General features: G+C 72.3%; 45 protein-coding genes and 1 pseudogene. 23 read left to right on the top strand and 23 right to left on the bottom strand.

Going from position 1 to position 57,671, the window contains the following annotated elements; all coding sequences use genetic code 11:
* Window positions 1–833: 833 nt before the first annotated feature.
* Entirely contained in the window at window positions 834–1,370 is a 537-nt protein-coding gene (locus tag ABTY04_RS32280; protein ID WP_352216988.1) for a GNAT family N-acetyltransferase, read from the bottom strand.
* A gap of 359 nt (window positions 1,371–1,729) precedes the next feature.
* Between ABTY04_RS32280 and ABTY04_RS32275 the strand changes: the two genes are divergently transcribed.
* Both ABTY04_RS32275 and ABTY04_RS32270 read left to right on the top strand, forming a co-directional pair.
* Window positions 1,730–3,610, top strand: a complete 1,881-nt coding sequence (locus tag ABTY04_RS32275) for a multicopper oxidase family protein (protein WP_352216987.1) — start codon at window positions 1,730–1,732, stop codon at window positions 3,608–3,610.
* 293 nt (window positions 3,611–3,903) lie between these two features.
* On the top strand, window positions 3,904–4,599 hold the full coding sequence (locus ABTY04_RS32270) for a DUF4232 domain-containing protein (protein WP_352216986.1): 696 nt from the start codon (window positions 3,904–3,906) through the stop codon (window positions 4,597–4,599).
* A gap of 111 nt (window positions 4,600–4,710) precedes the next feature.
* Here ABTY04_RS32270 and ABTY04_RS32265 read toward each other — a convergent pair whose 3' ends face one another.
* Window positions 4,711–5,403, bottom strand: a complete 693-nt coding sequence (locus ABTY04_RS32265; RefSeq protein WP_352216985.1) for a hypothetical protein — start codon at window positions 5,401–5,403, stop codon at window positions 4,711–4,713.
* A gap of 349 nt (window positions 5,404–5,752) precedes the next feature.
* Here ABTY04_RS32265 and ABTY04_RS32260 point away from each other — a divergent pair, with 349 nt between their 5' ends.
* Window positions 5,753–6,202, top strand: a complete 450-nt coding sequence (locus tag ABTY04_RS32260) for a hypothetical protein (protein ID WP_352216984.1) — start codon at window positions 5,753–5,755, stop codon at window positions 6,200–6,202.
* 94 nt (window positions 6,203–6,296) lie between these two features.
* Here ABTY04_RS32260 and ABTY04_RS32255 read toward each other — a convergent pair whose 3' ends face one another.
* Entirely contained in the window at window positions 6,297–7,133 is an 837-nt protein-coding gene (locus ABTY04_RS32255; RefSeq protein WP_352216983.1) for a hypothetical protein, read from the bottom strand.
* A 193-nt stretch (window positions 7,134–7,326) separates the two neighbouring features.
* Window positions 7,327–7,590, bottom strand: coding sequence for a hypothetical protein (locus ABTY04_RS32250; protein ID WP_352216982.1), 264 nt, complete (start codon window positions 7,588–7,590; stop codon window positions 7,327–7,329).
* A 155-nt stretch (window positions 7,591–7,745) separates the two neighbouring features.
* Between ABTY04_RS32250 and ABTY04_RS32245 the strand changes: the two genes are divergently transcribed.
* Window positions 7,746–8,705, top strand: coding sequence for a DUF4344 domain-containing metallopeptidase (locus tag ABTY04_RS32245; RefSeq protein WP_352216981.1), 960 nt, complete (start codon window positions 7,746–7,748; stop codon window positions 8,703–8,705).
* 116 nt (window positions 8,706–8,821) lie between these two features.
* Entirely contained in the window at window positions 8,822–10,435 is a 1,614-nt protein-coding gene (locus tag ABTY04_RS32240; protein WP_352216980.1) for a serine/threonine-protein kinase, read from the top strand.
* Window positions 10,436–10,520: 85 nt separating this feature from the next.
* Here the strand turns inward: ABTY04_RS32240 and ABTY04_RS32235 are convergent, their stop codons facing one another.
* Both ABTY04_RS32235 and ABTY04_RS32230 read right to left on the bottom strand, forming a co-directional pair.
* A complete protein-coding gene (locus ABTY04_RS32235; RefSeq protein WP_352216979.1) occupies window positions 10,521–11,822 on the bottom strand; it encodes an MFS transporter in 1,302 nt (433 codons plus the stop codon).
* On the bottom strand, window positions 11,822–13,105 hold the full coding sequence (locus ABTY04_RS32230) for an aminotransferase class V-fold PLP-dependent enzyme (protein WP_352216978.1): 1,284 nt from the start codon (window positions 13,103–13,105) through the stop codon (window positions 11,822–11,824). Before ABTY04_RS32230 ends, ABTY04_RS32235 begins: the two co-directional genes overlap by 1 nt.
* Here ABTY04_RS32230 and ABTY04_RS32225 point away from each other — a divergent pair.
* A complete protein-coding gene (locus tag ABTY04_RS32225; RefSeq protein WP_352216977.1) occupies window positions 13,104–14,522 on the top strand; it encodes an aminotransferase-like domain-containing protein in 1,419 nt (472 codons plus the stop codon). The two genes, ABTY04_RS32230 and ABTY04_RS32225, sit on opposite strands and share 2 nt — an antisense overlap.
* A gap of 54 nt (window positions 14,523–14,576) precedes the next feature.
* On the opposite strand, the gene ABTY04_RS32220 is transcribed toward ABTY04_RS32225, so the two are convergent.
* On the bottom strand, window positions 14,577–15,245 hold the full coding sequence (locus ABTY04_RS32220; protein WP_352216976.1) for an HAD family hydrolase: 669 nt from the start codon (window positions 15,243–15,245) through the stop codon (window positions 14,577–14,579).
* Between the two features lie 354 nt (window positions 15,246–15,599).
* Here ABTY04_RS32220 and ABTY04_RS32215 point away from each other — a divergent pair, with 354 nt between their 5' ends.
* The 6 genes from ABTY04_RS32215 (at window position 15,600) to ABTY04_RS32190 (ending at window position 21,277) form a co-directional block, all read left to right on the top strand.
* Window positions 15,600–16,169 (top strand): bacilysin biosynthesis protein BacA, encoded by a 570-nt coding sequence (locus ABTY04_RS32215; RefSeq protein WP_352216975.1) that lies wholly within the window; start codon window positions 15,600–15,602, stop codon window positions 16,167–16,169.
* Complete coding sequence (locus ABTY04_RS32210) at window positions 16,166–17,455, top strand: DUF6421 family protein (protein ID WP_352216974.1); 1,290 nt, start codon at window positions 16,166–16,168, stop codon at window positions 17,453–17,455. The genes ABTY04_RS32215 and ABTY04_RS32210 overlap by 4 nt, the downstream gene beginning before the upstream one ends.
* Window positions 17,449–18,561, top strand: coding sequence for a DMT family transporter (locus ABTY04_RS32205; RefSeq protein WP_352216973.1), 1,113 nt, complete (start codon window positions 17,449–17,451; stop codon window positions 18,559–18,561). The genes ABTY04_RS32210 and ABTY04_RS32205 overlap by 7 nt, the downstream gene beginning before the upstream one ends.
* Window positions 18,558–19,844 (top strand): ATP-grasp domain-containing protein, encoded by a 1,287-nt coding sequence (locus ABTY04_RS32200; RefSeq protein WP_352216972.1) that lies wholly within the window; start codon window positions 18,558–18,560, stop codon window positions 19,842–19,844. Before ABTY04_RS32205 ends, ABTY04_RS32200 begins: the two co-directional genes overlap by 4 nt.
* The gene (locus ABTY04_RS32195) at window positions 19,841–20,716 is read left to right on the top strand and encodes a branched-chain amino acid aminotransferase (RefSeq protein WP_352216971.1); all 876 of its coding nucleotides are present in this window, start codon (window positions 19,841–19,843) and stop codon (window positions 20,714–20,716) included. The genes ABTY04_RS32200 and ABTY04_RS32195 overlap by 4 nt, the downstream gene beginning before the upstream one ends.
* A 168-nt stretch (window positions 20,717–20,884) precedes the next feature.
* The gene (locus tag ABTY04_RS32190; RefSeq protein WP_352216970.1) at window positions 20,885–21,277 is read left to right on the top strand and encodes a hypothetical protein; all 393 of its coding nucleotides are present in this window, start codon (window positions 20,885–20,887) and stop codon (window positions 21,275–21,277) included.
* Window positions 21,278–21,290: 13 nt separating this feature from the next.
* Here ABTY04_RS32190 and ABTY04_RS32185 read toward each other — a convergent pair whose 3' ends face one another.
* Entirely contained in the window at window positions 21,291–22,481 is a 1,191-nt protein-coding gene (locus ABTY04_RS32185; RefSeq protein ID WP_352216969.1) for an MFS transporter, read from the bottom strand.
* Window positions 22,482–22,561: 80 nt separating this feature from the next.
* Here ABTY04_RS32185 and ABTY04_RS32180 point away from each other — a divergent pair, with 80 nt between their 5' ends.
* Complete coding sequence (locus ABTY04_RS32180; RefSeq protein ID WP_502996760.1) at window positions 22,562–23,146, top strand: CGNR zinc finger domain-containing protein; 585 nt, start codon at window positions 22,562–22,564, stop codon at window positions 23,144–23,146.
* A gap of 145 nt (window positions 23,147–23,291) precedes the next feature.
* Complete coding sequence (locus ABTY04_RS32175; RefSeq protein ID WP_352216967.1) at window positions 23,292–24,053, top strand: maleylpyruvate isomerase family mycothiol-dependent enzyme; 762 nt, start codon at window positions 23,292–23,294, stop codon at window positions 24,051–24,053.
* A gap of 18 nt (window positions 24,054–24,071) precedes the next feature.
* Here ABTY04_RS32175 and ABTY04_RS32170 read toward each other — a convergent pair whose 3' ends face one another.
* On the bottom strand, window positions 24,072–24,569 hold the full coding sequence (locus tag ABTY04_RS32170; protein WP_352217001.1) for a hypothetical protein: 498 nt from the start codon (window positions 24,567–24,569) through the stop codon (window positions 24,072–24,074).
* A 24-nt stretch (window positions 24,570–24,593) separates the two neighbouring features.
* On the opposite strand from ABTY04_RS32170, the pseudogene ABTY04_RS32165 reads away from it, so the two are divergent.
* Window positions 24,594–24,731: pseudogene (locus ABTY04_RS32165) on the top strand (DUF5954 family protein); the annotation flags it as partial.
* A 14-nt stretch (window positions 24,732–24,745) separates the two neighbouring features.
* On the opposite strand, the gene ABTY04_RS32160 reads toward ABTY04_RS32165, so the two are convergent.
* From ABTY04_RS32160 to ABTY04_RS32150, 3 genes are all read right to left on the bottom strand, one after another.
* Window positions 24,746–25,705, bottom strand: a complete 960-nt coding sequence (locus ABTY04_RS32160) for a helix-turn-helix transcriptional regulator (RefSeq protein WP_352216966.1) — start codon at window positions 25,703–25,705, stop codon at window positions 24,746–24,748.
* A gap of 217 nt (window positions 25,706–25,922) precedes the next feature.
* Window positions 25,923–27,431: a sensor histidine kinase gene (locus tag ABTY04_RS32155; RefSeq protein ID WP_352216965.1), complete on the bottom strand. Its 1,509-nt coding sequence runs from the start codon at window positions 27,429–27,431 to the stop codon at window positions 25,923–25,925.
* Window positions 27,428–28,117, bottom strand: a complete 690-nt coding sequence (locus ABTY04_RS32150; RefSeq protein WP_352216964.1) for a response regulator transcription factor — start codon at window positions 28,115–28,117, stop codon at window positions 27,428–27,430. Before ABTY04_RS32150 ends, ABTY04_RS32155 begins: the two co-directional genes overlap by 4 nt.
* Before the next feature lie 251 nt (window positions 28,118–28,368).
* Between ABTY04_RS32150 and ABTY04_RS32145 the strand changes: the two genes are divergently transcribed.
* The 3 genes from ABTY04_RS32145 (at window position 28,369) to helR (ending at window position 33,823) form a co-directional block, all read left to right on the top strand.
* Window positions 28,369–30,609 (top strand): MMPL family transporter, encoded by a 2,241-nt coding sequence (locus ABTY04_RS32145; protein ID WP_352216963.1) that lies wholly within the window; start codon window positions 28,369–28,371, stop codon window positions 30,607–30,609.
* The gene (locus tag ABTY04_RS32140; protein ID WP_352216962.1) at window positions 30,606–31,373 is read left to right on the top strand and encodes an LmeA family phospholipid-binding protein; all 768 of its coding nucleotides are present in this window, start codon (window positions 30,606–30,608) and stop codon (window positions 31,371–31,373) included. The genes ABTY04_RS32145 and ABTY04_RS32140 overlap by 4 nt, the downstream gene beginning before the upstream one ends.
* 278 nt (window positions 31,374–31,651) lie before the next feature.
* Entirely contained in the window at window positions 31,652–33,823 is a 2,172-nt protein-coding gene (helR, locus tag ABTY04_RS32135) for an RNA polymerase recycling motor ATPase HelR (protein ID WP_352216961.1), read from the top strand.
* 15 nt (window positions 33,824–33,838) lie between these two features.
* Here the strand turns inward: helR and ABTY04_RS32130 are convergent, their stop codons facing one another.
* The 11 genes from ABTY04_RS32130 to ABTY04_RS32080 form a co-directional block, all read right to left on the bottom strand.
* Entirely contained in the window at window positions 33,839–36,403 is a 2,565-nt protein-coding gene (locus ABTY04_RS32130; RefSeq protein WP_352216960.1) for an ABC transporter permease, read from the bottom strand.
* Between the two features lie 122 nt (window positions 36,404–36,525).
* The gene (locus ABTY04_RS32125) at window positions 36,526–37,359 is read right to left on the bottom strand and encodes an ABC transporter ATP-binding protein (RefSeq protein ID WP_352216959.1); all 834 of its coding nucleotides are present in this window, start codon (window positions 37,357–37,359) and stop codon (window positions 36,526–36,528) included.
* Between the two features lie 201 nt (window positions 37,360–37,560).
* Window positions 37,561–38,238 (bottom strand): response regulator, encoded by a 678-nt coding sequence (locus ABTY04_RS32120; protein ID WP_352216958.1) that lies wholly within the window; start codon window positions 38,236–38,238, stop codon window positions 37,561–37,563.
* Entirely contained in the window at window positions 38,235–39,935 is a 1,701-nt protein-coding gene (locus tag ABTY04_RS32115; protein ID WP_352216957.1) for a sensor histidine kinase, read from the bottom strand. The genes ABTY04_RS32120 and ABTY04_RS32115 overlap by 4 nt, the downstream gene beginning before the upstream one ends.
* Window positions 39,936–40,369: 434 nt before the next feature.
* Window positions 40,370–41,722, bottom strand: a complete 1,353-nt coding sequence (locus tag ABTY04_RS32110; protein ID WP_352216956.1) for a lipase — start codon at window positions 41,720–41,722, stop codon at window positions 40,370–40,372.
* A gap of 344 nt (window positions 41,723–42,066) precedes the next feature.
* Window positions 42,067–42,480: a hypothetical protein gene (locus ABTY04_RS32105; protein ID WP_352216955.1), complete on the bottom strand. Its 414-nt coding sequence runs from the start codon at window positions 42,478–42,480 to the stop codon at window positions 42,067–42,069.
* Between the two features lie 185 nt (window positions 42,481–42,665).
* The gene (locus ABTY04_RS32100) at window positions 42,666–44,099 is read right to left on the bottom strand and encodes a hypothetical protein (RefSeq protein WP_352216954.1); all 1,434 of its coding nucleotides are present in this window, start codon (window positions 44,097–44,099) and stop codon (window positions 42,666–42,668) included.
* A gap of 172 nt (window positions 44,100–44,271) precedes the next feature.
* Complete coding sequence (locus tag ABTY04_RS32095; RefSeq protein WP_352216953.1) at window positions 44,272–46,827, bottom strand: WD40 repeat domain-containing protein; 2,556 nt, start codon at window positions 46,825–46,827, stop codon at window positions 44,272–44,274.
* Between the two features lie 105 nt (window positions 46,828–46,932).
* The gene (locus ABTY04_RS32090) at window positions 46,933–49,257 is read right to left on the bottom strand and encodes an ABC transporter permease (RefSeq protein WP_352216952.1); all 2,325 of its coding nucleotides are present in this window, start codon (window positions 49,255–49,257) and stop codon (window positions 46,933–46,935) included.
* Between the two features lie 2 nt (window positions 49,258–49,259).
* Window positions 49,260–50,039, bottom strand: a complete 780-nt coding sequence (locus ABTY04_RS32085; RefSeq protein WP_352216951.1) for an ABC transporter ATP-binding protein — start codon at window positions 50,037–50,039, stop codon at window positions 49,260–49,262.
* The gene (locus ABTY04_RS32080) at window positions 50,036–50,542 is read right to left on the bottom strand and encodes a PadR family transcriptional regulator (protein ID WP_352216950.1); all 507 of its coding nucleotides are present in this window, start codon (window positions 50,540–50,542) and stop codon (window positions 50,036–50,038) included. The genes ABTY04_RS32085 and ABTY04_RS32080 overlap by 4 nt, the downstream gene beginning before the upstream one ends.
* Before the next feature lie 166 nt (window positions 50,543–50,708).
* Between ABTY04_RS32080 and ABTY04_RS32075 the strand changes: the two genes are divergently transcribed.
* The 5 genes from ABTY04_RS32075 (at window position 50,709) to ABTY04_RS32055 (ending at window position 57,565) form a co-directional block, all read left to right on the top strand.
* Window positions 50,709–51,983: an ABC transporter substrate-binding protein gene (locus ABTY04_RS32075; RefSeq protein WP_352216949.1), complete on the top strand. Its 1,275-nt coding sequence runs from the start codon at window positions 50,709–50,711 to the stop codon at window positions 51,981–51,983.
* Window positions 51,984–52,194: 211 nt separating this feature from the next.
* On the top strand, window positions 52,195–53,874 hold the full coding sequence (locus ABTY04_RS32070; protein ID WP_352216948.1) for a glycoside hydrolase family 13 protein: 1,680 nt from the start codon (window positions 52,195–52,197) through the stop codon (window positions 53,872–53,874).
* Window positions 53,875–53,949: 75 nt separating this feature from the next.
* The gene (locus ABTY04_RS32065; RefSeq protein ID WP_352216947.1) at window positions 53,950–55,281 is read left to right on the top strand and encodes an ABC transporter substrate-binding protein; all 1,332 of its coding nucleotides are present in this window, start codon (window positions 53,950–53,952) and stop codon (window positions 55,279–55,281) included.
* Window positions 55,282–55,292: 11 nt separating this feature from the next.
* Window positions 55,293–56,624, top strand: coding sequence for an ABC transporter permease (locus ABTY04_RS32060; RefSeq protein WP_352216946.1), 1,332 nt, complete (start codon window positions 55,293–55,295; stop codon window positions 56,622–56,624).
* The gene (locus ABTY04_RS32055; RefSeq protein ID WP_352216945.1) at window positions 56,621–57,565 is read left to right on the top strand and encodes a carbohydrate ABC transporter permease; all 945 of its coding nucleotides are present in this window, start codon (window positions 56,621–56,623) and stop codon (window positions 57,563–57,565) included. Before ABTY04_RS32060 ends, ABTY04_RS32055 begins: the two co-directional genes overlap by 4 nt.
* Window positions 57,566–57,671: the final 106 nt, after the last annotated feature.

The raw sequence follows: 57,671 nt of genomic DNA, 5'->3' as shown, positions 1-57,671 counted from the left end.
GGACGGGCAGAGCGACGTGGCCGGGGCTGGCCGGGTGGCCGGTCTGCGGTCACGGCGGCGCCCGGGGCGGCCTCCGGAGCGACCTCCACGAGCGTGTCGACCGCCGCCGGGTACGGGATCGGAGGACTGCCGGGTGCGACGGGGCGCACAGCGGGATGCGCGGGGCGTCGGCGCTGAGGGTCCGGCGCGTGGCCGCGGCCGCCCTGCGCAGGTCCTGGTGCCCGTGCCCATGCCCGTGCTGGGCCGCGCCCCGGGCCTGCGCGTCTGCAGGCAGCGTCAGGTTGCCCGGCTTCGTTCCCGCTGGCCGGCGGACGGCGCGCAGGGCGGACCGGGAGAAAACCAGCCCGTCCGGGCCGAACCGGCCCCTGTGACAGGTGACCGCATCGGTCTCGGCGTCGATGTCGGAGGTCGAGAAGACGAGCCGTTCGGCTCCCAGCAAGCCATCCATCGGGCAACCACCTCACGCACTGGCCGGTCACAGGCCGACACGCAGCCTGACGGGCGGGCCACGGCCCTTCACCGTGCGGCTGGTCCGTAAGGGCCTTGAGACCAGCATCTCGCGGCGGCGCCGCGCGCACGAGGCGAGCCGGTCCCCCTGGCGATGGCGCCGAGAGCAGGCCCCTGTCCCGCTCCGTGTGACGGGCGCAGGCTCGGGAGGATCGGCGGTCGCGCCCCGCCGGCCGGGCGGCCGGGCGCCACACAGCAGGCCTCGCGCACGGCGACCGGATCCGGGCCGAGGTCGGGCAACCGCATCAGTGCCGTGAGCAGCGTGGCCTGCCCGGCGGGGATTGAGATGGCCGACGTCCTCGCCCGGGCGCAGCATAAGGAGCCCGTCACATGGGGAGCGAGAACAGCCGTACTGGCCCCGGGGACCAGCGGGCATCGTCGCGCAGGGGCGTCACCATGGTCCGCAGCGGCATGGTCACCAGGCGGCCTTCGGGTTGTTCGACGAGTACGTCCTCGTCGAGCGGGTGCCATCCGAGGCGCTGGTAGAGCGACACGAGGGGAGGTCGGCAGAACAGGAGTGCGTGCCGGGGACCCATCGTGCGGGCATGCTCCAGTGCAGCTTCGACGACGAGCCGCGCCAGCCCCCGCCTTTGCATGCCGGGTGCGACGGCCACCCCGCCGACGCCCACCATCTCTGTCTCGGCGTCGCCGATCGCGACGGGCAGTCGCAGCAGGCCGGCGTGTGCCACGAGCCGGTCGTCGTGTCTGATGCCGAAGTGCTCTTCCTTCGGCAGCCAGGTCAAACCGGTCGAGGCAACACCGAAGGGATCACTGCTGCTGCCAAGGATCTCCTCCTGATCCGCCTTCGTGTACGCGGGGAGTCGCACCACAGTCGGTGCCCCAGGGAATCGGTTCTCAGACATCCCCACATGATGATCTCTCCGGTGAGCACGGGCCAGGCGATGCCGCCAAGTATCACCACGGGCCGACGGCCGACATGTCCGAAATATTGATATCTGCCCGGCATTTTGAATGCGTCACAATATTGAATTGCCGCACAGCGAAGCGGTGAATATCAGTGGATTGTCGACCCACGAAGCGCCCGGTGGTTTTAGATGTATTCGGACCGGCGGTGTCGAATTTCTACCGAGATCGACCCGCCGCGTGTCTTCCTCGCGCCGAACGGCGCGCTGCCGCACCATTTCGAACCGGCACTGTATTCCTTGGACACACATGACGTGCTGGAAGGGTGGAGACGATGGTTGGGCGAAGGAATTTCCTGATGGCCGGGGCCATGGGGGGTGCGGCCATGCTTCCGCGGGGTTTTCTGGGAGCGCAGGCGAATGCGTCGCCGGCTCACGGGACGGACTCTACGGACACCGCGATTCCACATACCCCTCCGCTGGAGAAATTCGTCGACCCGCTGCCCAGGCCGATGACGGCCATCCCGGATCCTTCCGTCTATCCGGGCGCCGACTACTACGAGTTCACGATGCGGCAGGGGTCGTGGAGCTTCCACCGGGATCTCGGGCCGGCAACCGTGTGGGGTTACTGGGCCAAGAACCCGCACAACCCTCACAAGCCCATCGGCATGGGCTACCTCGGGCCGACCATCAGCGTGAACAACGACCACCCGACGGTCGTCAAGTACCGCAACAAGCTCCCGACCACCCACCTGTTCCAGTTCGTGATCGACGAAATCCGCAAGGGGAACCCCCAGCTCACCCCGACCGCTCCGCCTCCCTACGAGAGCAAGCAGCCTTTCCCCTCGAATGTCAACGTGTGGAACGTCGTACACCAGCACGGCGGTTTCACACCACCACAGTCCGACGGAATGCCGCTGCACTCGTACAGCCCGGACGGAATCCACGCCGAGTCCTACACCACCTTGGACCCGAGCAGGACCAAACCCAACGAAGCGGTCTGCGCCTACACCAACCACGAACGTTCGAGCATGCTCTGGTATCACGATCACGGCATGGGGATGACCAGCGTCAACGTCTACGCTGGTCTGGCCGGTCTCTATTTCATTCGTGACCCCGCCGACGACCGGCTCGGGCTGCCGCAAGGCGAATTCGAGGTGCCTCTCATCCTGCAGGACCGGACCTTCAACGCAGACGGCTCGCTCGCCTACACCATGACCCTGCAGCAGGGCGAAGACACCCCCGTCGTCAACGGCAAGGCGTACCCCTTCCTGGCCGTCGAGCCACGACGCTACCGGCTGCGGGTTCTCAACGCCTCGAACGAGCGTTTCTGGCGGCTGATGTTCAGCGTTCCCGAGGACGTACTGCCTCAGCCCACACTGCCGTTCTGGCTGATCGGCACCGACGGCGGCTTCCGTGCTCCGCTGCACATGCTGAACTTCCTGATCTCGCCGGCCGAACGGTACGACCTTCTCGTCGACTTCAGCAAGATGCCCATGGGCACGAAGATCAAATTGATGAACTACAACGCGCCGGTCCACTTCCCCGGCGGCGACGGACCGGAAATCTCGGACGTCATGGAGTTCCATGTCACCAAACCATTGTCCGGAGGCGGGGACAGGACGACGCCGCCCAGGGAGCTTGAGCTGCCGACGGCCAGACCCATCGAGGTGACGCCACACACCCGCCGACGGGAATGGGTCCTGTACCAGCACCAGCTCTTCGGCACCATGACGCTCAACGCAGTGCCCTTCATGGAACCGTCCCAGGACTTCATCAAGGTGGGCTCGTCCGAGATCTGGGAGTACATCAATCCCAACCACGACGCCCACCCGATGCATGTCCACCTCGTCAACTTCCAGGTGTTGAACAGGCAGCCGATCGACGCAGCCGGCTACCAGGAAGACTACGAAAAATGGCTTTACGGCGGCCGCAAACCGGAGAACAGGCCGGTGTTGGCGAACTATCTCACCGGCCCACCGATTCCGCCGGACCCGGACGAAGCACTGTCCGACAAGGACACGGTCAGGTCCTATCCGGAGACCGTGACCAGGATCATCATTCAGGAATTCACACCGCCGACGGGTGAGATCGCGTCGATTCCGGGCAGCGCCACCGAGCTGCCGGCGGAGTACGTCCACCACTGCCACATCCTCGAACACGAGGACGACGACCTCATGCGCCCGTGGACGATCGTCGGCGACGGCGACCACGGCCAGGGCCAGGGCCACGGCCGCTGACGGTGACGGTGACGGTGTCGCACGATGTGCGCGTGCCGGTCCACGCCCATGGGGCCCGGACCGGCACGACCGGCTCCACCAGCGGTTCGCCGGTCGTCCGTTCTCAAGGCGCGGTGATCCGCACAGCCCGGTCGGCTCCGGCGTGGATACGGGCGCGGGCAGGACCCGTACGTCATGGTTGTGTCACCGGAGCGGCACGGCACCGTGTCTGCGGGAACTCCGGCGGGCCGTTTGCCGTGTCCGTCGGCGTGCGGGCCGGCGCGGGACCGGTCGTGATCCTCAGGAGGTTCCCCATGCAGTACACATCAGGCGTCCGACGGACCGCGGCCGCACTGGTGGTGGTCGCCGCGGCCACCACCCTGATGACCGGCTGCACGCCGTCCGGCGGGGGCGGCGCGGCCGCCGCGCCTTCGCAGACCGCGCAGTCATCGGCTCCCGGGGCCGCCGCGGGCGGCGGCAGCAGCTCCGGCGGCAGCAGTTCCGGCAGCACGGGGCAGGCGAAGCCTTCCGCCTCGGCCTCCCCTGCCGTGTCCGGCGGCAAGGCGAAGCCCTGCACGGTCGGCGACGTGAAGGTCACGGAGGCCCGCCAGGCCGCCGTCCGGCCGACGGGCACGGGAACCGGCGCCGCCGTCGTCACCGTCACCAACGCCTCCAAGGGCGCCTGCACGCTCCAGGGATTCCCCACCGTCGCGGGCGCGGGCAACGGGTCCCCCGACAAGAACGTACCGCTCGCCACCACCCACAGCGGTTCGGCGGCCGCGGTGTCCCTCGCCCCGGGGGCCCGTGCCTGGACCAAACTCACCTTCGTCAACGTGCAGGGTGAGGCCGACGGTTACTGCGTGTCCGGCGCAACGCCCGCCTCGTTCCCGACGCTCGTCGTCGGAGTGCCGGGCGCGGGAGCGCACCAGATCGCCCTCGACGACGGAATCCTCGCCCTGTGCGACAACAAGGCCACGGTCACGGCTTATTCGGCGACGAAGCCCTCGTGACGCGCCTCGGGGTGCCGGTGCTCCGGTGACCCTCCCCCGCCTGGTGCTTCGGCCCCCGGACGGTGATCGCGCCGAAGAGCCGGTCCTCGATGGTGGTCGGGGCGGTGTGGCTCATGATGCTGCTGCGCCCCGGGTTGCCGCGGAGAACGGTTCGTGTCCGATGCCGGGGGCGGTGACGGCCAGCCAGCCGTGGCCGCGCATGGGGGTGTCGAGGTCGATGGCGTCCGGGTCGACGGTGACCATGTGGGCGACGGCGCCGGCATCGGAGTCCAGGGAGGCGTTCGGTTCGTACAGGCCGGGCTCCCAGCCCTCGTCCTCCGTCTGCGGGGTCTCCCAGGGCAGCGGTTCGCCGGTCCACTCCGGTTCCCCGTACGTCTGGTAGGAGCGGATCACCCGGCCGTTCTCGGCGATCGCCCAACTGTGGCAGTCGTCGTAGCAGTCACGGAAGTAGAAGTGTGCCTGGCCGCAGTGTGCGCTGAGCCGGGCCAGGACCTCGTGGTCGGCACATGCCGTGACGGGTGCGCCGAGGATCAGCCGCCAGCCGGAGAACTCCGCTGTCACGAAGCCCCGGTGGACGGTCGCCGGGGTCTCCGCGGCGGGGTCGGCGGGGCCGTCCGGGTCGTTCTCGACCGCTGACAGACCCGCCGACGTCGTCGCCGGGATCCTGTCGTGCAGGCCCAGTGCGGTGAACACGCCCTCGTACGTGGCAGCCGGTATCGCGACCCAGGTGAACAGCGAGAGCTCGTCGGGCGGCTGGTCGCCGGGCAGCCCCGGCATCAAGGGCTCCGGGGTGTCATTGATCACGACATGACCCTACGGGAGGCCCGGCGGTCGGCCTCGTCCCGGGTCGGGCGACCCTCGACGAGCGCGACGAAGCACTCTTCGATCTCATCGAGCGTCGGCCGGCGGCTGACATCCATGGTCCCGACCGTACAGGCGGGGCGATGCCGGCCGATGCGGGCAAGAGGCTCCGGCCGCCTTCGAGCAGTCCGGTGGCGCCGGGCCGGGGCTGCCGGACGGGGTGATGCCTGGGCGGCAGGCTTCCATGGGATTTCAGCCAATTCCTCCTGCGATGCCGAGAACGTCTTGCGGTCGCCGGCCGCGCATGAGGGAATGCCGCGACTCCATCGACTGCCGGACAAGGAGCACGAGCATGCCTTCTTGGATACGCGTGGTACAGCACGGAGTGATGCGGCGGGGTGCAGCGGCCGTGGCCGCCGCGGGGCTTGCCCTGGCCGGGGTGGCCGCCGGCGGGGCGGCACCTGCCCAGGCCGCCGGCCCGGTCTGCGAAGGGACCCGGATCGACACGCTGGACTTCGCGACCGGATACACGTATCTCTACTACAGCGCGTCCACGGGCAGGAACTGCGCCTACACCGTCCCCAAGAGCGGCAGCGGATCCCCTCAGCTCATGGCCGTGGGCCTGTTCCGTGCGAGCGACAACGTGGGCGTCTGGGACAGCCGCAGCGACTACAAGTACCACGCCGGCCCCGTCTACCTGGATGCCCGGGGCACCTGCGTGCTCTTCAACGGCCAGGTCCGCTCGACGGCCGCGACATCGGGCTGGGGCCACTGCGGGAGCCTGGCCGCAGGTGCGCGATGAGCACCCCTCCCTGACTGTCCCGTGCGGTGCGGGCCGTGCCGTGCCGCGCCGCGCGGATCGAGGCATGAGTGACCCGCCCGGCTCCGGCCGGGCGCTAGGGGCGCTCGAAGAGCTGGAGCACTCCCCCGGCCGAGAAGCAGAGCGCCCCCGTCAGGGTGCCCCAGTTGGCGATCTGCTCGTTCGCCAGGCTTCCGGTCGCGGGACGGGTGAAGGCCGCCAGCGCCGAGATCAGGAAGAGCACGGAGCCGAGCTGGTTGATCGCGACGATCCACCAGCCGAGGTCGCGGGCACGAATGCCCGGCCGGCCGTGGCAGACCTCGACCAGGGCGAGGTGTCCCGAGATCAGGAACAGGATGCACCCGACCAGGTCGGGGGCCCAGATCAGCCGGTTCACCTGCTGCAGCGAGAGCCCCTGCAGCAGAGAACTCACCAGACTGATACCGAAGACGAGGGTGCCCACGAACAGCACGAAGGTACTCAGCCAGTCGATCCGGTAGGGCTCGTAGCTCCACCATGCCCAGGACCGTGCGGCCAGCGATCCCGCTCCGGCCTCCGGGCGAGGAGCATTGACGGCTTGGAGCAGTGAGGCGTAGCCGCCCGTGTTGAAGAACAGGCCGCCGGCAAAGTAGATCCAGACGCCCGTCGCGTTGCTCGAACCGAATTGGGCGACCCAGGCGCCGAGCGCGAAGAGGGCACCGCCGACGGTGAACGCCAGCGCGGCGACGGCATTCAGCCTGCGCAGGCGCCCGACCGACACATGGTCGGCGGTGCGGGAGCGCGACTCGGGCTCGCCCGCGACGCGTACGACGATCAGGCCGCGCTTGCGTGCCGTGCGGGACTCCCAGACCGCTGTGCCCCCTTCCACGGGGCGCCAGGTCAGCCGGGTCGCGAATGGTCCCGCTCCCTCGGAGCGCCCTCCGGTTTGGCTCACCCTCCGACCCTAGCCCGCCGGCGCCGGAAGAGTTCGCTTTGCGTCGTCGGGTGTGGCTTCGGCCGCCGCCGAAGGCATGGCCCGCCGCGCCATCGGGCCGGGTCACGGCGAAACGGCTCCATCCGCATCGCCGAGGTGCCGGGCCGCCGTTGAAGGGACCGGCGCGGCGCCACGGCAGGCCGCCCCCGGACCGTCAGCCCACCTTCCAGACGACCTCGGGCGCGGTTCCGGTCTCCTCGCTCGGGGAGTTCGCGTCGCGGTCGCCCTGGAAGCCGGCGAACACGGGCTGCACGTTCTCCGGAACCAGGTATATCTCGCAGGTGGTGACCGACTTGCCTGCGGCCAGGCGCAGGTCGGCGTCGGAAGCCTCCTGGCAGGGCTCGAACGCGCCCCCTGCGCCGACCGGCACGGTGACCCCAGCCCGCCCGGTGATCACGGTTCGCCACGCCTGTGTCACGGTCCCGTTCCAGCGGTACGCCCGTGACGCGGTGTCCGCGCGACAGGGATACGTGCGGCATTCGGTGAGGTCTGACCAGAATCAAGAAGAATCTTGATAAATATGGTCATTATGGAGATTGAGTCCGCATTGGCTCAGGAAGGGAGCTGACCAGGGTGCTGAGCACGCGTGGCGGGTACTCGGCCAGGTTCAGGATCGCCTTCGCGGGGGCGCTGCTCGCTGCCGGCTTCACGGTCGTTTCGTGTGGCAGCGACGGGAACAAGGCCGGCGCGAACGGCAAGGTCACCGTCGTCTACGAGGACGATGCCATCAAGCCGGAGGACCGGCAGGCCGTATCGGTGATCCGGAAGTCCCGCGTGCTCGAAGAGGCCGCCGACTGGGTGAACCGGTCGGTCGCCCTCCCCCACGACATGGACGTGAAAGTCACCGGCAAGGTCCCACGGGGGGTTACGGATGCGGTGACCCAGCCCGACGGCAGGACGATCTTCGTGCCTCCGCCGTTCCTGACCCAGATCAAGGACGCCCTCGACCATGTGGTCAAGACCGTCGAGCGTCCCGCGCTGTTCCCCGCGGACGAGTTCAACGCCGACAACCTGACCGCACTGTCGACGCAGTTCATCTTCGGCCACGAGATGGGCCACGCTCTGCAGCGTCAGCTTCTGCTTGCGAACCTCGGCCTCGAAGAGGACGCCGCCGACGGGTTCGCCTCGTTCTACACGGTCAACGAGGTCGGACCGGGTCCGACGCTGGCAGCCTCGATCCTCTTCGACGAGATCGCCCGCAAGGAGGGCAAGATGACGCTGGAGGGGCTCGCGAGCGATCACCCCGTCACCCAGCAGCGGGTCTTCAACTTCCTTTGCTACCTCGAAGGGAGCGACCCCAAGAAGTACTACGGGCCCCTGGTCGGCGCGGGATACCTGCCGAAAACGCGCGCCCCGCTGTGCCCGCAGGCATGGGCGATGCTGGACCACGGCTGGTGGACCCAACTCCAACCGCACTTCAGCAGCGCGTTCAAGGACGAGGGTGACGAGAACCAGAAGAACGCACACGACCAGCTGATCGCGGAAACGAAGGCCTTCGCGGAACAGCTCGACAAGCTCCGCAGCGGGCAGTGAACACCGGCCGGCGGATGCACGCGGTCCCCCGGCGATGCCGTCGGCACCCGCCCGCATAGGCTGCTGCCTTTGGCCAACTGACCGGTTGGCCAAGGGGACCAGGGGGAAACGGGACGATGAACAGCGCGACCGAGGTGTTCCAGCCGCTGCAGGCGGACGATCCGCCCGTGGTGGCCGGCTACCGCCTCGCCGCCCGGCTCGGCGCGGGCGGCATGGGCCGGGTCTATCTGTCGCACACGCAGGGCGGCCGGCCGGTGGCGATCAAGGTGGTCCGGCCGGAGCTCGCCGACGATTCCGCCTTCAGGCTGCGGTTCCGCCGGGAAGTGGAGGCGGCCCGCCGGGTCCGGGGCGCATACACGGCCGAGCTGATCGACGCGGACGCGGACGGCGTACCGCCCTGGCTGGCCACGCTGTACGTGCCCGGGCCCTCACTGGCGGAGGCCGTCACCCGGCGCGGGCCGCTGCCCGTGCCCGCTGTGCTGTGGCTGGCGGCGGGGGTGGCGGAGGCGCTGCAGGCCATCCACGGGGCGGGGATCGTGCACCGGGACCTGAAGCCGTCGAACGTGCTGCTGGCCGCCGACGGACCGCGCGTGATCGACTTCGGCATCTCGCTGGCCTCCGGTGTCAGTTCGCACACCGCCACGGGCGCCGCTGTCGGCACCCCCTCGTTCATGGCTCCCGAGCAGGCCTCCGCAGGCAGGGCCACGGCGGCCACCGACGTCTTCGCGCTGGGTCAGACCGCGGCGTTCGCGGCGCTGGGCGAGCCGCTGTACGGGGACGGCCCCGCGGTCAGCGTGCTGTACCGGATCGTGCATTCCGAACCCGACCTGTCCGTTCTGCCCGAGCAGATCCGTCCGTTGATCGCCTGGTGCCTGGCCGCCGACCCTGAGGAGAGGGCCACCCCGGCAGAGGTCGTCGAGTGGTGCCGGCAGCGGCTGGGCCGGGACGCCGACGCGGGCGCGGGACCGGCCGTCTGGCGGGAGGTCATGGGACCGGAGGTGACGGTTCCGCCTCCGGTGTCCGACCCCACCCCGGTCCACACGCTGCCGCTGGTGACGCGGCCACTGCAGGCGGAGCCGGACGATCGGCGGGCACGCAGGCGACGTGCCGTTCTGGTCACGGCCGCCGCCGTGACGGCGGGGGCGCTGCTGCTGACGGGCCTGGGATGGACGGTCATGGACGCGACGGACCGGTTCCGCGACCGGGATGCGGCCTCGTCGTCGTCCTCGCCCGGTCCCGATACGTCCACACGGCCGTCGGCGTCAGGCTCGGGCTCGGGTTCGGGTTCGGGTTCGGGCTCGGGTTCGGCGCCGAAGGGCTCACCGGCGTCCTCGGCCGCTCCCAAGCCGCCGCAGGCCGTCCCGTACCCACTCCAGTGGCTGGACGAGAAGACCTCGCTGGGCATCAAGGAGCCGATCAGACACGACGACCGCAAGGGCGACGTCCGCTTCGTCTGCCAGGACAAGAGCTGTGCACTGGAGAGCGACACCAGCGTGATCGCCATGTCGTACGGCAAGCCGGGGGCCTCCCTCAATTCGTGCCGTCTCACCCTCACCGGCGCCGACAGCCGCCGGTTGCCGCTGGCAGCGGCGGCGGCCGGCAGCGAGATCTGCATCAAGCACCCATCGGGGGACATCGCGCTGCTCGTGATCCAGGTGAAGTCGACCGCCTTGCCGGACAGCGGGATCAGCTTCATGACCGCGGACATGACGGTCTGGCGAGCGACCTGAAGTCTCCTGTTGCGGGAGCCCGTGCCGAGTCACGGGAAGGCCCCTGCCGGGTTGCCGGTACGGGCCCTTCCCGCAACGGAAGGCACTATCCCTCGGTGGCCTGCGGGGCCGTCGGCAGCTCCCGCAGGCGGCTGACCGGGGAGACCAGCAGGCCGATCACGACCACCGCCGAGGCGATCGCCGCCGCCGTCAGCGCTCCTCTGGCTCCGAGCCGGCCCGCCAGGAGGCCGGCGGCCAGGCCGCCGAGGGCGCCGCCTCCGAACAGCAGCGTCCGGAAGGCCGCCGTCATGCGGCCCATCAGCGACTGCGGGGTCAGCGCCTGGCGCAGGCTGACGATGACGACGCCCGCCACGCCCAGGCCGAGGTACGTGGTGAAGAAGGACAGGACGAACATCCCGATCATCACCACCCGGGGCCCGGCTGCCGCGGCGATCAGGCTCGGGCCGAGCAGCAGCGCCGACTGCGCGACGAGGTAGACACGGCCGACCGGGAACCGCGCGATCACCCGGCGGGAGATGAGCGCGCCGATGAGCCCGCCCACCGAGGACGTCGCGAACACGGCCCCCAGGGTGGTCGAGGCGAGGTGGAGGTCGTGGGTGCCGTAGAGGAGGAACATCGTCCACACGGTGACCATGGAGAAGTTGCAGCAGAAGCCGATGAGGGCCAGTGCTCTGAGGACGCCGTTGCGCATGACCCAGCCCAGTCCGTCACGGAGCTCCCCCAGCAGATGCCGCTCGGCCGCCGGCTCGGGGCGCGGCTCGCGCGTGCGGATGAGCAGCAGTGAGACGAGGGACAGCGCGTACGAGCAGGCGTCGACGACCAGGGCGACGGGTGCCGTGAGCGCCGACACCAGGAGACCGGCCAGTCCGGGGCCGGCCACGTCGGCGGTGGAGGAGCTGACGCCCATCTTCGCGCCGGCCTCCACGTAGTGCTCGGGACTGCGCACCAGCACGGGCACGTACGACATCCAGCTCACGTCGAAGACGACCGACGCGATGCCGACGGCGCAGGCGATCACGAGCAGTACGGCCAGGTCGAGCAAGTGCCACCAGTAGAGCAGCGGGACGAGGGCGAGCAGGACCAGTCGGACGAGGTTGGCGCCCAGCATGACCGGCCGGCGCCGCACCCGGTCGGTCCACACCCCGATGAGCAGGGCGAGGCCGAGGTAGGGGACGAGCTGCAGGAAGCGCAGCAGTCCGACCTGCTCGTCGGTGGCCCCGAACGCGGTGATGGCGGTCAGCGGCAGCGCGAGGTTGGTGACCTGGGTGCCGAGCAGGGAGACGGTCTCGCCGAGCCAGAACGTGAGGAAGTCGCGGTTGCGCCACAGGCCGGGTGCCGGCGCCTCCGCCGGTGGCACGGCGTCGGGGGCGGTGGACAGGGTCGTCATCAGGCTCGCACCGCCCCTGGGCCCCGGCGGCCGGCCGGACCCGACGTGCGCATCGCCGGGTCCGCGAGTGCGGCGACGCTCGCGGCGACCGCGTCGACCTCATCCTCGGTGTTGTAGTAGTGCGGCGACAGGCGCAGGCACCACTCCACGTCCTTGTCGGTGAAGTCGAACTGGGCGAACTCCCGCAGGCTGAGCGCCGAGTTGATGCCGCGTGCGTCCATCGCCTCCTTGAACGGCCGGGCGTCCCAGCCCTCGATCGCGAAGGTGACCAGGGCGGCGGGTGCCGCTCCGCCGTCGAGCAGTCGTACGCCGGGTACCGCCGCCAGTTGCCCGCGCAGGCGTTCGGCCAGTGCAGGGGTGCGCCGGGCCACGGGCGCCACTCCGACTTCCAGGGCGTAGCGGACGGCGGCGGCGCAGCCGAGCACGGTCGCGTACGGGAACTCCCACTCCTCGAACCTGGCTGCGGTTTCCACGGGCCGGTAAGTGTCGGGGCCGGTCCAGCGCGCGCCGTACATGTCGATGAACAGCGGCTCGAACCCTGCATTCAAGACCCGTTCGGACACGTACAGGAATCCGGAGCCGCGGGGCCCGCGCAGGAACTTGCGGCAGGTCGCCGTGAGCAGGTCGCAGCCGATCTCCTCGACGTCGATCTCGTACTGGCCGACCGACTGGCAGGCGTCGACCAGGTAGAGGAGGTCGAGTTCCCGGCAGTGCCGGCCGATCTCGGCCACGGGTTGGACCAGGCCGGAGTTGGTGGGTACGTGGGTCGCGGCGACGAGGCGCGGCCTGCGGGCGCGCATGAGTGCCGCCATCGCCTCGACGTCGACGCCGCTGCCGTCCGGGTGGTCGGGGGCGTGCACGATCTCGACGGCGTGGCGCGCGCGGAGCGAGAGGAAGGCGATCTGGTTCGAGATGAAGTCGTTGCGTGTGGTGAGGATGACGTCGCCGGGCCGGAAGTCGATCGCGGACAGCGCCTTGCTGTAGGCGTGGGTGGCGCTGCCCGCGAACGCGATGTTCTCGGGGTGGGTGTTGACGAGCTCGGCGATCGCCGCGTAGAAGTCGGCGACTTCGGCGGCGCGCGCGGCGGAAGCCTCGTAGCCGCCGATGGCGGCCTCCAGGTTGAGGTGGTCGAGCATCACCTGGAGGACCGGGCGGGCCATCAGGCCGCAGCCTGCGTTGTTGAAGTGGATGACCGACTCGCAGCCGGGGGTGTCGGCCCGCAGGGCGGCGATGTCCAGAAGCGGTTCCGGCGTTGAGGCAGAAGCGCTATCGTGTATTTTCATGTCTGACAGTAGCAGTACTGAGGTTCTGGTGGCGATCCTCCGCACCGAGATCGCCGGCCTCGCGCCCGGCGACCGGCTGCCCAGCAGCCGTGATCTGATCGCCCGTCACGGCGTCGGGCCGGTGACCGTGTCCCGGGCGATCGCCCAACTGGCCGCCGAGGGCGTGGTGGTGACTCGCCCCGGCAGTGGTACGTACGTATCGGCGCGGCGGCCACGGCACGTTGACGAGGCGTCGGACACCTCCTGGCAGGCGGTGGCTCTGGCCGGACGCGGCCAGGATCCCGTCACCGGCCTCGTCGAGGCCGACGGCCCCGCCGATTCGCCGCAGGCCGGAACCATCGCACTGCACGGCGGCTATCTGCACGAGGGCCTCCAGCCCGCCCGGGCGCTCGGCGCGGCGCTGGCCCGGGCCGCCCGCCGCCCGGACGCCTGGCACCGGGCACCGGTCGCCGGGCTCGCACCGCTGCGCGCGATCTTCGCCCGGCAGGCCGGTACCGGCGTCGACCCCGAGGACGTACTGGTGACCGGCGGCGGACAGGGCGCACTGTCCATGCTGTTCCGGGCGATCGCCGCCCCAGGAGGCCCCGTCCTCGTGGAGTCGCCCACCTATCCCGGCGCGCTGGCGGCGGCGCGCGCCGCCGGGTTGCGCCCCGTACCGGTTCCGATGGACGGCGACGGCATCCGACCCGATCTGCTCGCCGACGCTTTCGCCATGACCGGGGCCCGGTTGCTGTACTGCCAGCCGACCTTCCACAATCCCACCGGCGCCGTGCTCTCGGCCGAACGCCGACGCCAGGTCGTGGACGTGACGCGCGCCGCCGGCGCGTTCCTGATCGAGGACGATTTCGCCCGCCATCTCGGTCACGGCCGTACCGTTCCACGCCCGCTGGTGGCCGACGACCGCGACGGCACGGTCGTGCACCTCACCTCGCTGACCAAGCCCGCGTCGCCCAGCCTGCGGATCGGTGCCGTCATCGCCCGCGGGCCGGTGATGCAACGCCTGCAGGGGATGCGGCTGGTCGACGACTTCTTCACCGCCCGACCGCTGCAGGAGGCTGCCGTCGAGCTGGTCAGCACGCCTGCCTGGGACCGGCATCTGCGCGCGCTGAGCTCCGCGCTGCGGGACCGGTGCGCCGTCCTGGCCGACGCCCTGGCCCGCGAGCTGCCCGACTGGACGCTCGCCCATGTCCCGGCCGGGGGCCTGCACCTGTGGCTGCGCCTGCCGGCCACTCTGACCGAAGCCGCCGTCGCCGGCGCCGCCCGGGCGCACGGCGTCGCCGTCAACGCCGGCCGCCGCTACTTCCCCGCCGAACCTCCCGCCGCTCACCTGCGCCTGGGCTTCGCGGCCGCCGCGGATCCCGCCGAACTGACCGAAGCCGTCCGCCGCCTCGCCGCCGCGACCCGCCGGCCATCGTGATCACACCGGACATGCGGAGATCATTCCCGTGGTGCCCGGTACCGGCGGAGGGACTCAGGCCGCTGCGTTCCCGTGCGGGCCGGAAGCGAAGGCCAGGATGTGCGGGACCGCCTCGCGCAGGCTGGGGAAGTGGCGGTGCACGCCCTCCACCGGGACCGCGGTGTTCACGCCCCACACCGTCATCCCGGCCCGCAGCCCGGACCGCACTCCGGAGGGCGCGTCCTCGATGACCAGGCAGTCTCCGGGCTCGGCACCCAGCAGCGCGGCGGCCCGCAGATACGGGACCGCAGAGGGCTTGCCCTCTTCGACGGCAGCCGCGTCCACGATCACGTCCGGCATCGGCAGGCCCGTCCGCAGGAACCGGCCGCGCACCCGGTGCTCGTAGTTCGAGGTCACCAGTGCCCAGGCACCGGGCGGCAGTCCGGGCAGCAGCTCCGACGCGCCGTCGAAGGCCGCATAGACGCCGGACCGTACGTCCTCGTCCTCCAATGCGTGCAGCGCGGTCAGGCACTCACGCGGATCGCGGTCCGGGACGACCTCGGCGAACGTCTCCATCGGCCGTGTTCGCAGGGCCGCTTGGTAGACATGGTCAGCATCCAGCCCGTATCGCCGCGCCCAGGTCCCCCAGACCCGGCGCTGGTTGCTCACCGCGTCGATCAAGGTGCCGTCGACGTCGAACAGGACGTACCTCGTGCGGTCCGGCCGCGCAGGATCATGTCTCACTCGTCGATCATGCCAGGTGGAAGCGGGCACCAGCCGAACAGCACTCGGCGCACCAGACCCTGGGATCGCGGGGTGTTGCAGCGGAACGGAATTTCCGTGCAGTTTCAGCCATTCCAAATCGGAACTTCCTATTCCATCAATGAGGTCAATTCAAGCAACACTGGCTTGAATTCCACTGTGAACGCGAGCGCCCCCGCGGCGTCCGGCAGGAGATCGCCTGCTCCGCCCCTTCAATTCCCCTGCATCCGGGGTGCGATGATAGAAAGATCTTGCCACTCGCTTCCGCGATTGCTTTCATCTGCGTAGTTCGGAAGCAGCCACTCAGCAAAACCACAGGAAGGCCCAGGGCAGACGATGTATGCGCGCCCCGACGAGGTCCGTCACCTGCACACGCTCGGTCCGCACGGCACCAATCTGGAAGCCGCCTCTCACGAATGGTTCCGCAGACGCGGCGTCGAGGGCACCGTTGAACTCCACGCCTCGATCGAATCCGCGCTGGAGGCCGTGCCCGAGGACGGACGGCACGCGCTGACCGCCTGCGCCGTCTACCCGGCCCTGCACACGCTGGTCTTCTCCAACCTGCACCGGCTCCACATGATCGACAGCTTCGTCATGCCGACGCACAACATGGTGCTCGCCAGCAGCGGTACGCAGGTTCCGGCCAGCGTCGCCTCCCACCCGGCACCCAAAGGCCTCGTGCCCGCCCCCGCCGAGATCCACGAGGTACTGAGCAACTCGCAGGCCGCCATCGACTGCGCCGAGGGCCGCGTCGAGGGCTGCATCACCACCATCGTGGCGGCGGAGCGGTACGGACTGCGGGTCCTGCGGGACTTCGGCCCCGTGCCGATGGTCTTCACCGTCCACCAGGTCCTGGCCGTCCGGGACGGAGCCGCGCACCCGCTCGCCGTCGGGGCCGCCCGATGAGCGCAGGCCTCTTCGCCCCCGAGACCGCACCCGTCCCGGCGGAACTCATCGCCGAGGCAGCGCTGCTGGCGGACTCGATCATCCCGATGGTGAATCGTTTCCGTACCCGGCAGCAGGACGACGGCACCATCGCCGATCCGACCCCCGACGACGCCGGCCTGCTGGGCCGGATACGGGACGAGGCGGCGGCCTGGTACCGCGGCCACGGGCTCGGCGGCCAGGCGGACGCGCTGGTGGCCGACGTCGACGGCTGGCTGGAGGCCGGACTCGGCTCCCGCCCCCACTTCGCCCGCTCTCGCGACGCGCTGCGGATCCCGGCCGACGGCGAGACGGTGTTCTTCCTCGCCCCGGTCCAGAGCACCAACAGCGCCCCGCCCGTGGGCAAGCGCCTCGACTGCTTCCTCGGCCTGCGCAAGGAGCCCGACGCGCTCGCGGACATGGCGGGGGACTTCCCCCACCCGAAGAACAACTGCCAGTCCCTCGTGCTGGTCACCGGGAGCGCCGGCTTCGCCCAGGGCTCCTGCCTCGTCTTCTTCCCGGAGAACGTGGCGGCGCACGACAAGGTGACCGACCAGCCGTACGCCATGTTCTTCTACAACAAGATGCGGAAGATCCACGAGACGTACGCGCTGCCCGCGGCCGCGGCGGTACTGACGCCGGAATCGCTGCCGCGCGCCTCCACCGGCCTCGCCGCCGACGTGTGCTTCGAGGCCCGCGCCATCTGGGGCTACCTCCACGACTCGATGCACTACCAGGGCCTGTGGCCGTTCGACGAAAACATCTCGCTGAAGATGAACTGGTTCGTCGGGCTCCTCGAAGAGATCAAGGTCGACGCCAAGACCGTGCTCGCCTGCGCCGACAGCGGCCTCGTCCCCTTCGCCGAGCAGCAGATCGACATGGTCCTGCTGGAGCGGGTGTTCCGCTACCCGCAGGCCGACGACGCCACGCGCAACTTCGACTCCGGCACCGGCGTCTTCCTCTACTCGTGGTTCCGCGAGCACGGGGCCCTGATCGGCTCCCCCGCGGCAGGCGACCTGCTGCGCCTCGACCGCGCCCGGGCCCTGGAGGCACTGCGCGCGTTCGTGACCGCCGTGGAGAAGCTGGAGGCCGAGGTCACCAGCGACGACGAGTACCGGGCCGCCGCCAAGGAACTCGTCCGCCGGTACCTCCCCGAGGGCGAGCCCAGGCAGCGGTTCTCGTTCACCGAGGACCAACTCGTGCTGCGCCGGGCCAAGAACGAGCTGGACCGGCTGCCCCCGCTGGAATTCGCGCGAGCGGAATGGTGACCCCACCCGTCTCCGGGGGCCGCGAGGGCGGGCGGCTGGCCGTGCCCGCCCTCGCGGTGTGCATGGTGCTCCTGCTCGCCGCGGGCTGGCTGCTCTCCGGGCACCTGGTGGCCGGCGTACCCCCGCTCGCGGTGGCCGCGGGGCGCACCGGCACGGCATTTTTCGTCATCATGCTGATCGCGGCGCTGACCCCGCGCGGCCGCACCGGGGTCCGGACCGCCGCCGCCCGCCCCCGGGCCGTACTGGTCCTCGCGTTCCTCGGCTTCTTCGCCTACTACTCGGGGACCCTGCTCGGCACCCGGTACGTGGGCGCGTCCCGGGTCGGGCTGATCGTCTCGCTGCTGCCCTGCATCACCTTCGTCATCGGCGTCTTCGCCTTCCGCGAGCCGTCCTCGCGCCGCAAGGCGCTCGGGACGGCCCTCGCCGGGTCCGGCGCGGTCGGCTTCCTGCTGGCCGACGGGGCCGCGGCCGGCGCGAGCGGATCCGGAGGCGGCGCGGCCGCCCTGCTCAGCGGGGGCGGACTCGCCTTCGGCGGCACCTTCGCGTACGCCCTGTACGGCTATGTCTACCGGCAGCGGATGTCGGACGTGCCGGCGCTCGCGGCCCTGCCGGCCGTCACCGGGGCCGGCACCCTGATGCTCGGCCTCACGGCGCTTCTTTTCGTGCCGCTCGGCGGGGTGTCCGCCGCCGACTGGGGCGGCGTCGCCGTGCTCGGCGCGGTCCTCACAGCCCCCGTCTTCCTCATTTCCCACGAGCTGATCCTGCGCAAGGGCCCGTTGTTCACCTCGGCCCTGGGGCTGGCCGTGCCGTTCCTCGTGCGGCTCGGGGAATGGGGCCTGGGCTCGGCCGCCGCGCCCGGCGCGCTCCCCGTCCTGCTGATCGCCGCGTCCGCGGCCGGTGTGTGGCTCACCGTGGGCGGTCCCCGGGCCCGTCCGTCCGCCGCACCGGCCGCCGCACCGGCCGCCCCCTCCCGGCTCGCCGCTCCCGCCGGCCGCTCCGGCTTCGGCGCCCCCACCGGCCCTGCCGGTCCCTCCCCCGCGGCCGATCGTCCCGCCCACCCCTCCTCCGCCACGCCGGAGGCCCTCCCGCCAAGGAAGCCGCTGTGACCCCCTCCCGCCCCACCCTCGTCCTGCTGTACCAGCGCGTCGGCCTGCCCTGGCTCTTCGACAGCGCAGAGCGCGCCGGCATCGACCTGGTCCTCGTCCCCCGCCCCGACGAGCAGGTGGACCCGGACCGGCTTCCGGCGGCCGTGGTGGAGTTGCTGCCGCTCGACGTGGCCGCCGACCCGTCCGGCGCGCTGGAGGCCCTGCGCAAGCGGCACGAGGCCGCGCCCTTCGACGGCATCGTCACCCTCTACGACCCGTTCGTCCCCTTCGTCGCGGAGGCTGCCGAACTGCTCGGGCTGCCCGGCATCGGCCCGGACGTCGCGCGCAGCGCCCAGGACAAGCGGGTCATGCGCGAGCGGCTGGAGGCGGCCGGGCTGAACGTGCCGCGCTTCGTCCGCCTCGACCCCTCCGACGACCCCGCCGCGTGCGTGGCGGCCGCCGGCCTGACCTTCCCCGTCGTGGTCAAGCCCGCCCTGGGCATGTCCAGCCTCGGGGTGACCCGCGCCGATTCCCCCACCACGCTCGGCGCGGTCGTGGCGGAGGTCCGCAGGGTCTCCGCCGGGACCGCCGACGGGGGCGCGGGCCTGATCGTCGAGGAGTACCTCGACGGGCCGGAGTTCGCCGTCGAGTCCCTGGTCCACGAGGGCCGGGTACAGATCCTCTCCATCGGCTTCAAGGGCGACCCCCGGGGCCCGTATTTCGAGGAGAGCGTCTACCAGGCGCCGGCCGAACTGCCCGAGGCCGTCCGGGCCGACGTCGTACGCGAGGTGAGCGCCGCCCACGCCGCCCTCGGCGTCACCTTCGGCCCCACCCACACCGAGCTGCGCCTGCGCGGCGGCACCGTCCCGCACCTCCTGGAGATGGGCGCGCGGATCGGCGGGTCCGGCGTCTCCCACTACATCGCCGAGAACGTCACCGGCATCGACTTCGCCGGGCAGGCGCTGCGCCTCGCGGCGGGACTGCCGCCCACCCACACGGTCGAGGAAGGCCTGACCCGGCCCGTAGCGGCAGCCGCCAACTACATCGTGCCGTGCGGCGGGCACGGCACCATCACGTCCGTCCACGGCCTCGACGAACTGCGGGCCGACCCGCGCGTCGACCACGTCGTGCAGATGCTCGTTCCGGGCGACGTGGTCCGCCCCTACCCGGACTTCACCGGTTATCCGGCGTTCGTGCTGTCCCGGCACTCCGACCTCGCGGAGGCGGAGCGGTTCCACGCCCACCTGGAGACGGCCGTCCGCATCGACTACGCCCCCACGACCTCCGAGGAGAACCCTTCGTGACCGGCATTCCCCTGGACGACCGCGACGGCACCATCTGGCTGGACGGGCGGTTCGTGCCCTGGCGCGAGGCCCGGCTGCACGTCCTCACCCACGGCCTGCACTACGGCGGCGCCGTCTTCGAGGGCGTGCGCGTCTACGGGGGCCGCATGTTCAAGTCCTTGGAGCACGCCGAGCGGCTGCACTCCTCCGCGCGGGAGCTGAACTATTCGATCCCGTTCTCCGTTGCCGAACTCGACGCCGCCGCGCGGGAGGTCATCCGGCGCGAGGGCATCGTGGACGGCTACGTCCGGCCGGTGGCCTGGCGGGGCAGCGAGCAGATCAGCGTCTCGGGGGCCGGCACCACCACGCACGTGGCCGTGGCCGCATGGGACTGGCCGCACGTCTTCTCCGCCGACGCGGCGCGCCACGGCATACGGCTGCGGACCTCGAAGTGGCGCCGTCCCGACGCCGCGACCGCACCGGTCCGGGCCAAGGCCTCCTCGCTGTACAACATCTGCACCCTGGCCCGCGACGAGGCCGAGGCGGCGGGCTACGACGACGCCCTGCTCCTCGACCTGCGCGGCGGGCTCGCCGAGGCCACCGGGGCCAATCTCTTCCTGGTGATCGACGGCGCCCTGCACACCCCGACACCGGACAGCTTCCTCGACGGCATCACCCGCCAGACGGTCATCGCGCTCGCCGCCGGCCTCGGCATCGAAGTGGTCGAGCGCAGGATCCGGCCGGACGAACTCGAAGCCGCCGAGGAGGTGTTCCTCACGGGCACGGCGTACGAGGTCCAGCCGGTCAGCGGGATCGACGAGCGGACGTACCAGGTCGGCAAGGTGACGTCGGAGCTGGCGGACGCGTACGCGCGGCTCGTCCGCTCGCACTGATCCGCCGGTCCGGTACGGCGGGCGGGTGGCGGCCCCGGGCAGACTCGGGGGTGCTCCGCCCGCCGGTGTCCGTCGGTGAAGGGCCGCCTGGATAATGGCACCGGATCCAGGCCGCCCCCGTGCGCGTGCAGGGGCGCGGAACCGACCGACCGGAGGGACGAGGGACCGATGACGCTCGAAGAAGGCCAGCGGGTCAGGCTGGCGGCAGACCTCGTGCTGACCGGGACGGTCGTCCTGGCCGGGGACTCGGCGGCGACGGGTACCGTCGCCGGCTCCCTGTCCCTGGCAGCCGGCACCGAGGGCACCGTCGAGCGGGTGACCGAGCAGCACCGGCAGCAGAGCCGGGAAGTCGTCGAGTACGTACGGCTCAAGTCGCTGCTCGACGACTTCGGACACCAGATGCCCCCGGGGAGCAGGAAGCAGCTCGAAGAGCAGGTCGGGTCGCTGGAATCCGAGTGGATCGCCTACCAGGGGCAGAGGCACCGGGTGAAGGTCCGCGTCCGTTTCGACAACGGATTCGTCCTCGACGACGCACATGAGGACGTCTTCACCCGCGCCTGACCTGCCGGTTGCTTCATGCCGCCCGGGTCAGCCAGGGCCGTGGCCTCCTCGTGGGGCTGATGAGGGGTTCGACGACGAGGAGTTGCGCCGCGGCGAGGGCGAGGCAGAGGGCTGCGCTGCCGGCCCACAGGGCGTGCACACCGGCGTGTTCGAGCAGCTGGGTGGTGGTGACGGGGGCGGCGACCGTGGCGATGCCCCAGCTGACGCCGTACGCGGCGAGGTAGCTGTCGGCGCCGCCCCGTGGCGCCAGGTCCGCCACGATGCCGAAGACCCGGCCCAGGACGAGTACGTCGCCCAGGCTCCACACGGCGGTGGCGGTCACGAGCGCGGGAAGGGCGGATGCCATCGCGTACCCGGCCAGGCCGGTCGCCAGCAGGGTGTATCCGAGGGCGAGGGCGGCGGAGTCGGAGAGTGCGGCGACGCGACGCAGGCGCACGGCCGGCTGCGCCGCGACGATGGTGACGGTCGAGGCGGTGAACAGCAGTCCTGCGTCGGCGGGTTGGAGGCCCAGCCGGGCGAGGGCCAGCGGCAGGCCCATCATGATCTGCATGGAGACGAGCGCGAAGAGCGTGCCGGCGGTGAACACGGCCCACTGACGCCGGTCCCGCCAGGGGCGGGCGGCCTTGTTCGGTTCGCCGCCGCGACCGGCCCGACGGCCGGTGTGGTCGGCGGGCAGCGCGAGGCGCAGGGTCAGCGCGCACAGGAGACAGGTGAGCGCGTCGACGACGAAAAGCCAGCGCAGGTCCCAGCGGCCCAGGGCCGCGGCGATCAGGCCCGCGCCCGTGCCGCCCGCGGCGAGGGCGGCGTTGAGCAGGCTGTAGGCGCGGACCCGCTCGGCGGGGCCTACCGCGTCGGCGATCAGCGCCTGGCTCGGCGGCTCGTAGAGCTCGAAGGCCAGGCCGAGCAGGATCACGAAGACGGCCACCGCGGCGGGCGATCGGGCGGCGGCGATGCCCAGCTGCGCGACGGCGCATCCGGTGAGGCCGAGCACGATGGTGCGGCGGCGCCCGAGACGGGTCGAAAGGCGGCCTCCGGCGATCCGTGACGGGATCGTCGCGAGGCCGAAGGCCGCCGAGAGCAGGCCCGCCGTGGTGGCGCTCGCGCCGAAGTCGGCGCTGATCAAGACCGTGAGGAAGGACAGGGAGAAAGCGCCGAGTCGGTTGATCGCGCGCGCGGCGACCAGCAGCCATACGGTCCGCGGCATGGCACCACCTCTCACGTGACTGTCTAATCGAGTAATGTCAGTCACGGACGCTAACGACGGAAGGAGTGACTGGTCAAGTGATATTCGACAGTCACGTGGCGGTGCTGCTGGACCACGCCGTGTCGCTCGTGAACGCGCTGACCGGCGGGGAGGCGCGCGGGCGCCCGTACGCCGCACCCCGCGGCGCGGAACTGCCTGCGGCCATCGACGCCGCAGTCCCCCCCGCCGCGGCCTCGCTCCCGCGCACGATCGACGCCGCGCAGGCGGACTATCTGGCCGCCGCGGCACAGGGCATGCGCGAGGTCTTCCAGGCCATGCAGGACGGCAGGCCGGACGACGCCGCGACCACCGTCAACCGCCTGCTGCGCGAGAGCGGCGCGCGGCCGCGCCTGGACCGCGCGGAGGGCGAGGGCACACCTTGGCAGCTGCACTTCCACGGGGCGAACGACTCGTTCGCGGCGGGGCACAGCGCGAGCTGCGCGACCGCCCTGGCGCTCGCGGTGGGCGGCAGCCTCGCGGGCCGGCTGGGCGTGTGCCGGGCCGGGCGCTGCGATCGGGTCTACGTGGACACCTCTCGCAACGCGGCCCGCCAGTTCTGCTCCACCGCCTGCCAGAACCGCACCAAGGCCGCGGCCTTCCGCGCGCGCAAGGGAGCGGGCGGCTGACGGCCCACCCCGCGCGGGCGGGCCGGAAGTTGACACCTCCGACGCTCGCGACTTACCTTCACCATTACTTAAGGATATTAACCATCCAGCTTCTCAAGCATCTCTTTGCCACCGGGGCAGCAGCATCAGAGGAAGGCGCACAGACATGAAGCCCGCCCAGCACGGAGCGGCCGTCGCAGCCGAGTCCGCCGCATTCGTTGCCACGGTCAAGGCAGCCGATCTCTCCACCCCGGTGCCGACCTGCCCCGGCTGGTCCCTCGCCGATCTCACACAGCACGCCGGCAGCGTGCACCGCTGGTTCAGCGAGCTCCTTCGCCGGCGCATCCAGCAGCCGCCGGCCAGCCGCGAGGTGGACCTGCGCCTGCCCGAGCAGCCCGACGGCTTCCCGGACTGGCTGGCCGCGAGCGCGGCGGAGGCCGCCGAGGTGTTCGCCGCCACCGACCTGGACGCGCCGATGTGGGCCTGGGGCGTCGACCAGCACGCCCGGTTCTGGGTCCGGCGCATGCTCTTCGAGACCCTCGTCCACCGGGTCGACGCCGAACTCGCACTCGGGCTCTCACCGCACATCGACCGCGCACTGGCCGTCGACGGCATCGACGAGTTCCTCACCAACCTGCCGTTCGCTTTCCCCTTCGCGCCGCTGACCGCCCGACTGCGAGCCGCCGACCGGACCATTCGCTTCAGCTGCACGGACGGTGACGGCGACTGGCTGGTCGCACTGCGCCCCGACGGCTTCGCGCTGGTGGCCGACGGTCCCGAGTCCCGCACGGCGGACGCCACGGTCCGGGGAACGGCCGCGGACCTGCTCCTGGCGCTCTACGGCCGCTTGGACCACCGGGGCGACGCGTTCCGGCTGCTCGGGGACCCGGACCTGATCGCCCACTGGTTCGCGCACTCGGCCTTCTAGCCCCGGACTCGTACAAAGTCATGCCCGCACCCCACGGGCCGCGACGTTGCGGTCCGGGTCGCTCCCGGACAGCAGCTCCCGGCCTCCGAGGTAGCGGAGATCGACCCGGACGGCCCGTTCGAAGAGGAAGTCGGTCCCGATCAGCCGGGCGGCCTCTGCCTGCCCTCGTGGCATCTCGGAGGCGAGCAGCGGCTCCTTCGGTACGCCGAAACGCGTGTACCGGTCGTCGGTTTCCTCGTCCCAGGTGAACAGGTAGGGCCCTCGGTCCAGCGTGACCGGGCAGTGGGTCTGCGGGCACTCCTGGGGATCGTCGTGGCAGGTCCAGTCGAACCACTCGGGGTGGGACACCCTTGCCCGGGCGGTCGCACCGTCCATGGCGGCCACGTGGGCATGGGCCGCGGCCGGGACGGGCCCGAAGGCGGAGTGGAACAGTCCCACCTGCCCGGAGGGGTCCACGGCCCACCAGTGGAACTGAAGACCCCAACGGGGATGCACGTACGTGTTCGATGGTGTCACGGGGCCAGCCTAGGAAACGGGAACCTCGCCCGCACCTGCCGCCTGCTGCGCTGGGGCCCCGACGGGCCCGAGGGCCCGCGCCCGTCCGGTACCGAAAGCCAGGACCCGAAACGGATCCACCCCGCCCTCGACGAGGACGGGCACGTCCTCCCCGAAGCCTGAGCCGCCGTGCCGGGTCAGTCGACGGCGCGCAGGGTGCGGGTGGCCGTGTCGCGGAGGTACCGGACGACGTCCGGGTCGGCGTCGAGCGAGTAGTCGGTGCCCAGGGCCGCGAGGGTTTGCGCGATGCGGGCCAGGGAGTCGTCGGAGGCGTCGACGAGGCAGGTGTCGTCGCTCACCGGGCGGATCCGGCCGGCCGGCCCTCGGGCATGGGCACCAAGGTGACCGGCGGATACGCGCACGGTGGCGACGGCGCGGTACCGGGTCGGAGCGGCCGAGAGCCGGCGGGCGACGAAGTCGGCGGGGGCGTCACCGGGCACCGGGCGCGGAGGGACGCGCCGGCCCGTCGGGCCGGGGGCCGATATGCGGTCGAGGCGGAAGACGCGCCAGTCATCCCTGCCGAGGTCATGGGCGAGCAGGTACCACAGTCTGCCCGAGGAGACCAGATGGCAGGGTTCGACGCGGCGCGCCGCGGTGGCGCCGTGGCGGGGGGTGTAGTCGAAGGTGAGGATCTCGTGGTCGCGGCAGGCGACGGCGAGCATCGCGAGGAGGGCGGGGTCGCTGCGCGGTCCGCGGTCCTCCCAGGTGATCCCTGCAACGGCTCCTTGAAGTGCGCTGACCTGGCCGCGCAGGCGCCTGGGCAGGACCTGTTCCAGCTTGGCCAGCGCGCGCAGCGCCGTCTCCTCGATCCCTGTGAGACCGCCTGCGGCCGTACGCAGGGCGACCGCGACGGCCACGGCCTCCTCGTCGTCCAAGAGGAGGGGCGGCAGGTCCGCGCCGGAGGCCAGGCGGTAGCCGCCGCCGAGTCCGCGGGTGCCGTCCACCGGATAGCCCAGCTCGCGCAGCCGGTCGATGTCGCGCCGCACCGTGCGCACGGTCACGCCGAGCCGGTCGGCCAGGTCGAGACCGGCCCATTCCCGCCGGGTCTGCAGCAGGGACAGCAGACGCAGCATCCGGGCGGTCGTGTCACTCGTCATGAATTCCACTATGCCCGCGTCAAAGGACAGGTCCTGTCCTGAACTGCCGTTCGACAGGACTCTTCCCCGCCCGGCACCAAAGTGGTCGAGTCGTTCGTCACGCAGGAGCAGACCACCGTCGTCGATCCGGGGCCGTCGGCGGGAGCGAACTGCCGGGGTCATCGTCCCGAGGATCGCAACTGCCCTGCAGGGGGCGCGGGAAGCCCTGCCAGTACGGTCAACCGCCCTCCCGGTCGGGCAGGCCGGCCGGGAGGGAGAGGGTGAACACCGCGCCGCCTTCGGGGCCGTGGCCGAGGGCGGTCAGGGTGCCCGCCAGCCGGGTGGCCAGACGGTGCGCGATGGCCAGGCCCAGCCCGCTGCCGACCGGGCGCTCACCGCGGTAGCGCTCGTGCAGCGCGCCCCGTTCGAAGGCCACCGCCACGTCGTCGTCCGTCAGCCCCGGACCGCCGTCGCGGACCTCGATGCGCACTCCGCCGTCCGGGACCGCTCCGAGGGCCAGGACCACGGGCCGGCCCGCCGGAGTGATCCGCAGGGCGTTCGCCAGCAGGCAGTCGGCGAGTTGCCGGACCCGGAAGCCGTCGGTCCGTACGGGTGGGAGGTGCACGTCCGCCGCGGGCGGTTCCCACCGGAACTCGACCCCGTGCCGGGCGCACCGCTCCCGCCACACCTCGGCCGTCTGCTCCAGGAGCACGACCAGGTCGGTGTCGGACGGTTCGAGCCGGAACTCGTCGGCCTCCAGCCTGGCCAGGTCGAGCAGGTCGGAAAGGAACCGGTCCAGCCGCTGCGCCTCGGCGACCAGGACCCGGCCGGTTTCGGGCACCCGGTCCGCGGGGATGACGTCGTCGGCCAGGGCTTCCGCGTATCCGCGCATGGTCGTGAGCGGAGTGCGGATCTCGTGGGAGATGGAGAGCAGGAACTCGCGCCGGCCTTCCTCGCTGCGCTGCAGAGCCCGGTCCAGGACGGCCATGGCACGGCTCAGTTCCACCACTTCGGCGGGTCCCCGGCCGCTCGGTCCCCCGCTGCTCGGTCCGCTGCCGCTCGGTCCGGCGCCGGGTCCGCGATGCGGGCCGCGGTCCGGCCTGCCGTCCGGCCGGCCCCCCGGTTCGGCCGCCGTGATCCCGCGGTGGCCGTCGGCCAGGCGGCCCGCAACCTCGGCGGCCCGGGTCAGCGGGCGGGTGATGCGGCGGGCCAGCAGCAGCCCGGCAAGGGCCGCACCGGCCAGGCCTGCGCACAGTGGCAGGACCAGGCTCCGGCGGGTGCGGGCGGCGGCGGCGTCCACCTCTCCCATCGGTTTGGCGAGCACCACCCCGCCCGCCCCGAACGTCCGCCCCTCGACGATGACCTGCTCCCCGTCGAGGGTCGCGGTCGCCGAGAGCGGCTTGCGCGTGAGCAGCCGGTCCCGCTGCGCGTTCGTGACCGCCGCCGAGGCCGGGCCGCGGAGCGTGCCCGCCGCGTCGAGGACGGCCAGGCGCACCCCGTCGGAGCCGGCGATCAACTGCTCCCCCTCCACGAGCAGCACGGAGAGCCGCGGAATCCGGCTCAGTGCGGTGGCCTGCCGGGCGAGCTGGCCTCGCTCCTGTGCCTCCGCGCTGCCCCGGGCGGTGTACCAGGCGGTGACCCCGCTCATCAGTACGGCGACCAGTGCGACGAGCCCCGCGAACAGGACCAGTTCCCGCGCGAGGGTGCCCCGCCGGCGCGTCGGCCACCCGGGACGGGCGGGGCTCACCCGGGCTCCCCGGCCGCGCTGTAGCCGACGCCCCGGACGGTCCTGATCGGGCTGGCGTCGCCGAGCTTGCCGCGGATCTGGGAGACGTACACGTCGACCACGCGCTGGTCGCGGTGGGCCGAGTCGCCCCACACCTGGTCCAGCAGCTGGGCCCGGGTGAACACCTGCCCGCGGTGTGCCAGCAGGTAGGCGAGCAGGTTGAGCTCCAGAGCGGTGAACTCCACGGGAGTGCCGTCGACATGAACGGTGTGCCGGCCGGGATCGACCCGCAGCCGACCGGCCGTGTGCACGGCCGGAGCCGCCACGGGTCGGGCTCCGCGGCGGAGCACCGCGTTGACGCGGGCCACCAGCTCGCCCGGCGAGAACGGCTTCGTGAGGTAGTCGTCGGCGCCGAGCTCCAGGCCCAGGATCCGGTCCGCCTCGTCACCGCGCGCCGTGACCAGCAGGACCGGGGTCCAGTCGTCCCGCTCGCGCAGGCGGCGGCACAGCGTCACCCCGTCCATGCCGGGCAGCCCGACGTCCAGTACGACCGCGGCCGGCGCGAGCCGCGCCACCGCGTCCAGACCCGCAAGGCCGTCCTCGGCCGTCTCCGTCCGATAGCCGTCCCGCTCCAGGTACAGCCGCTGCAACGCGGCGATGTTCGGGTCGTCCTCCACAATCAGGACGAGCCCCTTCGGGGAGTTCATGACCACTCCGGTGAGCTGTGCGCGGAGCGGAGCCGCGGATGACGAGCGGGGACGCGAATCATGCTAGCCAGCCTGCGCCCCGCCTCCGGACTGCGCGGCCCGACGTCCCGCGCGGCCTCACACAGCCCTAACAATCCCCTCATGATCCCCGGTCAATCGGCGGTCATGATCGGTACCGGGTGCTCGTGCGGCCGGCCGCACGCTTCCCCTTCGCTTCCTCCCCGTACCGATTCACCGGCAAGGATTCCCCGATGAAACCCAGTGACCAGGCCGCACCACCCGGCTCCGCCCCGCGCGGCCTGCTGTACCGGACCGGCCGGGCCTGCGCCCGCCGGCCCTGGCTCGTGATCACCGTATGGCTCCTCGCCCTGCTGGCGGTCGTCGGCGCCGACCGGGCCTGGGGCGGACAGTACGAGGACGACTTCACCCTCCCCGGCACCGCGGTGCAGACCGGCGCGGACCTGCTCGACGCCCACGGCGGCCCGGCCGGCCGGGGGGTGCCGGCGCAGATCGTGCTCTCGGCCGACGGGAAGGGCCTGGCCGGACACCGGGACGCCGTGGAGAGCGCCGGACAGCGGCTCGCCGCCCTGCCTGAGGTGGTCGGCGTGGCCGACCCGCTCGCCACTCCTGCCGCCGTGACGCAGGACGGCCGCACGGGCTACTACACCGTCCGGTTCGACTCGAACCCCGCCCAGTTCGACAAGGCCTACCTGGAACAGGTCGACGCCGCCGTCGCCCCGCTGCGCGCCGACGGCATCACCGTCGAGTACGGCGGACCGCTCGGCAAGCTCGCCGCCCCGGCCGGCGCCGACCGGGCGTCCGAGATCATCGGCATTGCCACGGCCGTGATCGTCCTGCTGCTGGGCTTCGGCAGCGTGGCAGCCGCCGCGTTTCCCCTGATCAGCGCCGTCATCGGACTGCTGGCCGGGCTGGCGGCGCTCGGCCTGCTCGCCGCCGAGTTCAGCTTCGCCGCCGTATCGCCCACCCTCGCCGTGATGATGGGCCTCGGCGTCGGCCTGGACTACTCGCTGTTCTTGGTGACCCGGCACCGCAAACTGCTCCACACCCTGCCCGACCCGGCCGACGCGGCCGGCCGGACCGTCGCCACCAGCGGCCGGGCCGTGCTGGTCGCCGCGCTGACCGTGACCGCGGCCCTGGCCGGACTGTTCGCCTCCGGCGTCGGTTTCATCGGCATGCTGGGTGTCGCGGCGGGCACCACCGTGCTGACCGGCGCGATCGCCGCGCTCACCCTGACACCCGCCCTGCTGGGCCTGGCCGGCCGGCGCATCGACCGGCTCCACGTCCGCACTCCCGTCGACGAACCCGACGGGGACGGGGACGTCTGGCAGCGCTGGGCCGCCGTCGTCGGACGCCGCCCGTGGACCTTCCTGCTGCTCGGTGCCACCGTCCTCGCGGTGCTCGCCGTACCGGCCGCGTCCATGCGGCTCGGCCACGTCGATGCCGGAGCCTCGCCCGCCACCGCCACCGAGCGGCGGGCTTACGACCTGGTCTCCGACGCGTTCGGACCGGGCGCGAACGGACCCGTCACCGTCGTGGTCACCCTCGACAAGTCCGGCGCCGCACCCGAGCAGCGCACGGAGCTCGCCGGGCGCCTCCACCAAGCGCTCACCGACACCCCGGGCGTGGCGTCGGCCACCCCGCCCACCCCCACCGCGGACGGCGCGCTGCTCATCTCCACCGTCGTACCCGACAGTGCCCCGCAGGACCGTGCCACCGCCGACCTGCTGCACCGGCTGGCCGGTGAGACCCTCCCCGACGCCCTCGACCCGTACCACGCCACCGGCTACCTCACCGGGCAGAGCGCCGCGCAGCAGACCTTCCGCGACGTGCTCGCCGACCGCCTGCCGCTCGTGGTCGGCCTCGTCGTCGGCGCCGCGTTCGTGCTCCTGCTGACCGTGTTCCGCAGCCCCCTGATCGCCCTCAAGGCGGCCCTGCTCAACCTGCTGTCGATCGGCGCCTCGTTCGGCGTCGTCGTCGCCGTCTTCCAGTGGGGCTGGGGCTCCTCGCTGCTGGGCGTCGACGAGAGCGTGCCCATCGAGTCGTACGTGCCCATGATGATGTTCGCCATCGTGTTCGGACTCTCCATGGACTACGAGGTGTTCCTGCTGGCGCGGATCCGGGAGCACTGGCTGGCGGGCCGGGGCAACGAGGCCGCCGTCGCGGCCGGCCTGGCCTCCACCGCCCGCGTCATCAGCTGCGCGGCTCTGATCATGACCAGCGTGTTCCTCGCCTTCCTCCTCTCGGCGAACCCGGTGGTCAAGATGCTCGCCCTCGGTCTCGGCGTCAGCGTGGTCGTCGACGCCACCGTGGTCCGGCTGCTGCTGGTCCCGGCCACGATGAACCTCCTCGGCCGCGCGAACTGGTGGATCCCCGGCTGGCTGGACCGGATCCTGCCGCACCTCGACCCCGAGGGCGGCGGCCCGGAGGAACCCGTACACGGAGACCGGACGCCGCAGGAGGTACGGGCATGAGCCGCGCCGGCACCGCCCGCGCCGGCAGCCCGCGCACTGCGGTCGCAGGGGCCGCAGCGGCGGGCCGGCCGGCCGGCCCCCGGCGCGGGCGGCGCCGGACCCGGATCCTGGCCGCCGTCCTGGGGACGGTGCTCCTGGCGTGCGCCGCGGAGGCCGCCGCGACCTCGGTCGTCGAGAACGGCATCGAGGAGGCGCTGCGGCCACGCCTGGGGCGGACGGACGCGGACCTCGCCGGGTCGGGCCTGCTGGCGCTGGCCCGGGGACGGGCCGACCACGTGACCGTCACGGGGGACGATGCCGCGCTCGGCCCGGTGAGCGGAGCGTCGGTACGGCTGGACCTCGACGGGGTGCCGCTCGGCGGGGGCGGCACGAAGGCCGTGGACGGCGTGCACGGGCGGATCACGGTACCCGTCGAGGCCGTCCGCACCTGGCTCGCTTCGGCGGAACAGGCCCTGCCGGTCAGCAGTGTGACCACCGACCCGGCCGCCGGCGTACTGCACCTCGGATTCGGTCCGGGCGGCGCCCTCGACATCGCCCTGCGCCCCGAACTGCGCGACGGCCACGTCGGGTTCGCCCTCGATGAGGCCACCCTGATGGGCACCCCGGCCCCCGAGCGGCTCACCCGGGGAATCCGCGACCGGCTGGCCGGCCGGCCGGATTCCGAGAACCCGGTGCCGGACCTGAAGCCCACGTCGGTACGGGTCACGGAGCGGGGCATCGAGGCCACGCTCGACGCGGGTCCCGTACACCTCACCGGTTCCTAGTTCCGCGACACGGCCCCTGCGCGGAACGTCCGGCTCCTCGCTCCGCGGCATGTCCGAGGCGCTGCGGGCCCGTTGGCCTGCTGTACGACCGGGGCACGCATGGTGCCAAGCTTCGCGAGGAGGTGGTCCGTACGTGGCGGACGAGAAGGGCAAGGGAGCATACCCATCCCTTGCCACTCTCAACTTATAGCGCACCAGGGGGCTTGCGGCAAGGCCCCGGGCATCCCGCAGAATCGCTGACTCAAGGCCAGGACCTGCGGAAACAGGAGATCCACGAGGTGCATGTGCAGTCGTCCCCTCTGACCACCACGGCGTTCGACCTTCCCGACCGCCTCTCCCCCAAGGCCGACCCGGCGCTGATCGCCGGCGACGAGGAGCACTTCGCGGCCGTCGCGAAGAGCCTCGCGCAGTCGACCGCCGAACTGTCCGCCCGTCTCGAAGACTTGCGCAGGGCGCCCGGCGGTCTGGGGCGGGAGGCGATGGAACGGGACACGGAGATCCACCGGCTGACCGCCCGTCTGCGCACCCTGAGCCGCTTCGGTCTGGACCTGTGCCTCGGGCGCGTCGTCGGCGAGGACGACGCCGAGCCCGTCTACATCGGACGGCTCGGCCTCACCGACGACACGGGCCGCCGGCTGCTCGTCGACTGGCGCTCCCCCGCGGCCGAGCCGTTCTTCGCCGCGACCCACGCCAACCCGATGGGCCTGGCGAGCCGCCGCCGGTACCGCTGGACCGCCGGGCGGATCAGCGACTACTGGGACGAGGTGTTCACCGCGGACGGGTTCGAGGGGCATGCCGCGCTCGACGACCAGTCCGCCTTCATCGCGAGCCTGGGCGGCAACCGGTCGGCGCGGATGCGGGACGTTCTCGGCACGATCCAGGCCGACCAGGACGCCATCATCCGTGCGGGATCCCGCGGCGCGCTCGTCGTCGACGGCGGTCCCGGCACGGGGAAGACGGTCGTCGCCCTGCACCGCTCCGCCCATCTCCTCTACTCCGACCCGCGCCTGGGGCACCGTCGGGGCGGCGTGCTGTTCGTCGGCCCGCACCGCCCCTACCTGTCCTACGTCGCCGATGTCCTGCCCAGCCTCGGTGAGGAAGGGGTGCAGACCTGCATCCTGCGGGACCTCGTTGCCGAGGGGGCCACGGCGGCGATCGAGACCGACCCGGAGGTGGCCCGGCTGAAGTCGTCCGCCGACATGGTGAGGGCGATCGAGACGGCCGTCCGGTTCTACGAGGAGCCGCCCGCCGAGGGAATGACGGTCTCGACCCACTGGGACGACATCTGGCTGAGCGCCGAGGACTGGGCCGAGGCGTTCCAAGCGCCGGAACCGGGCACTCCGCACAACGAGGCGCGCGAGCAGATCTGGGCGGAGCTGGTCACGATCCTGCTGGACAAGCGCGACGCGGACGACGACGGCGACGTGTCGCCCGACCTGTTCCGGCGGTCGCTGCGGGAGGACAAGGAGCTGGTCACGGCCCTCAACCGCGCGTGGCCGCTGCTCGATCCGGCCGACCTCGTGGGAGACCTCTGGTCGGTACCCGCCTACCTGCGGATGTGTGCTCCCTGGCTCGGCCGCGATGAGGTCGCGAAGCTGCAGCGGGAGGACGCCCAGGCGTGGACGGTGTCCGACCTGCCGCTCCTGGACGCGGCGCGGCAGCGGCTCGGCGACCCCGAGTCGGCGCGGCGGAAGCGCCGGCACGACGCCGCCGTCGCCGCCGAACGCGCGCGCATGGCCGACGTCATCGACGACCTGCTCCAGGCCGACGACGACGGCGAAGGTGCGGTGACGATGCTGCGCGGGAGGGACCTGCAGGACAGCCTGGTCGACGAGACCGTCCTGCCCGGCGCCGACCCGGACCGGCTCGCCGGCCCGTTCGCCCACATCGTCGTGGACGAGGCACAGGAACTGACCGACGCGGAGTGGCAGATGCTGCTGCTCCGGTGCCCCTCCCGGAGCTTCACCATCGTCGGGGACCGCGCCCAGGCCAGGTACGGGTTCACGGAGTCGTGGCGGGATCGCCTCGAACGGGTCGGGCTCGACCGGATCGACCTCGCCTCCCTGAGCGTCAACTACCGGACGCCGGAGGAGATCATGGCGGAAGCCGAACCGGTCATCCGGGCCGCGCTCCCGGACGCCAACGTGCCGGCCTCCGTCCGCAGCAGCGGCGTTCCCGTCGTCCACGGATCCGTCTCGGAGCTCGGCTCGGTCCTCGACACCTGGCTCGCCGAGCACGCCGACGGGATCGCCTGTGTCATCGGCGATCCCGCGTTCCGGGCGACGGACCGCGTCCGGTCGCTGACCCCGGGCCTGTCGAAGGGGCTCGAATTCGACCTGGTCGTGCTCATCGACCCCGGGGCGTTCGGCGAGGGCGTCGAAGGAGCGGTCGACCGCTATGTCGCGATGACCCGGGCGACCCGGCAACTCGTGATCCTCACGAGCCCGTGACCAGGACGGCCGCCGCTATTCCGCGGCGATGGCGTGCAGCGGGTTCTGTGCGGCTGCCCGGCGGGCGGGGACGACCGCCGCGGCCGCGCAGATCGCGAGGGACAGCAGGCACACCAGCAGCAGGGTCCCCCAGGGGAGCACGAGGGAGTACTGCTTGATTGCGCCTCCCGCCAGCGCGCCGACGCCCCAGGCGCCGAACACTCCGCCGGCCAGGCCGAGCAGGGTGCCGAACGCTGCGACGGTCAGGGCCTCCAGCCGGATCATCCGCCGGATTCCGGCGCGGTCCGTCCCGATGGCACGGAGCACCCCGATCTCCCGGGTGCGCTCCGACACCGACATGGCCAGGGTGTTCACGATGCCGAGCGCGCTGATGACGACGCCGATGACGAGCAGCCCGTACATCAGGGTCAGCAGGTCGCTCATGCTGCCGGCGGCCTCGTGGACGAGGCTCGCCCGGTCCTGGACGGTCAGCAGCGGGTTGTTGCCCACCGCGGTCCGCAGCCGGTTCCCGGTGGCCTCGGCGGCGGCGCCGTCGTCGGTGCGTACGAGGACCCGTTGTACGGAGCCGGGCAGGAAGGCGTCCTGCTGTACTTCGCTGCGGTCGCCCACCGCGTCGTGGGCGACCGGGTTGTCCGTGTACACGCCGACGACGAGGTACTGCCTGAACTCCTCGGCCCGCCCTATGCGGGCGCCCAGCCGGCCGCCCGCCCTCAGCCCCTGCTCCCGGGCGAGGGTGGCGGAGACGGCGATCCGGCCGGGTCCGAGGTCCCTGGCGGAGCCGCTGGTGAAATCGAGCTTCATGACGGTGTCCAGGGCGTCCGGGGCGACACCGGAGATCTGCCGGACGCCGCCGCCGGTGAACAGGGTGGAGTCCGCGACGGGGACCGCGGCCCGTACGCCGGGGACTTCGGCCACGCGCCGTACGGCGTCCGGGTCGATGCCGGTCGTGGGGGTGCGGGTGGTGATCACGTGGCCGGCGGTGAGACCGGCGGCGGCCTGGCGGTCCAGCGCCTGCCCGGTGGAGTTCCCGATGACGGCCAGCCCGGCGACCAGCGCCGTGCTGATCAGCAGGGTGGAGGCGGTGGCCGCGGTGCGCCGCGGGTCGCGCAGCGCGTTCTCCCGGGCGAGACGGCCGACGACGCCGAAGCGTCCGGTCAGCAGGCCGGTCAGCCGGACCACCGGGCCGGCGAGCAGGGGTGCCAGCACGATCAGGGCGGTGACGAGGACGCCGCAGGCGAGCATCGCGCTCCGCAGGTTCTCCACCGAAGCGTCCTTCGCCCCGGTGAGCGACACGAGCAGCCCCGCGCCGAGGAGGAGCAGCACCAGCCCGAGGGCGCCGCGCACCCGGGTCCGGGCGGCGGAGGGCGGCTGCTCCGCCGAGCGCATCGCCTCGACGGGTGCGACCTTCGCCGCCCTGCGGGACGGCAGCCAGGCGGCGAGGACCGTCACGCCCACGCCGACGGCGAGCGCGGCCAGGACGGGGCGCGGGCCGATCACAAGCGGTGCGTCGGGCAGGGGGTCCTGAGCGGTGCTCAGCAGGCCGGGCAGTACGGAGGCGATGCCGAGGCCCAGGAGGAATCCCGCCGCCGAGGAGAGGAGGCCGAGCAGCGCCGCCTCGGCGAGGACCGAGCCTGCTACCTGGCGGCGTGAGGCACCGATCGCCCGCAGCAGGGCGATCTCGCGGGTGCGCCGCGTGACGAGCATCGTGAAGGTGTTGACGATGAGGAACGAGCCGATGAACAACGAGACGCCGGCGAAGAGCAGCGGCATTTTGGTGTAGCCGCGGGTCAGCGTGTCGACGTAGACGGTCTGCTGGGCGGCCTGGGCGGCCGCGGTGGTGGTCTCGGCCCGGTCGGCCGGGAGTACGGCGGTGACCCGTGCGGCGAGCTCTGACTGGCCGGTACCGTCGGCTGCGGCCAGATCGATCCCGGTGTAGTGGCCCGGGGAGGCGAACATTCTCTGGGCGGTGGCCTGGTCGAACAGGGCGAGGGTGCCGCCTGCGGTCACCCGGGGGTCCTTGGTGGTGACGATGCCCACGAGCCGCTTCGTCATGACCGGGCCGTCGGTCGCCAGGGTGAGCGTGTCACCGATGCCGAACCGGCCGGCGGCGGCGGTGCCGCTGTCCACGGCGAGCTCGTCCTCGCCGGCAGGGGCGCGGCCCTTGATCAGCGGATGGCGGCCGTCCTTGCCGTCCTTGCCCGGTACGTATGCGGCGGCCAGGTTCGCCCACGCCTTGCCGGCCCGCAGCGGGGTGCCGTCCGACGCGGCGAGGGTGGCCGAGCCGTCGGCCGACGGGAGGACGGCGGCGACTCCGGGCACGGCGGCCAGTCTCCGGACGAGCGCGTCGTCGAGCGCGGTGGCGCGCTGGTCGGCGGCGGAGGCGGACGGGGGATTCTTCGGCGTGACGGTCACTGCGATGTCCGCGAAGCTCTTCGACGCGGCGGCCCGGTGGGCGGCGGCGGAGGAGTCCGCGAAGACGAGGGTGCCGGAGACGAATGCGACACCGAGGCAGACGGCCAGGAGGGTCATGGTCAGACGGGCCTTGTGCGCGAGGAGGTTGCGCAGGGCTGTTCGCAGCATGGGGAGCTTCCGGGAGGGGGTACGGGCCGGCGCGGGGTGTGCGCGCCCGGTACCGCGGAGGGTTCTCGGGGAGGAACTCGAAGGGGAAGGGGCACCGTGCGGGACCGGCACGGGAGGGCGGGTCAGCGGGTGCGGGTGCGGCCTTGGGCTTCGAAGCGGAGCATCCGGTCGAGCACGGCGGCGGCGGTCGGCTCGCTCAGTTCGTCGACGACCCGGCCGTCGGCGAGGAACACCACCCGGTCCGCGTGGGCGGCGGCCACCGGGTCGTGGGTGACCATGACCACCGACTGGCCGAGTTCCCGTACCGAGTCGCGCAGGAAGCCCAGCACCTCGGATCCGGATCGTGAGTCGAGGTTTCCGGTCGGCTCGTCGGCAAAGACGATCTCGGGCCGGGTGACGAGCGCGCGGGCCACCGCGACCCGTTGCTGCTGGCCGCCCGACAGCTCGGCCGGCCGGTGGCCCAGCCGGCCGGACAGGCCCACGGTGTTGACGACGGCCTCCAGCCAGTCCGCCTCGGGGCTGCGCCCGGCGATCCGCAGCGGCAGTGTGACGTTCTCCATCGCGGTGAGGGTGGGCAGCAGGTTGAAGCCCTGGAAGACGAAGCCCACCTTGTCCCGCCGCAGAGCGGTGAGTTGCCGCTCCGTGAGGGTGGACAGTTCGGTGCCGCCGATGCGTGCCGAACCGGAGGTCACCGTGTCCAGTCCGGCCAGGCAGTTCATCAGGGTGGATTTGCCGGATCCGGAGGGGCCCATGACGGCGGTGAACCGGCTCCGGGCGAACTCGACGGACACCGCGTTCAGGGCGCTGACGCGGGTCTCCCCCTTCCCGTACACCTTGGTCAGGCCCGTCGCGCGGGCGGCCGGTTCGGAAAGGGCGCCAGGGGTACGAGGGGCGCCGGGGATACGGGGGGCGCTGGGGGCGCTGTGATCGCCGGGGGTACGAGGGTGTCGGGACATCTGGACTCCGCTGGGGACACGAGGGGCCGCGAGACGCCGCGGACCGGGGGACGCGTCCATCCTCATCGCCCCCCACCTGCGAAAACATCGTGCTGCGGGCGGGCTTCGAGCTCTGTCGAAGGGGGTGGACCGGGCGGGTTTCCTCTGCTCTCGGACCCATGTCCGGCCGGCGCGGCTCTGCCTTTCGGCAGAGGCCCGGCATCAGGAGGTCAGGCCGGTCCGATGCGCGAGGAGCGCGGCCTGTACCCGGCTCGCCGAACCGGTCTTGTCCAGGACGGCGCCGACGTGCGTCTTCACCGTGCCGATCCCGATCCCGAGCCGCTCGGCGATGTCCTGGTTGGACAGTCCTTCACCGAGCATCGCCAGGACCTCCCGCTCCCTGGCGGTGAGCCGGGCGATCCGGTGGTCCTCGGGCGGGGGGCCGCCGGCCTCCGGTCCGCCGCCGCGCAGCATCCGGGCGATCACCGTCCCGGTGACGCCTGGGGAGAGTACGGAATCGCCGGCGGCGGCCGCCCGTACGGCGTTGATCAACTCCTGCGGGCCCTCGTCCTTGAGCAGGAAGCCTGCGGCGCCCTCCCCCAGTGCCCGGATGACGTTGTCCTCGTCGCCGAAGGTCGTCAGCATCACCACGCGCGGTGCGGGATCGAGGGCGAGCAGCGGTGCGATCGCGGCCAGGCCGTCGCACACCGGCATCCGGATGTCCACCAGCGCCACGTCGGGGTGGTGGGCGGCGGCCAGGTCGACGGCCTGCCGCCCGTCCGCGGCCTCGGCGACGACGTCGATGTCGCCGGCGTGCCGGAGGATGAGGCGGACACCGTGCCGGATCATCGTCTCGTCGTCTGCGAGCAGGACGCGGATCGGTCGGGCGGGTTCGGTCACGGGGTCTCCCAGGGCGTTGTGTCCCGCGCCGACGGGACGGCGAAACGGTCGACGGCGATCAGGCGCTCCGCTGCGTCGAAGCAGTAGCGGGCGACGGTCAGGGCGCCGGGGTGGCTCTCGGTGGCGCCGTTGAACGGGTAGATGCAGCCGGCCGTACCGGCGGGGCGCGGCGGCTCGTGGCCGGTGGCGGCGGCCCGGACCGCGGGGTGGTCCAGTACGCCCAGGCTCCGCACGTCGGCGTACGTCATGCCGATGCGGGGCAGCGGAGGCGGCCCTGCGTGGTCGGACGGGCGGGCGGCGTACACGAACGCGACTCCGAGGACGGTCAGTACGCACGATGCCGCCAGCCCGAACGCGAGCGTCAGCGCCTCGGCGCCGCGCCGCTCGGGCGCACCGGGTTCGCCGTCCGCGACGGTCGGGCGGGAGGTGTCCGGCCCGCCCGCGGGCCGTTCCGGGGCGGCGGCGTCGGCGAGGGCCTCACGGGGATCGGCCGGGATCGCCGCGTCGACCCGGAACCCGCCGGACGGTGTCGCGGCGGCGTCGAACGCTCCGCCGAGCAGCTCCACCCGCTCCCTGAGGCCGGTGAGTCCGCGGCCGGTGCCCAGTCCGTGCGCGGCCGCAGGCGGGCCCGGTGGGGCACCGTTGCGGACGGTGACCCGCACCGCCTCGTCGTCGTGCGCCACCGTCACGGTGACGTGCGCCGCGGCCGCGTACCGGTGCACGTTCGTCAGGGCCTCCCGGACCACGCGGTGCACGGCCCGGCGCACCCCGGCCGGCCGGGCGTCGAGGTCGGGCCCGGTCCAGTCGAGGCGTACGGCGACCCCTCCGTCGCGGGTCCGGGCCACCAGCTCCTCGATGTCGGCCCGGGTACCGGTGGCGTCGGTCAGGACGTCCGCTCCGGTGTCCCGGCCGAGCGGCCCGAGTACGCCGAGTGCCTGGCGCAGCTCGCGCATGGCGTCCTGCGTGGTCCGCCGGACCAGCACCGCTTCGTCGCGCAGCTCCGGAGCGGCCCGGCCGAGGGCCAGCTCCAGCCCGCCGGAGTGCAGCGAGACGAGGCTGAGCCGGTGGCCCACCAGGTCGTGCATCTCGGCGGCGATGCGGGACCGTTCGTGGATGCGGGCCTCGCTGTCGGCGAGTCGCCGGGCCCGTTCCGCCGCGTCACCGCGCTCGCGCAGCGCCTGCAGCAGGCGTTCCTGCTGCCCGTGTGCCGTGCCCGACAGGCCGGGGACGATCACCGTGGTCGGTGCGAGGACCAGCCCGATGGCGAGCCCGTACGGCAGTGATCCCGGGCCGAGCCAGGGTGCGGCCGCCGTGGCGGACGCCACGACGAGGACAGCGGCCGCTGTCAGCAGCCGGGCCCGCCGGCGGGGCCGCACCGACCGGCGGGCCACCGTGTACGCGGTCGCCGCGGTGACCGGCCCGAGGCCGGGGGCCAGACCGGTCAGCGCGGCCAGCGTCAGGAGCACGGCGGCGGGGAAGCGGCGGCCCAGCGCAAAGAGCGCGACGCCCACGGCGATCAGGAGGAGGTTGAACTCCGGGTGCGGCGGACTGCCGATCCGCACCAGTGCCGCCTCCACGCCGACGGCCGCCAGGATCACCGCGGCCGTCTCCGCCAGAGCTCGTGCGGAGCCGCCCGGGATCGCTCCGCCGGGCGGGCGACAACGGTCGGGGCGACGGGAAACCCTTGTGGATGCCACGCTGACCAGTATCGACGTCCGGTTTCGCCGGGACGTGGGCCGCGCGGGGGATATGCCTCTCTGCCGAAAGACATAGACACGCGGATGCCGGTCAGGGGCGGACGGGGCCGCGACAGGGCAGTGTCTGCCAGGAGTTCCCTCTGCGCTCCCGACGTCCTGCGCGACCGGGCGCGGATCGTGGAGGGGCTCGGCTTCGACCCGCTGATGGTGTCGGACCATGCGGCCATCACCCCGGGGAACTCCTGCGGCGCGCGATCGGCATCGCGGCCCGCGCCATCGCCCCGGGCGACGCGCCGTACGGCTGCCTGCCGGCCGGGCCGGGCGGCACGGCGCAGGACGGCCCGGCCCTGTTCGACGAGGCGCGCGTCCCGAGCGACGACCACTACCGGCCGTAACCGCCCCGGATGGGGGACGCCCGGCGCATCGACGGGGCGTCAGGCCGAACGGGCGTCGCCCGCGGCAGCCGTGTGCGAACGGCGCAGCTCGGCGAACCAGCGCACGATCTCCGGCGTGGCCGCCACGTTGGACCCCAGGTGGCGTGATCCGTGGTGGTCGACGGCGCCGAGATCGACGAACGGGGCGTCCACTCCGTTCCCGCGCAGCGCGGTCCGGCAGTGCTCGGTGTTCGCGGTGACGGCTTGCTCGTCGCCGGTCGCCATGTAGAGCCGGACCGGGGCGCGGGGTGCCCAGTCGGCGCACACGGCATCCGTGGTGCGCAGCGCCGCGGCCAGTGGCCCCGTCGGGTGCGCGAGCAGTTCGCGGCCGTGTTCGGTGAGCAGCTCGTCGAGGGTGCCCGGGGTGCCGCGCATCAGCTGCTCCCCCGTGTGGGCGCCGTCGAAGAGCGCCTCGACGGTGCTGTCGTAGGGGGCTCGGAAGACCTCCCCGGGGCTGCGGTAGAGGGGGTGGAGCCGGTTGAACGCCACCAGGGTGTACGCCGCGTACAGCACACCGGACTTGGGCTCCAGCTTGCCGTCGATCAGCGCGGGCAGCTCCGTGCCGCCGAAGTCGTACGCACCGCTGACCGGTGCCAGCGCACCCAGCGCGAACCAGCGGTCCTCACCCGCCTGGAGTGCCCGCCCGAGGCCCATCGCCGCCGAGGCCCCCTGGGAGAAGCCGGTGACCATGACCTCGCGCTCCAGCACGTGTCCGGTGCGGGGTGCGAAGGCGCGGGCCGCGCGGAGCATGTCCAGGGATGCCGTGGTCTCGGAGCCGATGTCCATCCAGGGGTGCGGACCGGGTCCCTTGCCCATCCCCAGGTAGTCGGGAGCGACCGCCGCGGCTCCGGCCGCCGCGTGCGCGATCGCCGGTGCGGACACGAACCCGCCGCGCTGCATCGATGGCGCGTCGTCTTTGTGGCTGCCGGTGCCGTGCGCGAAGGAGACCGTCCGCAGGCGTGCCCCACCGCCCAGGGGCAGCACGAACAGCCCGCTGGCCGTCGTGGGCCGTCCGTACGCGTCGACGGTCCGGTAGACCAGCCTGTAGGCGACCACGCCGTGGCGGACGGTGTCGCCTGCGAAGCCGGCCGCCTTCAGCCCGTCGGCGACGGCCTGCCGGGTGGCGAGCGCGTACAGCTTCTCGGCGGAGACCACGGTGCCCCGGCCGCGGGCCTCGTGCCGCGCCTGCGCGGGGGCAGCGGGTGCGGCGGGGGCAGCGGCGGCGGTGGCCACGGCCGGACCGGTCAGCAGCAGGCAGCAGCAGACGGCCGCCGCTCCTGCGCGCAGACCGCGGCGGTACCCAGCTCTGCTGCGCGCGGACGACGAGGCGAAGTGGACCACGAGTTCCCCCAAGTGTGCTCGACGAAGACCATTTCAGCCTCGCGTCGTGCGGACTCCGGTGCACTGGTGCCTGCCCCCGGGTCTTCCTGCGGCCCGCCCCCCTTCCGGGTGCCGCCTGTACCGCCGTCGGGTGTCGGTGGGGCATGCGACGACCCGAGGCGTGATCGTCTCGTCGGAATCCCTGCCGGAGCATCTGCCGTGTTTCTGGGACACCGTGGGACGCCGGTTGATCGGCTACGGGAGCCGGCCCGGCGGCCGGGCCCACGCGGCGGCCCGGGCGGCGGAGGCCGGGCGGGCGGCCGGTGCCGGTCCCGGTCAACGGGATCGGCACCGGCCCGGCACCAGCGGGGTCTGGATCAGTAGTAGTTGTTGCCGTCCCAGCTCGACGTGGCGCAGGACAGTGCCGTGTCGCCTTCGAAGGTGCACACCTGGATGCGAAGGGCCCAGATACCGCGCGAATCCGTGAGCGAGGTGTTCCAGATGTCCTCGGTGTTGTAGCCGGTGGTGACGGAGCGCCACGCGTAGCTCGACACGTTGCGGGCCGGGTCCATGGACTGCACCCGGATCTGGACGTGGTGCCCGTCGGCGGCGGTGTCACGCAGACGGAGGTGGATGCTGTACGCGTTGGTCTTGCTGGCGTAGCTGAAGTCGCCCCAGCCGGCCGCGCCGGTCGCGCTGTCGTACACGGAACCGGCGGACGCGCTTCCGGTGGAGAGTACGAGCGCCGCGACGGCGGCGGCACCCACGGTGAGAACTTGGCGGAGTTTCACGGATCTCCCAGTGTCAGATCGGAGGATGTACCGCTCGCCAGTGTAGTCATGTACACGTCACCCCCTTCCGGATACCCTCTCCCGGCCGAGGAAACGTCAGGTCAGCGCACTGTCGGCGGCATCGAGGACGTTCCGGAACGTTCGTGTGATGACCGGCCGGGCCGGGTCACGCCGTCCTTCCGCCGCTACGGACGGGCCAGGATGTCGCTCAGCCGGTGTGCGTAGATGACGCGGCCGCACGGGGAGCCGGCGTCGGTGCAGCCCGCAGTGCCGTCCGCGCGGTGCTCGGTCAGCGACCAGAGGTACTGGGTGCCGCCGCCCGGCACGCTCTGGCCGTGCTCGATGTACAGGTCCTCGGGGCCCACGGCGTTGGTGATGTTGCTGCCGTAGTCCACCAGCCGGCCGCCGGTGACGGTGGCGCGGCGCAGGCTTCCGCTGTTGTCGAGGTAGCTGCGGTTGAAGTAGTACATCCCGTTGTAGCGGGCGGCGCCCTGTGTGAGGTCGCGCGGGAGGTAGTACGCCGACGTCGCGTTGACCACCCCGCCCGCCGTCTTCAGCAGACCCGTGGCATCGTCGATGGGCAGCGCCCCGACCCGCCCCTTCTCGGGGTGGGTGTCGTCGGAGTTGCAGTACTCGCCCATGATCAGCGCGGGGGCGGCGGTGTCGCTGCGGTCGACGGAGATGTACGACGCCTTGGGGGCGCCGGTGGCCACGCAGGTCCCCGCGGACGAATTGCCCTGGGCGGAGACGAACTTGTACGAGGCCACCTGCGGCATGACGTACCGGTAGGTGTGGCTGTAGTAGACGTTGCTCTGCCGGCCGATCTTGGTCTCGTCCCTGACGTTGCTCTTCAGACCGTCGAGCGTGGTGTCGTCCACCGAGGCGTTCTGGTCCGGGTTGAGGTCGAGGACGGAACGCATGTCGAAGACGCGCAGGCCGTTCATGGTGTCCGCGACGTACAGGTAGTACTTGTACCAGGCGACTCCCCCGGCATGGACGTCGATCGCCTTGTACGAGGCATTGCCGTACGAGTTGTAGTACGGCTCCACCAGCAGCACGTGGCGGTACCGGCGCCCGTCGGGGTCGCCGGCCACGGGCGTCTCGGGGTCCAGGAACGACAGCCGTACGCCCTTGTCCGGGCAGGTGCCGGGGTCGGCCGTGCACAGGCTGGTGCTCGCCTTGTCGTACCAGGCCGTGACCAGCGGCTTGCGGCTGCCCCAGAGCTCGTCGGCCTGGGCGTCCGACACGCCGGTGATGCCCTGCGGGATCCATTCCTCGGTGTCGGCGTCACCCCCGTCCCAGCAGAGTTTCCGGGCCGGAGCGAGCGCCGCGCCGTTGTCGCCGGTGCCGAACGGGTCGGTGGTGCACGACGCACCGGTCTTGGCGATCCGGTTGCCCTGGTCGAGCAGGTCCTGGATGCCCTGCGTGGGCAGGGCGGCCTTCAGATCGGCCACCGGGCCGCTCAGGTCCGGCCCGGACTTGAGGTTGAAGGAGGATGCGGTGGCCGGGTCGCCGGGGGTCGCCGCCCGCGCGGGGGCACCGAGTGCGGGTATCGCGAGGGCCGCCGCGGCGAGCGCGGCGACCCACCCGGATCGCCGGGAGTGGGATCGCTGAGACAACGTCAACATGCTCTGGCCTTTGCTCAAATGGAAGAGGTAAGGCCATGGATCATTTCAACACGCCCGTTGCCACGTCCAGGAGGATGACCGGAATCCCATCTCCCGCCCTGAAAAGCGGAATTCGCGCCCGGCAGTCGGCGTGCGTCCCTTCCGGCCGTTTCGCCCTGCTGTCTCAGCGCCGGCCCAGTACCGCGACCTCCGGCCCGAACCCGACCACCAGCGCTCCGCCCGGCGCTGTGGTGAGCGCTCCGACCGGGAGCGGGAGTACGTACTCGGGCCCCACCTCACAGCCGGTGGCGAGGTCCCAGAGCTCCACCGTCCGCTCCTGGCCGACGACCGCCACGGGCCGCCCCGCAACGGTGGTGACCGCCATCGCCCGGCCCGATCCCGTGTGGCGTGCCGGGACGCTGCCGGCCTGCTGCCCGGAGGCGAGGTCCCACAGGCGCACGGTGTGGTCCCGGCTCCTGGTGACCGCACAGGGCTGCCCGTCCACGACCGCGGTGGCCACCGCGGTCACCCAGTCGGTGTGCCCGGTCAGGGGTTCGCCGACCTGCCGCCCGGTGGCCAGGTCCCATACGCGCACCGTCTTGTCCCAGCTCCCCGTGACGGCGACGGGCCGTCCGCCCAGCACGGTGGTGGCCACGGCCGGGATCCTGCCGGAGTGGCCCACGAGCGGTTCGCCGGCCTGTCGCCCGGAGACGAGGTCCCAGATGCCCACGGTCCGGTCCGAGCCTGCGGTGACGGCGACGGGCCGCCCGTCCTCCAGCACCGCGGCGGCCAGGGCCAGCACCTTGCCGTGGTGGCCGGCGAAGGGCTCGTGGAGCGGGCGCCCGCCCGCCAGGTCCCTGATGTGCACCCTGGCGACCGGATCCGCGGCGATGACGACGGCCCGGCCGTCCACCACTGCGGTGGCCACGGCCGACACCTCGCCGTCGAAACCGGTGAGGGCCTCGGCTGCCTGCCGCCCCGTGGCCAGGTCCCGGACCCGCACGGCGCGGTCGGCACCTGCCGTGACGACGACGTCCCGTCCTTCGACGACGGCCGTGGCGGCCGCCAGGACCGAACCGGCACTTCCCGACCGGGGTTGGCCGCCGTCCCGGGTGTCGCCGAGATCCAGCTCCCAGGTCCTGACCGTGTGGTCCTCGCCCGCGGTGACGGCAACGGGACGCCCGTCCATGACGGTGGCGGCCACGTCCCAGACCCGGCCCGTATGGCCGCCGAGCGGTCGGCCGACGGGCAGCCCGGTGGCCGCATCCCGCACCTGGACCAGCCCGTCCTCCTCAGCGGTGAGGGAGACCGGTTGCCCGTCCAGCACCAGGGTCTGCGTGGCGCCCTGCGCGTCGGCCGCTGCGGTGCCGCCCGGGCCCGACCGGCCGTCCCGGTGGCCGGTGAGCAGCTCCCAGACGCGCGCTTCCCGGCCGACGTCGGCGGCGAGGGCCACGCTCTGTCCGCTCGGCACGGCGGTCTCCACCACGCGTACGCCGTCCGCGTCCTGACGGGAGGCCGCCGGATCCCAGATGCGCAGGATCCGGTCGGATCCGGCCGTGAGGGCGACGCGGCGGCCGCCCAGCACGGCGGTCTCCTCCCCGCGGGCCACCGCGCCGATCCTGTGACCGGTCGTCACGTCCTGGAGGAACTCCTCCTCTCCCGTGTCGACCGCGACGGCGATGACCCGCCCCTCCAGCACCGTCACCGCGGTCACGTAGGACATGTCCGCGGCGTCGGACGACTGCAGGTGGAAAGCGGCGGCCTGCGGGCCCTCGGCCGGGTGGCCGGTGGTCAGGTCCCACAGGCGCGGCCTCTGGTCCGCCCCCGTGGTGAGGGCGAGCGGGCGCCCGTCGAGCGATGCGGCCCTCTCCACGGGCAGCGGCTGCCCGACGTGACGGCCGGTGGCCGCGTCCCGCACACGGAGCGTCCCGTCCGCTCCGGAAGTGATGACCACGCGACGCCCGTTCAGCATCGCCGTGTCCGTCACCTGCGGGAATTCGCCGACCTGGCAGCCCGTGGCCATGTCCCACACGTGCGCGGTCCGGTCCACCCCGATGGTGAGGAGGACAGGGCGGCCGTCCATCGTGGTGCTGTCCACCACCCGTACGAACTCCCCGGTCTGACGGCCGGTGGCGAGGTCGAACACGAGCACCGACGCGTCGGTGTTCAAGGTGAGGGCCACGGGGTGCCCGTCCGCCACGACCGTGGTCACGGACACGGCCTCTGCCGTCACCGACGACACCGGGTCGGTACGGCCGGTCACCGGCTCGTGGAGCGGGCGGCCCGTGGCCAGGTCCCATACGCGCACCGTCTTGTCCCGGCTGCCCGTGACGGCGACCGGCCGGCCGTCGACCACCGCCGTGGCCACCGCCGTCACCGGGCTGCTGTGACCGGTCAGGGAACGCAGGAGCCGATGGTCCGCCAGGGAGCCGTCGGCCCAGCCCACCCGCCACTGCGCCGGGGGTTCACCGGTCACCTCGGCGGCGGCGAACCACGCGGCCAGGTCCGGGTCGCCCAGCCGGGCCGCGTCCAGGGCCAGCACCTGACGGCGGCGGGCGGCGCCGATGTCCCGGTGCACGTCTGCCGAAGCCCGGTACACGGCGGCCACGAACCGGGCTCGCGCACCGCGCGCCCGATCCGCCAGCGCCAGCACCCGTTCGGGTTCGGCCGAGACGAGAAGTCCCGGATCCGAGAACAACTCGTCCACGTCACACGGCAAACCCTCGGAAGTGTCGATCATGGCCCGCAGACTAATCGGACGCTCTGACACCCGGCTCCGGCCGCCGGGACTCCCGTCGCACGCCCAGGACGGCAGGCGCCGGGTCGGCTCACCCCGCGGCCCGGGTCAGAGCGTTTCGCTCAGCGAGTCCGCCAGCCTCCGCCGCGCCGTCCGCGTCGCCGGCAGCGCCGCCGCCACCACCGCGCCCAGCACCGCCCCGACAACCACCGCCAGCAGCAACGGCAGCGGCGGCAGCTGGGCGATTCCCGCGCCGATCCCGCTCGACGCGCCCTGGGTGTCCACCAGCCACCTGCCGGACAGCACCCCCACGGCCGTACCCACCACGGCGGATGCCAGCGCGGTCAGTCCGGCGGCCGTCACGATCATCGAACCGATCTGCCGGGGCGTCAGCCCGATCGCCTTCAGCGCGAGCAGGTCCCGCCCCCGGTCGCGTACGCCAGTGCTGATCAGCGTCATCAGCTCGATCAGCCCGATCAGCGCCAGCACCGCGATCAGCGCGGCGATCACTCCGCGCGCCGGTTCCAACCGGTCCACCGGATCGGGCGTCTCCCGTACCTCCAGCGCTCCACCCGCCGCGGCGGCGAGCGTGGCGCTCACCGCCCGGGGGTCCGTGCCCTTGCGCAGCACCAGGGCGTGGAAGTCGGGGCGCAGTCCCGGATCGCGCTCGCGCAGCGCGTCGATGGTCGTCGTGATCACCCGGCCGCCGGATTCGGGTTCGATGGTGCGCCCGACGAGGTGCAGGATCTGCGGCCGTCCCTCGACGGTCATCCGCACCCACGCGCCGACGCGTACGCCGAGGAGGTCGAGGAGCCCCTGTCCGGCCACCGCCTCGTCCGGACCGCCGACGGCCCGTCCTTCCACCACCTTCGAGGGGTAGGGGTCACCGGCCGTCCCCAGCCCGCGGAGCGTGATGGTTCCGGTCTGCCCCGGTACGAGCGCCGCCATCTCGGCGCCCGGATGGACGGCGGCGATGTCCGGGACCGCCGCGAGGGTCTTCTCCAGTTCCGCGTCGGACACCCCGGCGCCCTGTTCGGCCCGTACGGTCAGCGCCGCGGGCAGCCCCATCTGCGCGGGACGGCTGTGGAACTGCTCCAGGGTCGACCAGGCGACGAGCGCGACCGTGATGAGGACCAGCGGCAGGGCGAGCCGGGCCACCGGTACGAGCGTCCGGCCCCGCCGCGGGAACGCCGCACGCCACCCGAGGACCAGGGCGGGCGGCACCCGCATGCCGAGGGCCCGCCTGCCGAGGGCGGTCATCGGCGCGGCGGTCGGCAGCGCCGCGCGTGCCACCGGCACGGGTGGCACGCGTCCGGCCCGCCAGGCCGAGACGCCGGTGGCAGCCGCGATCAGCAGCACCGCGCCGCAGGGGACGCCGATCATGAGTGCGGTATGGCCGGGCAGGCCCTGCCACACGGCCGCCGCTTCCCCGATCCGCCCGGGGATCCGGGCGCCGAGCAGGGCGATCGCCGCCGTGCCGAGGGTCACGCCGAGGAGGGCGAAGGCGAGGTGCTGGACGAGGAAGCCGCGGGTCACCTGGCCTGGGGTGAAACCGACGGCCTTGAGGACGGCGATGTCCTTCAGCTGGCCGCGGACCCGGGCGCCGATCGCCCCGGACGCGGCGAGCGCCGCCGCGAGCAGCGCGCCGAGTCCGAAGACGGCGAACATCTTTCCCAGGAGCCGGTCGTCGCCGCCCGCCTCGGCCCGCGCCTGCTGCCACTTGGTGACCTGGGTCACCCGGTCAGCACCGAGAACGGTCACCGCGCGCTGGACGATGAAGTCGGTGTCGTCCGGATCCGCCAGGCGCAGGCCCACGCTCTGCCCGGTGTCGCCGTGGGCGATCCCGTCGAGGGTGCCGGAGAGCACCCAGCCGACGCCGGGCCCGCCGCCCGGGTGGTAGCGGGGCTCGGCCACGTCCGCGATTCCGCTCACCTGCAGGACGTGCGGGGCGCCGTCCGGTCCGGTCACCCGTACCGTGTCGCCGGGCTCCGCCCAGAGCGCCCGCGCGACCGAGGTCTCCAGCACCACGGCGGCGGCCCGCGCACCGTCGTCCGGCCGGTCGAGCCAGCTGCCTGCGGTGACGAGCGGCCGTCCGGTTTGCGGGAGCGGGCCATCGGTCGCGCGCAGGGTCACCCCGACCCGGGCGCCACGTGATGCGACTGTCGTCGCCGCCGTGCGGTAGGGCCCGGAGAGGGCTTGGACCCCGTCCACCGCGGACAGCGCGTCCGTGTTCGCCCCGGCGCGGGTGTTCAGCCAGATGTGCGCACCGTGGGACTGGTTGAAGATCCGCTGCCAGGGGTTTGCCGCGTAGCTGAACAGCGCGCCGGCCAGCAGGAGCGAGGCGATGATCCCGGCGCTGGCCAGTACGACGAAGAGGGCTTCGCCGCGGTGTGCGCGGAAGTCGGCGTGCGCCCAGCGCAGAGTGGCCCGCACGGTCACTCCTTCGGTTCCAGTTCCAGGTCCAGTACGCCGGACACCCCGCCGGCCGGCCGCCGGGGTCCGTCACCGAGCTGCGCGTCGTCGGCTATGCGCCCGTCGAAGAAGCTGATGACGCGGTCGGCGGCACTCGCCATCCGGGCGTCATGGGTGACCATCATGATCGTCTGGCCGCGCTGGTGGAACCGGGAGAGCAGCCGCAGCACCTCGCGGGTGCCCTTGCTGTCGAGGCTGCCGGCCGGTTCGTCGGCGAGCAGCAGCGTGGGGTGGTTGACCAGCGCGCGGGCGAGTGCGACCCGCTGCTGTTCGCCGCCGGACAGCTCGCCGGGCATCGACCGCTCACGCCCTTCGAGGCCGAGTTCGGCGAGCAGCTCGGCGCGGGACTCGCGGGCGGCTTTCGGGGAGGCGCCGGCGAGCAGGGCGGGCAGTTCGACGTTGTCGGCGACGGTGAGGTTGGAGACCAGGTTGAAGAACTGGAAGACCACGCCGATGCTGCGCCGCCGAAGGACCGCCCAGCGGGCCTCGCGGTACGCGTCGACCCGCTCTCCGCCGATCCACAGCTTCCCGCCGTCGGGCCGCTGGAGGCCGCCGATCAGGTGCAGCAGCGTGGACTTGCCGGCGCCCGACGGCCCGGTGACGGCGACGAACTCGCCGGGTTGGACGGACAGGTCCACCCCGCGCACGGCGTGCACCGGCACGCCCTCGCCGTGGTGCGTCTTGGTCAGGCCCTCGGCGCGCACGATGGGCGCGGCAGGAGCGGTCGCGGCGTCTGCGCTCATTCCAGCTCCTCCTGACAGCGTTCCAGCCAGTCGAGGTCGGCCTGCAGGTGCAGCATGGCGCCCTCGATCAGCAGTTGGGAGATCTTGTTGTCGCGGTCTTCCGCTGCGGCCAGCTTGGACAGGTCCCGCATGGTGTTGAGGTATTGCCGCCGCTGCTTGTTGATCAGCGCGACCGGATCGGCCAGACCCGACCGCGGTGCGAGGGCGAGCTTCATGAAGAACTCGTCCCGTACCCGGGGCTCCTCGGCGGTCTCCTCGAACCAGGCCAGCACGGCCTCGCGCCCGGCGTCCGTCAGCCTGTAGGTACGCTTGTTGGGCCGGCCCGACTGCTCGACGTCCTCGCCTTCGATGAGGCCGCTCTTCTCCAGCCGGCCGAGGGTGACGTAGATCTGGCCGACGTTGGGCTGAGGGTACGCGGCGCCCAGGAGCTTCTCAAGGTCCTGCTTCAGCTCGTAACCGTGCGCAGGGCTACCGGTGAGGAGCGCAAGGAGCGCCAGCCGCACTCGCCCCCTCCTTCCCGCTCCGTAGTCAACGGTTCACTCGCCACCGGGCCGAGTGGCGCCGCCGTCCGTCCTGTCTGCCTGGACGTCTAGTATCGCCCATGCCTAACGGGTATATATAGGCCACTATGGTCGGCGGCGCAGCCGGATCGTGCACTGGGAGGAATCTATGCGGTGGATGCGTGCCGCGGGTAGAGCTCTCCTGGTCGCGGCGGTACTGGTGGCGGGGTATTCCGGTTTCGGTGTCCACGCCGACGCGGGTGCGGCATCGCGGGGCCGCGGCCCCCTGACACTCGTGACGGCGGGCGATCTGACCGACTACCTCCCCCCGCTGCTCGACGACTGGAACCGCGGGCATCCCGACGAGCGCGTCACGCTCGTCGAACTGCCCGACTCGGCCGACGAGACCCGGGCCCAGATGATCAGCGAACTGCGCTCGGGTCGCGACCGGTTCGACGTACTGAACATCGACGTCGCCTGGACCTCCGAGTTCGCGGCGGCCGGATGGATCTCCCCGCTCGACCGCGACCGCTTCCCGCTGGACGCCTTCCTGCGGCCGGTCGTTGACACCGCGACCTTCGACGGCCGGCTGTACGCGGTCCCGTACGTCACCAACGCGGGCCTGCTCTACTACCGCAAGGACATTCTGGACAGGGAGGGCGAGCAGCCGCCGCGCACGTGGGCCGAGCTGGCACGTCAGGCGCGCACGATCGCCCCGAAGTACGGACTGGACGGCTATGCCGGGCAGTTCCTGCCGTACGAAGGGCTCACCGTCAACGTCACCGAGGCCGTGCACTCGGCGGGCGGTTCGATCCTGCGCGACGACGGCACGCGGGTGACCGTGGACTCCGCCGCGGCGCGCACGGGACTGCGGTTCCTCGCGGACGGTGTGCGGGACGGCTGGATCTCCCGCGACGCGCTCGGCTACAAGGAGGAGGAGTCGCGGCAGGCGTTCCAGGACGGCCGGCTGCTCTTCCTGCGGAATTGGCCGTACGTGTACGCGGACGCCGGCGCGGACGGGTCGAAGGTCGCGGGCAGGTTCGGCGCCGTGCCGCTGCCCGGAGCCGACGGGCCCGGCACCAGCGTGCTGGGCGGCTCCAACCTCGCCGTGAGCAGCCATGCGCGCCATCCGGCGTCGGCGGCCGATCTGATCTCCTACCTCACCAGTGAACGGGTCCAGCGGCAGGTGCTCACCAAGGGCTCGCTGCCGCCGGTGCGTGCCGCGCTGTACGAGGACCCCGAGCTGATCCGCGCGTATCCGTACCTGCCCACGCTGCGCCAGAGCGTGCTGTCGGCGGTGCCGCGCCCCAAGAGTCCGCGCTACGACCAGGTGAGCCTCGCCGTGCAGGCCGTGGCGCAGGACGTGATGGCGCTGCGCCAGACGCCCGAGCAGGCGGCGGCGCGGCTTGCGCACGAACTCGGGTCCATCTCCCGCAAGGGCTGACCGCACTTCTCTCTCCCTCAAGGGCCTCTACTTACATGTTAAGTAGAGGCCCTTCTTTGTGCATCTGGGCATTTCAGAACAAACCACCCCAACTTTGCGTTCTTTTCGGACACATCGTTGACACCTTCCAGTCGCCGCTACTTAACATGCATGCATAACAGCGCACCGATCCGGGGCGCTCTCGCATTCAGCAGAAACAGGTCGACGCGAGATGCTCAGCACCCTTCCGGCCGACACCGGCCATCCCTCCCGCACCACCACTTCTGCCCCCTGGTGGCGCGACGCGGTGATCTACCAGGTCTACGTCCGCAGCTTCCTCGACAGCACCGGGGACGGCATCGGCGACCTGGCCGGCGTACGGGCCGGGCTCCCCTATCTGAGGAAGCTCGGTGTAGACGGCATCTGGCTCAGCCCCTTCTACCCGTCGCCGCAGCACGACCACGGCTACGACGTCGCCGACTACTGCGGCGTCGACCCCGTCTACGGCGACCTCGCCGAGTTCGACCGGCTGGTGGCCGATGCCCGCCGCCTCGGGCTCCGGCTGCTGCTCGACATCGTCCCCAACCACTGCTCCAGCGAGCACCCGTGGTTCCGCGAGGCGCTCGCCGCCGGACCGGGCAGCGCGCCGCGCTCCCGCTTCCACTTCGCGCCCGGCCGCGGTCCGGACGGGGCCGAGCCGCCCAACAACTGGCGCGCCATGTTCGGCGGTCCCGCCTGGAGCCGGGTCCAGGAGCCCGACGGCACCCCCGGAGAGTGGTACCTGCACCTCTTCACGCCCGAGCAGCCCGACCTGAACTGGCGCGACCCGGCCGTCGGCGACGACTTCGAGCAGGTGCTGCGCTTCTGGCTGGACCGCGGTGTCGACGGCTTCCGCATCGACGTCGCCGCCGGACTCTTCAAGCACCCCGAGCTGCCCGACTCCGACGACCCCGGAGCCGATGAGCGCGCCCGCGACGCCGTCAACCAGCTCGCCTGGAACCGGCCCGAGGTCCACGGCGTATGGCGCCGCTGGCGCTCCGTGTGCGAGGAGTACACCGCCCGGGACGGCCACGAGCGGCTGCTGGTCGGCGAGGTGTCCGTGCCGACCGCACGCGAACACGCCGACTACGTCCGCCCCGACGAACTGCACCAGGCGTTCTTCTTCGACCTGCTCAGCGCGCCCTGGGACGCCGACGCCTTCCGCTCGACGATCACCGAGGCGATACGCGACATCGCCGGCACCGGCTCCACCGTCACCTGGGTGCTCAACAACCACGACCAGGTCCGTACGGTCACCCGCTACGCCGGCGAGCCGGGCGTGGAAGGCAGCGGACTGGGAGCCGCCCGCGCCCGCGCCGCCGCCCTGCTGATGCTCGCGCTGCCCGGTGCGGCGTATGTCTACCAGGGCGAGGAGCTCGGCCTTCCCGAGGTCCTCGACCTCCCGGACGAGGTCCTCACCGATCCGATCTTCCACCGCACGGGCAGCCGCAAGCACGTCCGGGACGGCTGCCGCGTGCCGCTGCCCTGGTCGGGGCATGCCTCCCCGTTCGGCTTCAGCCAGGGCATGGCCGGTACGAGACCGTGGCTGCCGCAGCCCGAGTGGTTCGCCGAGCACGCCACCGACCGCGCCCTGGCCGACACCCGTTCCTTCTGGCACCTCTACCGCGAAAGCCTCCAGCTGCGGCGCAGCCTTCCACAGCTCGGCGAGGGCACCCTGCGCTGGCTGGACGCACCCCCGCAAGTACTGGCGATCGCCCGCGGCGACGGCCTGATCTGCGCGGTCAACTTCGGCACGGAGCCGGTGCCCGCCCCGGTCCCCGGGTCCCCGCTGCTCGCCAGCGGGCCCTGTCCCGACGGTGTGCTCCCCCCGGCGACCGCCGCCTGGTGGACGGCGGAGTGCCCGACCTCGTGAACCCGTCGGAGGCCGGTGCGAACCCGGCCTCCGCCTCCCCTTCCCCTCCCCCGCGCGAAACCCAAAGGACCCCTCATGCGACGACCCAGCAAGACCACCCGGCGGATCGCGGCCACCGCATCGGCGGCCCTCACCCTCACCCTCGGCGCCACCGCGTGCGGCGGCACGACCGCACCCGCGAGCGGCGGCGAACTGGCCGGCCAGACCGTGACCGTGGCCGGCGTCTGGACCGGCAGCGAGCAGAAGAACTTCAAGAAGGTCCTGGACGCCTTCACCCAGAAGACCGGCGCCAAGACGGTCTTCGTCCCCTCCGGCGACAACGTCTCCACCTTCGTCGGAAGCAAGATCGAGGGAGGCAACGCGCCCGACGTGGTGATGGTTCCCCAGGTGGGCGTGCTCCAGCAGTTCGCCAAGGCCGGCTGGCTCCAGCCCCTGTCCGACCAGGCCGCCAAGACCGCCGACTCCACCCTCGCCCCGGTGTGGAAGAACTACGGCACCGTCGACGGCACGTACTACGGCCTCTACTTCAAGGCCGCCCACAAGTCCACCGTCTGGTACTCCCCCGCGGCCTTCGCCCAGGCCGGCGTCGGCGAGCCCAAGAGCTACGCCGACCTGCTGAAGGCCGGCCGCACCCTCGCCGACTCCGGCCGCCCGGCCTTCGCCGTGGCCGGCGAGGACGGCTGGACCCTCACCGACTGGTTCGAGAACATCTACCTCTCGCAGGCGGGGCCGCAGAAGTACGACCAGCTGGCCCAGCACAAGATCAAGTGGACCGACGACAGCGTCGTCAAGGCGCTGACCACCCTCGGCGACCTGTTCAAGGACAAGCAGCTCGTCGCAGGCGGCGCCGAGACCGCGCTGCGCACCGACTTCCCCTCCTCGGTCGAGCAGGTATTCGGCCCCGAGCCCAAGGCGGGCATGGTCTACGAGGGCGACTTCGTCGGCGGAATCGCCAAGGACCAGTTCGGCAAGAAGCTCGGTGAGGACGCCAAGTTCTTCCCGTTCCCCGCGGTCGAGGGCGGTGCGGCGCCGGTCGTCAGCGGCGGCGACGCGGCCGTCGTCCTCAAGGACGGCAAGAACGGGAAGGCCGGCATGAAGCTGCTCGAATTCCTGGCCGGACCCGAGGCGGCCGGGGTCTGGGCCTCGGCGGGCGGCTTCCTGTCCCCGAACACCAAGGTCGACCCCGCCGCGTACGGCGACGACACCACCCGCAACACCGCCAAGTCGCTGGTCGCGGCGGGCGACTCGGTCCGCTTCGACATGTCGGACCAGGCTCCGGCCGCGTTCGGCGGGACCAAGGGAGCAGGGGAATGGAAGCTCCTCCAGGACTTCCTGCGGGACCCGTCGAACCCCCAGGGCACGGCCGCGGAGCTTGAGGCCGCAGCCGCCAAGGCGTACGGGAACTGAGGCGGCCCGTCATGGCTGACACCCTGACCGCCCGCGCCGCGGCGAACCCGCGGCGCCGGGCCCAGCGAAGGAAACGCCGCCTCGCGATCGTCTTCGTCCTTCCGGCGCTGCTGCTGCTCGGTGCACTGGTCGTCTACCCGGTCGTCTTCTCCCTCGGCCGCAGTCTCTTCGACGCCAGTGGCGAACGCTTCGTGGGAGCCGGGAACTACGCGGCGATCCTCCACGACCCGGCCACCCTCAAGGCGATCCGCAACAGCACCATCTGGGTCGTCGTCGCCCCCCTCCTGCTGACCGGACTCGGGCTGATGCTCGCCGTGCTCACCGAAAAGGTGCGCTGGGCAACCGCGTTCAAACTGGTGCTCTTCCTGCCGATGGCCGTGTCGTTCCTCGCCGCGGGCATCGTCTTCCGGCTCGCCTACGAGCAGGACCCGAACCGGGGCGTGCTCAACGCGGTGGTCGTCGGCGTCCACGACACCTTCGACGGCGCCGCCGCCTATCCGACCGCCCGGGCCCGCGAGGGCCACGGCCTGACCGGCAGGGCGGGCGGACCCTACAGCACCAGGGAAACGGTCCGTCCGGGCGGCTCGGTCACCCTCGGCCTCGTCGGGGTGGCACCCGACGCGATACCCGCCGGCGCGGAGGCCGCCGCCGCGGCCGCGCCCGGCACGGACGGCATCGGGGGCGTGGTCTACCTCGACTTCGCACCCGGTGGCGCAGGTACGCCGGGCAAGGTCGACCCGGGCGAGAAGGGCCTGCCCGGCATGACGGTCGAGGCCGTGCGGGACGGCCGGGTGGCCGCGACCGCGACCGCCTCCGCGGACGGGTCGTTCCGCTTCACCGGGCTGGCCGACGGCGAGTACACCGTACGGCTGCCCGCGGCCAACTTCGCGGCCCCCTACCAGGGGGTGAACTGGCTCGGCCCGGCGCTGGTGACGCCGGCCATCATCGGCGCCTACCTGTGGGTGTGGACCGGCTTCGCGATGGTCCTGATCGGCGCCGGGCTCGCGGCGATCCCGCGCGACGCGCTGGAGGCGGCGCGGATGGACGGTGCCAGTGAGGGCCAGATCTTCCGCAGGATCACCGTGCCGCTGCTCGCGCCGGTGCTCACCGTGGTCTTCGTGACCCTGGTGATCAACGTGATGAAGGTCTTCGACCTCGTCTACATCATCGCGCCGGGACCGGTCCAGGAGGAGGCGAACGTACTGGCCACCCGGATGTGGCTGGTCTCCTTCGGCGGCGGCAACGACCAAGGGCTGGGCAGCGCGCTGAGCGTGGTGCTCCTCCTGCTGGTCGTCCCGGCGATGGTCTTCAACATCCGGCGTTTCCGAAGGAGCGGGGCATGAGCGGCCACAGCACCATCGAGCGCCGGGCATCCCGGCGGGCGTCACGGCGGGCGACGCCGGTCCGGCCGGTCCCGGCCCCGACCGCGCCGGGACCGCGCCGCAGGGGCCGGCTGTCGCGCCTGCTGGGCAGTTCGGCCGTACAGGGCCTGCTGATCCTGGTCGCCCTGGTGTGGATCACCCCGCTGGCGGGCCTGTTCCTGTCCTCGATGCGGTCCGAGCGGGACAACGCCTCCGACGGCTGGTGGACCGCGCTGGCCGATCCGTCCCAACTCTCCCTGGACAACTACACCGCCCTGCTCAAGGACTCGGGCATCGCGGCGGCCTTCGGGAACACCGTACTGATCTCGGTTCCCACCACCGTCCTGGTGGTCGGCATCGCGGCACTCGCCGGATACGCGTTCGCGTGGCTGGAATTCCCGGGCCGGGACGGGATCTTCCTGGTGGTCGTCGGGCTGCTGGTCGTACCCGTGCAGATCGGGCTGCTGCCGGTGGCCAAGCTCTTCGGAGCGGTGGGGCTGTTCGGCACGATCGCCGGCGTCGTGGTCTTCCACGTGGCCTACGGGCTGCCGTTCGCGGTCTTCCTGCTGCGCAACTACTTCGCCGAGATACCGCGCGAGATGCTGGAAGCCGCCCGGATGGACGGCGGCAGCGAGTGGCGGATCTTCTCCCGGCTCGTGCTGCCGCTCGGCCGGCCGGCGATCGCGAGCCTGGCCATCTTCCAGTTCCTCTGGGTCTGGAACGACATGCTCGTGGCGCTGCTCTTCGCGGACAGCGATTCCCAGCCCCTCACGGTTGCCCTGCAGTCCCAGATGCGGCAGTTCGGAAGCAACATCGGCGTGCTCGCTCCGGGTGCGTTCCTGTCGCTGGTGGTCCCGCTCATCGTCTTCTTCGCCTTCCAGCGGCACTTCGTGCAGGGCGTGATGGCGGGATCGGTGAAGTAGCGGATCCGCCTGCGGACGGACCACGGGCCCGGCGGCCGGCGTCCCCCTTGTGGGGACGCCTGCGGGGCCTGCGGCAGGATCTCTGTGCGGACGATCATCGCCTCAT

Source organism: Streptomyces sp. NPDC097981 (genome assembly GCF_040302565.1).
Lineage (GTDB): Bacteria > Actinomycetota > Actinomycetes > Streptomycetales > Streptomycetaceae > Streptomyces.
Note: the sequence above shows the minus strand (reverse complement) of the source record. Positions and strands in the feature narration are given on the sequence as shown.

What these genes read in the sequence shown, in the direction of transcription:
- ABTY04_RS32280 (WP_352216988.1), bottom strand. Translation starts at nt 1,370, where the DNA reads ATGTCTGAGAACCGATTCCCTGGGGCACCGACTGTGGTGCGACTCCCC.
- ABTY04_RS32275 (WP_352216987.1), top strand. Translation starts at nt 1,730, where the DNA reads ATGGCCGGGGCCATGGGGGGTGCGGCCATGCTTCCGCGGGGTTTTCTG.
- ABTY04_RS32270 (WP_352216986.1), top strand. Translation starts at nt 3,904, where the DNA reads ATGCAGTACACATCAGGCGTCCGACGGACCGCGGCCGCACTGGTGGTG.
- ABTY04_RS32260 (WP_352216984.1), top strand. Translation starts at nt 5,753, where the DNA reads ATGCCTTCTTGGATACGCGTGGTACAGCACGGAGTGATGCGGCGGGGT.
- ABTY04_RS32240 (WP_352216980.1), top strand. Translation starts at nt 8,822, where the DNA reads ATGAACAGCGCGACCGAGGTGTTCCAGCCGCTGCAGGCGGACGATCCG.
- ABTY04_RS32235 (WP_352216979.1), bottom strand. Translation starts at nt 11,822, where the DNA reads ATGACGACCCTGTCCACCGCCCCCGACGCCGTGCCACCGGCGGAGGCG.
- ABTY04_RS32225 (WP_352216977.1), top strand. Translation starts at nt 13,104, where the DNA reads ATGTCTGACAGTAGCAGTACTGAGGTTCTGGTGGCGATCCTCCGCACC.
- ABTY04_RS32230 (WP_352216978.1), bottom strand. Translation starts at nt 13,105, where the DNA reads ATGAAAATACACGATAGCGCTTCTGCCTCAACGCCGGAACCGCTTCTG.
- ABTY04_RS32215 (WP_352216975.1), top strand. Translation starts at nt 15,600, where the DNA reads ATGTATGCGCGCCCCGACGAGGTCCGTCACCTGCACACGCTCGGTCCG.
- ABTY04_RS32210 (WP_352216974.1), top strand. Translation starts at nt 16,166, where the DNA reads ATGAGCGCAGGCCTCTTCGCCCCCGAGACCGCACCCGTCCCGGCGGAA.
- ABTY04_RS32205 (WP_352216973.1), top strand. Translation starts at nt 17,449, where the DNA reads ATGGTGACCCCACCCGTCTCCGGGGGCCGCGAGGGCGGGCGGCTGGCC.
- ABTY04_RS32190 (WP_352216970.1), top strand. Translation starts at nt 20,885, where the DNA reads ATGACGCTCGAAGAAGGCCAGCGGGTCAGGCTGGCGGCAGACCTCGTG.
- ABTY04_RS32185 (WP_352216969.1), bottom strand. Translation starts at nt 22,481, where the DNA reads ATGCCGCGGACCGTATGGCTGCTGGTCGCCGCGCGCGCGATCAACCGA.
- ABTY04_RS32175 (WP_352216967.1), top strand. Translation starts at nt 23,292, where the DNA reads ATGAAGCCCGCCCAGCACGGAGCGGCCGTCGCAGCCGAGTCCGCCGCA.
- ABTY04_RS32160 (WP_352216966.1), bottom strand. Translation starts at nt 25,705, where the DNA reads ATGACGAGTGACACGACCGCCCGGATGCTGCGTCTGCTGTCCCTGCTG.
- ABTY04_RS32150 (WP_352216964.1), bottom strand. Translation starts at nt 28,117, where the DNA reads ATGAACTCCCCGAAGGGGCTCGTCCTGATTGTGGAGGACGACCCGAAC.
- ABTY04_RS32145 (WP_352216963.1), top strand. Translation starts at nt 28,369, where the DNA reads ATGAAACCCAGTGACCAGGCCGCACCACCCGGCTCCGCCCCGCGCGGC.
- ABTY04_RS32140 (WP_352216962.1), top strand. Translation starts at nt 30,606, where the DNA reads ATGAGCCGCGCCGGCACCGCCCGCGCCGGCAGCCCGCGCACTGCGGTC.
- ABTY04_RS32130 (WP_352216960.1), bottom strand. Translation starts at nt 36,403, where the DNA reads ATGCTGCGAACAGCCCTGCGCAACCTCCTCGCGCACAAGGCCCGTCTG.
- ABTY04_RS32125 (WP_352216959.1), bottom strand. Translation starts at nt 37,359, where the DNA reads ATGTCCCGACACCCTCGTACCCCCGGCGATCACAGCGCCCCCAGCGCC.
- ABTY04_RS32095 (WP_352216953.1), bottom strand. Translation starts at nt 46,827, where the DNA reads ATGATCGACACTTCCGAGGGTTTGCCGTGTGACGTGGACGAGTTGTTC.
- ABTY04_RS32085 (WP_352216951.1), bottom strand. Translation starts at nt 50,039, where the DNA reads ATGAGCGCAGACGCCGCGACCGCTCCTGCCGCGCCCATCGTGCGCGCC.
- ABTY04_RS32075 (WP_352216949.1), top strand. Translation starts at nt 50,709, where the DNA reads ATGCGGTGGATGCGTGCCGCGGGTAGAGCTCTCCTGGTCGCGGCGGTA.
- ABTY04_RS32070 (WP_352216948.1), top strand. Translation starts at nt 52,195, where the DNA reads ATGCTCAGCACCCTTCCGGCCGACACCGGCCATCCCTCCCGCACCACC.
- ABTY04_RS32065 (WP_352216947.1), top strand. Translation starts at nt 53,950, where the DNA reads ATGCGACGACCCAGCAAGACCACCCGGCGGATCGCGGCCACCGCATCG.
- ABTY04_RS32060 (WP_352216946.1), top strand. Translation starts at nt 55,293, where the DNA reads ATGGCTGACACCCTGACCGCCCGCGCCGCGGCGAACCCGCGGCGCCGG.
- ABTY04_RS32055 (WP_352216945.1), top strand. Translation starts at nt 56,621, where the DNA reads ATGAGCGGCCACAGCACCATCGAGCGCCGGGCATCCCGGCGGGCGTCA.